The organism is Desulfurococcus mucosus DSM 2162 (genome assembly GCF_000186365.1).
GTDB classification, from domain to species: Archaea; Thermoproteota; Thermoprotei_A; order Sulfolobales; family Desulfurococcaceae; genus Desulfurococcus; species Desulfurococcus mucosus.
The window spans coordinates 807,403-865,073 of the sequence record NC_014961.1 but is presented as its reverse complement, the minus strand read 5'-3'; the positions used below and the strand labels follow the sequence as shown (position 1 = coordinate 865,073).

Here is a 57,671-nt window from a genome sequence, read left to right as displayed (position 1 = left end):
CGGGTCTCCTCGGGGACCCCTGTGAGCGCCATCCTAGCCCTTTCGACGACAGCTTTCAATGCTTCAACAGCCTTCTCCGAGGCGTCGGCTACTATGACTATGGCGTCCCTGTCAGGTGAAGCATGTGTTTTCCCATACAGTGCACGTACTTCCTCCTCGGTTATCCCGTAGTTAGGCAGCTCATCAGTGTGGAAGATGCCTCCAACACCTCCCCATACCCTTGCATAGTCCGCTAGCTCTGTCCCAAACCTTCTGCCAGGCTGGAGCTCCATGCCGAGGAGCCCCTTGAATCCCGGCAGTACTACAGCGTAGACGCCGCCTCCAGGCGTTGAGAGAACCCTCCTAATGATCTTCGACGCCGTATTCTTGAATACCTCTGTGACATCCACTATATTGAACACTATGTCCTCTGGCCTAACACCCCGCTTAACTAGTTCGTCCCGTAACCCCAGTAGCCTTAACTGTCTCAACGCTTCATTCTCCACGACCTTCGGGATGAGGTAGAGGTGTTGCACCCCTTTGACCTCTACTTTGGCCCCGCCCCTGATACTGATGTTTAAATCCTGTCTAATCGTGCCTAATCCGTGTTTTGCTCTACCAGTTAACCTGATTAATTGCCCTATCTTTAATGCCACCCGCATGGCCTGTTCAGGGTCATATATATCTGGGGCTGTTGCCACCTCTATCAGCGGTATACCTAGTCTATCAATCCTGTATCTCGTTGCATCCTCCGACTCACTTATCTTTCTCGCTGCATCCTCCTCGAGGCAGAGTGTCTGGATACCTATTTTCCCGTCTTCATCCAGTATGAAGCCGTTTACGGCTACCAGTGCTGTACGCTGGAAGCCACTGACGTTGCTTCCATCTATGACTATCTTCCTCATGACGTGGATTTCATCTATGATTCTCATGTTCATTGCACGTGCAACAGCAAGTGCTGTCAGCAATGCCTCCTCACTTATCTCGTGGGGAGGTTCTTCATCTGCTTCAACAAGGCAGCTGGACTCCTGTGGAGCCTCGTACTCGTATCTCTTACTCTTCCTCCACTCTAATAATGCGGCTGCGTCGACCTCCCCGGTTTCACTCTTCGCCGGCCTGAGGTAGCGTGTGAACTCGGGGACTCCTTGAGCATCGCTAAGGGTTGTGGGGCATTTACAGAATAGTTTCCTAGCGGTATCCAACTGGACGTGTATCTCTAAGCCTACTTTCAGCCCTATCTCCCTGTAGTTGATTTCAGCCATGGTTCCACCTCGGGTAGAGGTCGAGTGTGTGTCTCTCATTGAACTCGCCTGCGATGTTCGTGAGGAATACTTTTCTAACCTCCTCGGGGTCCCTTGAGATGCTGCCGAGGATCCAGGAGAGCTTCACATAGGCTGTCTCTGGAAGTATGTCTAGGCCTGGTATGACTCCAGCCTCCAGGAGCCTTCTACCAGTGCTGTACACGTGGAGGTTTACACGGCCGAAGAGGCATTGACTAGTCATCACGACGGGTATACCGTTGTCAACGGCTCTGGCTATAGTGGGTACAAGCTTGTTCGGCATGTGTCCTAAACCGCTTCCCTCTAGGACTATCCCGTGGAAACCCTTGTCTATCAGTGTCTCTAGTACTTCTCCCTGTAGGCCTGGGTAGACTTTAACCAGTGCCACTTTATCGTCGAATCTATCCCTTAACACGGCTTCTCTACCCTTGTCGCGGTGCTCAATGATCCTTCCAATGATCCTTATCTCACCTGTGTCAGGGTTGATCCTGGCTAGCGGCTTATCGTTAATCGACTGGAAGGCGTCCCTCCTGCTGGTGTGCATTTTCCTAGCTTTCACCCCTCTATGGGCCAGTGCATATGTGTCCGAGGTCTCACCGTGCATCACGATAACGGATTCGGCGAACGGGGCTTTTGATGCAGTTATGAAGGCGGCACGCAGGTTGAACGCGGAGTCACTGCTAGGCCTGTCACTACTTCTCTGGGACCCCACGAAAACCACGGGGACTGGTTTACCGGTTATCGAGAACGCTAGTGCCGACGCGGAGTAGGACATCATGTCTGTTCCATGGGCTATCACAACCCCGTCGACACCGCTGAGGATCTCCTTGTAGACTTCCCGTGAGATAAGGGTCCAGTGGGATGGCTCTATATCCTCGCTGAAGACGCTCATAACCTCCCTGGCGTTGAAGACGGCTATGTCTGCTAGTTCAGGCACCCATTCAAGTATTTCACCCGGTGTGAGAACCGGTGTCACACCCCCTGTCTCGTAGTCCACCTTCGACGCTATTGTGCCTCCTGTACCCAGGAGGGTTACCCTGGGTAGTCCGCTAACCTCCTTCACTCCGATGCCCACCGGGTGCTTGTGGTCGTGTTTCTTCGATAAGAGCCTTACCTCACCGATCTCGCCGATGTTCAACCCTATGTTGTAGCCGTTGTCCAGTTTGAGGACCAATATGGGTCTACTTGAGTAGAGTGCTTGACGGGGCATGAGTATTCCTTCAAACACTGATCCATCCTTTAAGACCACTCTCAATCTATCTCCTGGCTCGGCGCCAATGCTCTTCAATGCTACTGCTACATTACCGCTGTACCCGTAGTATAGCTCCATGAAACCACCGTGTGAGGGAATATAGTGTGCTCGCCTAATATAGGTGAGAGCTAAGCTTGCTCGCTGGGGATGCGAAGATATAAATAATTATGCGTAGATACCATAAATATGTCTATGGTGGTATACGTATGGTGAGGCCCTGGGTAAAGGAGTACTATGGGTTAAAGCTCAAGGAGCTGATTGAAAGAGGAGAGATATGGGAGATAAAGAGATTAATGAGTCCAGCTGGGCCGCGTGCAGTAGTGGATGGACGAGAAGTAGTGGTGCTGGCGTCGAACAATTATCTCAACCTGGCCAACGACCCCAGGCTTAAGCAGGCGGCTGTCGAAGCAATGGAGAAGTACGGCTGGGGGCCTGGAGCGGTCTGGGCTATAGCCGGGTACCATGAAATACTGGATGCACTGCACAGGAAGATAGCGGAGTTCAAGAGAACTGAGGCAGCACTGGTTTTCCCCACGGGTTTCGCAGTTAACGCCGGAACTATTCCAGCAATAGTGGAGCAGGGAGACGTCATATTGTCGGATGAGTTGAACCATGGAAGCATTATCGATGGAATAAGGCTTTCAAGAGCCGAGAAAGTAATATACAAGCACTGTGACCCATCCGATTTAGAGGATAAACTCAGGCAGGTTCACGGGAAATACAAGAAGATACTCATAGTTACCGATGGAGTGTTCTCAATGGATGGAGACATAGCGCCGTTGAGGGAGATAGCTAAGCTGGCTAGGGAGTACAATGCAATGCTTTACGTTGACGACGCGCATGGTGAAGGAGTGCTCGGCGAGGGACGTGGGAGCCCAGCACACCTAGGGGTGGAGGAGGAAGTAGACTTCCACGTGGGCACGTTCTCTAAGGCCCTGGGTTCCTCAGGGGGAATGATAGGCTCAGACCACGAGGTTATAGAGTACATTAGGAACAGGGCTAGATCATGGTTGCTCAGCACTGGTTTCCCACCGGCAGTGGCAGCAGCCAACTTGAAGGCCTTGGAGATCGTTATGAGTGATGAGGGACGGGAGAGGATAAGGAGGCTGTGGGAGAACAGGGAGTACTTCAAGAAGGGGCTTGAGGGCATAGGCTTCAACACCGGGAAGAGTCAGACACCAATAGTACCGGTCATCATTGGTGACACCAAGAAGACGCGTGAGCTTGCGAGGTCTCTCTTCGATGAGGGAGTCTTCGTTGTGCCAATAGTGTACCCGATGGTGGCTAGGGGTACGGAGAGGATAAGAAACCAGGTCAACGCTGGCCACACGAGGGATGACCTCGACAAGGCTCTCGCAGCATATGAGAAGCATGGCAGGAGACTGGGCATAGTGTAAGCATGGAGAGTGATGGAGGCATGCCCCGGGTACTCGTATTGGGGTCGACAGGCCAGATAGGTTCGGCTCTTGTGCCAGCCCTCAGAGATAGGTATGGCAAGTACAATGTTGTAGCAGGCTACCACTCGAGGAAACCCGAGGCACCTGAGTTACTGGATGGACCGGTCGAGCAAGTAGACGTCCTGGATAAGGGTTCCCTTGAAAAAGTCATTGAAAGATACAATGTGGACACGATATATCACTTAGCCGCCATACTCTCAGCGGCCGGGGAGAGAAACCCGATGCTGGCATGGAGGGTCAACATGGATGGATTAATCAATGTGCTCGAGGCTGCCAGGGAGCACGGTATAAAGGTGTTTTGGCCTAGCTCTATAGCGGCCTTCGGTCCCAGCGCACCCAAGTATAACACACCACAGTACACTGTGATGGATCCAACTACCATGTACGGTATAACGAAATACGCTGGAGAGCTACTTGGGAGATACTACTTCCTGAAGTACGGTGTCGATGTGAGGGGGGTCAGGTACCCCGGTATAATAAGCAGTGAAGCCCTTCCAGGAGGCGGCACCACGGATTACGCTGTTGAAATATTCTACTATGCGCTTGAGGGCAAGAAGTACAAGTGCTATCTGAGAAAGGATACAATGCTTCCAATGATGTATATGCCTGACGCGGTGAAGGCGGCGATACAGTTAATGGAGGCTGATAGATCCAGGCTTAAACTCATGGTGGGATACAATGTGGCCGCATTCAGCTTCACGCCGGAGCAGCTGGCCAATGAGATCAGGAAATACATACCCAGCTTCGAAGTAGAGTACGAGCCCGACTTCAGGCAGGCCATAGCCGATTCATGGCCTAAGTCACTGGATGACTCTGTTGCGAGAGAAGAATGGGGTTGGAGGCCTGACTGGGGTTTCGAAGCAATGGTTAAGGATATGCTGGTGAAGCTTAGTAGGAAGCTTGGCAAGCACCTGGATCTCGAGTAGTTTTCCCGTTGCCAAAACCTTATTGAATCATGAAGGAAGCCGGTTTAAGCTGCCACTTGGGAAAACCCTAAGGGTTTTCAAGCAGCCTCCTTAGGCGGGTTTTCCACTCTTCTAACATACTCCCACTTGTTCCTGACCCTGGGAGGCTTATTCTTCTTAGGCTTAGGCGGGATCTTCGGGGTCTGGCTCCTGACTTTTCCCGCCTTCGTTAACGAGCCGTGGCTGGGCATTTCATCAATCACCTAGCAGTAGAGTAATGCTTCAGGGATATTTAAATATGGTTCCACCGGCCGGCAACCAGCTCAAATAACGGCTGACCCTACACGCGTCTACAACTAGCAGGGCAGCCAACCGGTTTAAATGCTACTGGAAAAGTTTATAGGTGTCGGAGACATTTTTAAAGCCTTGAGCATTGATGGGAGCCTGCGCCGTCGGGCTCGACAGCCGCCGGTGAACCATAGGTGAGGCGGAGGCCGTGGAGGGCAGACGGCAGGCTCCGAGACAGCATGGGTTAAACCATGCCTCGGGGCAAGGGGAGGGTTGGCCGACCCTGGAGTTAGTTGGATTGGGTGTTAGGTGATGGGTAAGGCATATATTGTTGAAAGCGTGATAGGAGTGATCGCTTTAAACGATGAAGGCTCTATACTAGTCTACGCCAGGTCTCCTGAGAGCGTTGACGACACGGTGGAATACCTGCTGAACATAGAGCGGGGGGAGTCTACGCCACAGCACTCTGAGGTACTAGGTAAACTGAAAGAGCTAGGCGTAGCCAACGTAGTTGTTGAATCCCTTGCGACAGCCAAGATAGCTTCGGCACATGGGTTAACGCCTGAAGTCGTCCCCGGTGGTGCTGTATTCGTTAAGGCAAGGGACAGTATACAGGAGCTCGCAGTGAAGGTTGGATTCGTTGACTCACCTGAGAAGTTCTTCGATAAGCTACACGAGATAATGCTGGAGTATACGAGGAGGAAGCTGAGAAGGGAGGCTCAGAAGAGGGATCTATTGGCCGTCCAAGCTATAAGAGCCATAGACGACATAGATAAAACGATAAACCTCTATGTTGCAAGGCTGAGGGAATGGTATAGTATACACTTCCCCGAGCTAGACGAGCTCGTCAAGGAGCACCCCGAGTACGCTAAGCTGGTATATGAGCTAGGGGATCGCTCCAACTATACTGTTGAGAACCTGGTGAAGCTAGGGTACGGTAGGGAGAAGGCTGAGAAACTCGCTGACGCAGCTAGGAGCAGCATAGGTGCCGACTTAAGCGACTTCGACATGAACTATATAAAGGTGCTGGCTGGAATAATACTGGATCTCTACAGGTTACGCGACACCCTTGACGAGTACATTGACGCCGTGATGAAGGAGGTTGCCCCCAACATAGCGGCCCTAGTAGGCCCGAAGCTCGGTGCGAGACTGTTAAGCCTCGCTGGGGGGCTTGAGAAGCTTGCCAAACTGCCAGCTAGCACGATCCAGGTTCTAGGCGCGGAGAAGGCGTTGTTCAGGGCGCTTAGAACCGGGGGGAAGCCGCCGAAGCACGGAGTGATCTTCCAGCATCCCCACATACATAAGAGTCCTAGATGGCAGAGAGGGAAGATAGCGAGGGCTCTCGCAGCAAAGCTCTCTATAGCGGCTAAAGTAGACTACTTCAGCGGTAGGCTTGTGGGAGATAAGCTTGTGAAAGAATTCGAGGAGAGAGTTGAGGAAATAAAGAAACTCTACCCCAAGCCGCCGCCCAGGAAAGAGGAGGAAAAGAAACCGAAGCCCCCGCACAAGTTTAAGAAGAAGGGTGGGAGGTGAGCTAGATGAGTCAACCATTATCCGTTAAACCACATGAGAAATACTACGGCGTATACGTTGTGGAGCTGGAGGACGGAAGCCTGAAGCTTGCAACACGGAACCTGGTTCCGGGACGCAGGGTCTACGGCGAGAAACTCTACAGGGTTGGAGACGTGGAGTACAGGGAGTGGAACCTGTACAGGAGTAAGCTTGCAGGCGCGTTAGCCAACGGCCTCAGCGACCAGCCGATAAGGGAGGGCCATAGGATACTCTACCTTGGCATAGCCTCTGGCACCACGGCTAGCCATATCTCAGACATAATTGGATTAAAGGGCAGGATCTACGGTGTCGAGTTCGCGCCGAGAGTGATGAGGGAGCTGGTGCTAGTTGCCGAGGTGAGGAGGAACATATACCCGATACTGGGCGATGCCAGGAAGCCACATGAATACAGGCACGTGGTGGAAACCGTTGACGGGCTCTACGCTGACGTAGCACAGCCCGAGCAGGCATCCATCGTGGCGGACAACGCCTCGCTATTCCTGAAGGACGGCGGCTACTTGTTGTTAGCGGTGAAGGCCAGAAGCATCGATGTAACTAAGGAGCCCAGCGAGATATATCGGAGGGAGATAGAGACGCTTAAGCAGAGGGGCTTTGAAATAGTTGACGTCGTGCACCTGGAACCCTATGATAGAGACCATGCAATGATATACGCAACATACCGGAGGAAACAGTAGCTTAAACACGCCTGAATATATTAAATCCTCTTTTTAACATATCACTACATTTGGGGTCTGTTTTGCGCTGGGAGACCGGCGCGGGGAACATAGCCGAAGATGTTTCGAGGACTTTGAGGAGAGCTGGATTTAGGGTAGAGCTATTGTCGTATCCACATGTAGCCAGGAGCATCGATATCGTTGCATGTAAAGGGGATACAAGGGTCTTCATGAAGATCTCAGGGGACCTCAGGGATCTCTCGGGAATGGAGATGGATGATTTAAAGAAATCCGGTGTAGCATATAATTCAAGCACACTTATAGTAGCTGAGAGGAACGGTGGGAGAAAGCTGGAAGACGACGTGGTCTACGTTAGAAACGGCGTTAACATAGTTACACCAGAGCTACTCAACAACTATCTGCTCAGAAACAACAAGCCGATAGTGGTCAACATTAAGGGAAACTACCTGTTAAAGCTTTCTGCAAGCAGACTACACGAGAAGAGGAAGGAAATAGGCCTCACAAGGGGTGAGCTAGCTGAAATGCTGGGTGTAAGCAGGAAGACGATCTATATGTATGAGAAGGGGGAGCTAATGATATCCCTCCAGAAAGGGATAGAGCTGGCAAGAGTCATTGGGGAAGACGTTTTCGATGAAATAGATATCTTCAGCGATAAGATAGAAGCACCGGCACTGGACGATATAAGGGAGGAGCCGTTGCTCAGCGATGAAATAGAGGAAACAATATGGAGGCTCCTCAATAGGCTGAGCAATCTAGTGGTGAAACTCTCTAGGACACCCGTGGACATTGTCGCAAAGGGGAGGGATACAATAACTGTGACAAGGCTTGACGGAGTCGAGGAGAAAGCAGAGAAGCTGGAGAACGCTGAGAAAATAGCTAGAACAACCGGCTCAAGACTGGTAACCATAGAGACCAAGAGTGATTTGAAAAGCCTCCGCAGTGAGTAATCCTCCCGGAGGAGCAGTTGCCTCATCAGCATGGTTCCATAGGCTTGCAACTGGGTGGGCAGCATGGGTTCCTCTAAGATAGTTATCACGGGGCATCCGGGGGCAGGGAAGTCAACATTCTTTGAGAGACTGGTTTCAGAGTTAAGGGCCAGGGGCTTAGTTGTAGGCGGCTTCAAGGCCCCTGAGGTGAGGGAGCACGATGTCAGGGTAGGTTTCAAAATCGTGGACTTACTCTCAGGTGACGAGGCATGGCTCGCCAAGAGGGGTGCCCATGGCTCTATCAGGGTGGGCTCCTACACGGTGATGCTTGAGGAGGCCTCGAGGCTCATAGGGAACGCTTTGCAGCGTGCGCTCCGAGAGGCCGACGTCATAGGTGTCGACGAGGTTGGACCCATGGAGCTAAAGATCCCCTTGTTCAAACCCTTGATTCTCGAAGCCCTTGAATCAGGGAAACCCGTAGTGCTAGTCGTGCACTACAGGTTGAGTGACCGGGAGATACTCGGCAGGCTTGAAGACGCTGAGCGGATCGTGATCACGGTGGAGAACAGGGAGATCATGGGGTCTCGTGTAAAGCAGATAGCCGACGTAATCCTTAGAGGCGACTCCCCAACGCGTTCAGGGTGACGGCCTTGATTAACCCCCGTGAAGAGGTGGTCACAGAGGGTTTAGTGAAGCTCGCTGTCCCAAGGATGGAGGAATACACGAGGCCTGATGGCAGGATTGAGCCAGCATGGATGCCAGTCTTCTATAATCCATCTGCAGTGGTGAGCAGGGATGCAACAGTCCTTGTGCTGAGGGTTCTCCATGGCTCACATGGATTCACCTTCATAGACTCCTTGGCAGGCACAGGTGTTCGAGGCATCCGCATAGCGGTGGAGAGCGGTGGTGAAGGAATAGTAAATGACGTGGATCCACGGGCCGTCTACTACATTAGGAAGAATATTCAGTTGAATAAGCTCGGAAACGGAAAGGTGGAAGTCTACTCTCAGGAGGCTAACGTACTACTCAACAATTTAACGTTCACGGGCATACCTTTCGACTATGTAGACCTAGACCCCTACGGGTCGCCCGCCCCCTTCCTGGACTCCGTGTTTAAGCCCCTTGCCAAGAAGGCTGTGATAGGCGTCTCAGCTACAGATACGGCACCTCTCACCTGCAGCCACTTCAGGAAGACCCTGAGAAGGTACTGGTTCACATGCGTCGACACGGATTTCGAGAAGGAGATAGGGGCCAGGCTCCTTATCACATATATATTTAAGCGGGCAGCAGCCCTCGACACATCCGTTAAGCCACTACTCGTCTTCATGCATAGACATTACTACAGGGTCTTCCTGGAGACCAGGAGGAATGCGGGCGAGGCATACAGGTTATCAACAGAGTGCCTCGGATACATATGGTATTGTCCTTCAACCCTTGAGAGAGGGTATGTGAAAACACTCAGCGACCTCAACGACGTCACCTGCATGAGTGGCGAGAAACCCGTTCCCATAGGTAAAATATGGATATGTGGATTAGGCGATAAAGACTTCGTTAACAGGCTGCATGACGAAGCAGGCAGCGTCAACTGGCTTACAAAGGACACCAGGAGGATCCTCAGCATGCTTAAAAACGAGGTGGAGTTAAACAACCCATATGTGAGAGTAGATAAGCTGTGCTCTATCCTAGGCAGGAATATGCCTAAGTACGAGGAACTAATAGATACATTAAGGTCTATTGGCATCAAGGCATCCCGCACTCATTTCGACCCCAGGGGGCTGAAGATAGAGGCTGACACCAGGGCTCTTATAGAGGTGTTGAAGAGTGATCCAACCACTCGTTGACGATGCTTTATAGATTGATTTCTCCGCCCTAGGGCCCTCATGTTTTCACATGTACACTGCTCACGGGGAACACAGGGAAGAAAAGACTTTTATCCCGGATGCAGGCATAGAGTTAGAAACGGGGATACAGTTGACCCAGTTGTTTGAGAAAATACGTGAAACAATCCTTAAACATCTCACTGAATCCTCCCATGGCATCATCCTCTCAATAAGAGTTAAGCCAGGTGAATCCGAGGACTTTCTCACCGTGGAAGGGGATGAACTAGTATTCTATACTTCTGAGCCTCCTGAGAGGGGGCGGGCGAACGCAGCCCTGGTGAAGTTTTTCTCAAGGGAGCTGAAGATACCGGTCTCAAGGATCGATATAGTGTACGGTCACCGCTCCACGCTTAAGAAGCTGGTTTTCTACGATGTCAATATGGATGAGTTGGCCGACAAGCTGGCTAAGCTAGTGAGGCTCATCTAGCTTAACAATACACCGAGCAGGGGGCGCTTGGCAAGCAAGGCGGAGACCCATGGCTCATGCTCTCTCCACACTGAAAGGCGGAATCCATCTGTCACTCCTCGGTTTCACCGAGGGCGGTGGAAGTGGAGGGCGGGTTTGAAACCACCAGGGAGAGAATAGCCAGGTTGCTGAGGGAAGTGGAGAGGCCGCTGACGGTTGACGAGATAATAAGCATGTTGCAGTTGAATGCGACGCCCAGGGAGGTGTACGAGGATTTGCTGCACCTCGCAAAGAGCATACATGCTAAATCCGGTGGCAGTGAAGTATTGCTTATGGAGCCTCCGCGTTGCAGGAAGTGCGGCTATGTCTTCAAGGATCTTGGAAGACCGAGGAAGCCTTCGAGATGCCCTAGGTGTAAAAGCGAATGGATAGAGCCCCCGCGCTTCATTATTTCCCGGCGCTGAATTGATTCCCCACTCCATGAATCCTCCTTAATGCATCAGGTATCTCCCTAAGGCTTGACACTACTTGCTCCGCATGCCTGCATGCCTCCCCGCATGGTTCAACAGCTATGGAGTGGCCTACACTCCTGAACACATCTATATCCCACTCACTGTCACCCACATAGTATGTGTCGCTTATTCTAATGGAAAGGTTCTCGGCTATGCTTCTTATAACTCTAGGCTTCTCCCTCAATGGTACCAGGGCCTCTCCACCGGGCACCAGCTCTCCGTCCTCGAACCTCAGCTTGTTGTAGAAGCATAGATCCACGCCTACCTCTCTGCAGACTCTTTCTACCAGTACATCTATTCCGCTGCTCACGACGGCCACGATGTAGCCCATCTCGTTGAGTGCTTCAACCACTCTCCTGGCCTCAGGTTTAACCTTAACCCTTGATAAGGCGTCTTCAACGTTCACCCTGGTTATGGGTTTTCCCCATGAGTGTATCATTAACGCTATATCTATCTTCATCCAGTCGAGATAAGATATCAAGCCTCTCCTGTAGAGGTCGGCGAAGTACTTGTTGTCACGGCTCCCGAAGTACTCGTGGAGCACCTGCCAGCTGCTATGGTTCTCAGTGAGGACCCCGTCACAATCGAAGACTACTAATCCACTCGGCAAGCCTCACCACCTCCCCGATTAATTCACTAGTCTTACCCCTACTATAGCTCCTTGTGAATACTGCTTTAACCCTGTAGCCTTTCTTGCCTCTTGTAACTTGCAGGATCCAGCCGGTGTCGGTTTCAGCTGTGAGCCGCCCGCCCCCTAGTTCCACAGACTTGAAGAGGCCTGTGTTCCTCAACATGGATTCAATTGTTTGCAGTGGGTCAACCTCGACAACCCTTCCTTTCTCAGTCTTCAATCTGCTCAATACCTCGTCGACTGCTTCCTCAACCTCCTTTATATCTCCATAGGACTTCTTGGTTTCCACAAGTATCTCGGTTAACAGGCTGCTGAAGCCCGAGGACTCAAGTATGTCCACTATCCTGGTGAATATGTCGCTTTTCAGGAACACTGCGATGTTGCGTGGATCCCCGTTATATACGCTGAACCTGTATGTGTCCTCACCCTGCTGGAACAACCTTTTAACCTCGCCTAGGACTCTGGATGCATCGAGGCTTGTCATATACTTGTTTAAAACCGGGTTCACTATCTGGCGTATGAAGTCCGCAGTCAACTCCCTACACCTTGCTCTACTTAAACGCCTGGCCGGCGACCAGCATGTATCTATGAGAAGCCAGCTTTTTATCTAGTGCATCCTCATAGCTCCCCGGGGCTGTTTCGGTAAAGTTTTTAAATACTTGGATTGAAATCTCTAAAAACGGTGATGGAGATGTCTGAGAAGGCTAAGAAGAAGTGTGGAGAGAAGAAGAAGGCGGAGAAGAAAGAGTAGTCGCAGATGCAAGCACCATCAAGGACTGTTCGCTAGGTGAAGGTTTTAGGCTGGTTTAGCTGCTGGAAGCACTGGAGGCGTGGCGGTGAATGGGAGGGGCTCTCCCGCATCATTCCCCGTGGGGTGGGCCCAGTGGTGCCCGCCGATGCAGCCCCCAATGAGGTACTGGTAGATGAGGTATCGGAGGGAGAAGCCCGTGCTAATGGGCACGGGCAACCGCTTCAGCGAAACAACGACTCGTAGCATGGGAAAGCCCCGGTGCAGAATCCATTGCATATACATAGCCTTGCGTCACGCATGCCTTTACAACCGAAAGCCCCGTAGATGACGGGTGTAAACCCGAATAGATGCAGGGGAACCCGTGGACCCCCTAAACAGGAAACCTCTTTTTAGGGCGGGGAGGTCAGTCTAGATGGCCGACCAGTGAACGACTGCTATGTGGTGGTGTATTTTGACAGGTGTCGCCTCATACTATCTTGAATTTAAGGCTAGGCTCAGAGACCGGGTGTCGGCGTTACTCGGTGACAGTGAGAGAGAGGAGGCGTTGAGGGACCCGCATTCCAAGAGGAAGCCGAGGCCCTGTGGCTTCACTATTCACACTGGAATCGGGTGCACGATGGGATGCCTATACTGCTACATAGGTGACATGGGGTTTCCCATTGACTCTATAAAGCCGTATCCTTTAAGCGGAGTGCAATTGGTCTACGCTTTGCTTAACAACAGGTATTTCCTACCGGGTAGAGAGGGCTCGCTCATAGCTTTAGGTAGCGTGACGGAGCCGTTGCATCCAGCGGTCTTAGAGAGAACCCTGGAATACATTGAGGCCGTGAAGAGATACATGGGGAACCACATACAGTTCTCCACAAAGGCATATGTATCGAAAACCACGGCGGCAAAGCTTGCGGAAATAGATCCAGGTATCTCACCGCTTGTCACCATAGTATCCCTCAGGTACTCCAGTATTCTTGAGAGAAACGCACCTAAGCCGGATCTCAGGTTTGAATCCATAAGAACTATGAGTGAAGCGGGATTGAAGCCCCTGCTGTTTCTAAGACCCGTAATTCCCGGTATAACTGAGTGGGAATTCGAGGAAATAATAGATGAGGCGGCTGAGCACGGTGCGATAGGTGTCGTTGCAGGCGGGTTAAGGGTGAGTAGAGGGATCATTGATAGACTGAGAGACACCGGTGTAGATCTAAGGGAGATAGAGAAACGCATCAAAATACCCTTGGGGAAACTGCGTGCAGGGGTTCAATATGGAGTAGAGGTCTCAGACATAAAGGAGAAGATAGCTGCTTACGCTAGGAGGAAGGGGCTTAAATACTTCCCATCGGCATGCATGGCTAACCTCTATACTCATGGGGAAACATGCTGGAGAATGATCTCGCTTGGGCTTGAGGGTCAGGGGAGCCCTCTACGTGAACCAAGCAAGAGCTCGGTTGAGGAGGCTCTCAGGGATATTGGATGCAGTGGCTTCTTCAAGGGCTTCTCCGAAGGCTACATCATTGTAGAGCCTGACAGGGGATGCGATATCGTGCTGGCTGGAGAGCTATTGAGGTGCTGGTTCAAGGCATGTGTCCGTTTCTCGAAGAGTCGGGGGAAATGCTTGGAAGATTGTGGAGGTGTATGGTAGGGTTACTTACCGGGTTGCTGGGTGCATGAGGAAAGTATTTTCCCAAGTAGTTTCACCTTCTCTCTCAGCACAGTGAGCTGTGCGTACAGTTTCAGCTCATTGAAGCTCCTCGTATCCTCTGGGAGTAATCCTTTGGCTTGAATCCTCCTTACGTGTCTCATGGCGTTCTCCACGCTGGTCTTCAATGCGTCGGCGAACTCTTTTATATCGCGGGATCTGGCTAGGGCATCTATTACCTCTAGATCCTGCGGGGGCACGGATTCGTCCTTAACTAGTACATCGAGTATCCTCCTGATGAAGCCCTGTACAGCTGACTCAACTATGACCTCGAGTTCTTCGGCGTCGACAAGGTACTGGTCTCCGAGCTCTATTACTTCCACCCCGAGTTCCTTTGCTAAAGCAGCGGCTGAGTCATCTGCATAGCCCTTGGCGACGACGAGGGGTTTTAAACCCAGTAGGACTGCGTTAACGTATGCTTGTCTAATACCGGTTACATCTACTCTTCCGGCTTTTACTTCAACGGCGTATTTCACTCCGTTCCTTGACACGGCTACGGCGTCTACTTCCCCTATTTCTACTCCTTCAACCTTTATCTTCTTCCTGGCTTCCTCTATCCTGAATCCCTGTCTCTCTAGGTATTCTAGTGCTATCAGTTCGCTGCTCCGCCACTTCCTGCTGGAGCTAATGTTCACTTCTTCTAACCCTTATCCAGCTTGTTTCAAGGCCTTTATCCATCAACTGTATACCGATCTTGGATAGATCGCTCCTTATGGCATCCGAGAGATCGTATAGCCCCCTCTTCCTCAACTCTCTTCTAACATTCACGAGGATGCCGATAACGCTATCCAGCAGTGCTTCAGCCTCTCCTACGGCTTCCAGCTCCTTGTCGAGCACGCCTAGGACACTGTTGAACTCCCTGAGGAGCTTAATGCTCGTGGAGACCAGTAGATGTCTCGGGTTGTGTTGAATGTCCCTGAACAGTATTGTAAGGTACTCGTTTACAGCCGCCATGGCCTCCGCGGTATTGAAGTCGTCGCTTAATGCTTCATGGAAGCGTCTATGGAGTGAGACTAGTTGGCTGAATACTTTCAGATCCTCGTCACGGGCGTAGTGGAGTCCAGACGCCTCACGGCTCAGCTTCCCCAGCAGTTGAGCAGCGGTCACAAGCCTCTCATACAGCTTAACCGCGTTCTCAAGGGCCTCCTCGAAGAAGTAGAGGGGCTTCCTATAGTGTGTGGAAAGGTACCAGAGCCTCAGAGGCATGGGACCCCATTTATCGAATGCTTCCTTCAACGGTACAATGTTCTTCAGGCTCTTACTCATCTTATCCTTGCCAACCATCACTAGCCCTGAATGCATCCATATGCTAACCCACGGCTTTGAGCCGAAGTACGCTTCACTCTGCGCCCTCTCATTCTCATGGTGGGGAAATATTAGGTCTGTTCCTCCCCCATGTATGTCGAACCTGGAGCCAAGGTACCTGCTACTCATGACACTGCACTCTATGTGCCACCCGGGTCTTCCCTTGCCCCACGGGCTCTCCCAGTATGGTTCACCAGGCTTAGCCGCCTTCCAGAGAGCGAAGTCGTATGGGTTCTTCTTCTCGGATAGAAACTCCTGTTCCTGCCCCCATGTATCCCTGCTCTCCCGGCCTGAGAGGCGTCCGTAGTCCTCGTATTTGTCAACGTCGAAGTAGACGCTTCCGCTTGGCGCGACATACGCGTATCCCTTGTCTATAAGTCCCTGGATGAACCGTATTATTTCATCAATGTGTTCTGAGACGCGTGGATGGTGGTCTACCTTGACATTCAACTTCTCGAGGGCTGATATATAGTCACGTGTGTATTCTTCCACTATCTCATTCCAATCCCTGCCCTCCTCGTGAGAGCGCCTTATGATCTTGTCGTCTATATCGGTTATATTCATCACGTGCACTACATGGTAGCCCCGCAGGGATAAGTACCTCTTGAAAGCATCGTAGATTACGTAGGTTTTCCCATGCCCTATGTGTGTGTAATCGTACACTGTGGGGCCGCATACATACATTTTAACTATGCCTGGTTCAACAGGCCTCAGCTCCTTGAGGCCTCTTGAAAGGGTATCGTATACCTTCACATCCGGGAGGATCTCGACCACCTCTCAGTAGTAATCGTGGAAGACATCCATGATTGTTTTTCCAATCTTCAGGAATACCTCGGCGAGCTCCTCGGTGGTTAAATACTTCTTCATTGCTTCTTCACCGTGGAGTACATCGCTGACCACGAGGACGCAGGAGGTATCGAATCCACGCATCCAGCCAAGGGTGAAGAGCGCTGCTGCCTCCATTTCTACGGCTACGACGCCGTAGTGGGACATTTTCTCGGCGAAGGATGGGTCCTCTGCGTAGAATGCGTCGCTCGAGAACACAGGGCCTTTCTTGAAGTTCAATCCATTCTTGCTTAACGCCTCCATTATCCTGGTGGTTAACACGGGGTCCGGTGAGGAGGCACCGCATAACCCAGGGATGTATTGTCCGAGTCCGCATCCGTTTTGAACATACATGGCACCAGTCGCTACAACTACGTCTCCTATCCTTGTGTCACGCCTTATGCCACCGGTTGTTCCCACTCTAACTATTCGTCTGGCACCGAGTTGATATAGTTCCTCGAAAACTATACTGGCACTTGGGGCCCCTATTCCATGGGTTGCAATGGTAACCCTCTTGCCTTTGTAGAATCCGGTAACGGTCTTTAACCCTCTATGGGTGTTAACCACCCTGGCATCTTCAAGGATGCCTGATAAGAGGTCGACGCGTCCAGGGTCACCTACAGCTATAGTGTTCTCAGCTATTTCTCCTGGGGAAGCCTTTATATGTACCGGCATATCCTTCACCTCCTCCGTCTCCTGCTTTTACGCTTCTTGCCACTCTTAGACTTACTCTTCTTCCTCTTCCCGGCTTTTGAAGATTTAGTTTTCCTCCTTCTCTTGGTTCTCCTAGTTCGCTTCTCACCTAGCTTCAATTGGGGTAGTACCATTTCATGCGGCAGTATTATCCTAGTGTCTTCAGCCGTGTCCACCAGTATCAGGTCGTACCGTAGCTCAGGGTTCTTGACAGTTATGAAGCCCTCGTAGACCATGGATTCCCTCGACGGTTTAAACTCGTAGACAACATGATACTTCTCTGGTTCTTCAAACCTCACCAGACGTACACGGATCAGGTGCGAGGGTTTCAAAGCAAGTAGCGTCTCAACGCCCTCCACCGAGCCTTCGCCTAGAGTGATGCTTACACCCGGTGCCTCTGCGTTGACAAATCTATAGCAACCAGCTTCACCCTCCCTAGCCAGCCATGTTACAAGCTGGTTGCCGGCTACTTCGAGCATTTTCTCAAGTAATCTCCCTCCATTAGACTCCCTAGTATTCACGTCAACCTCCATCTCCCTCCATTGCTCATCACTCTGTGCGTAAAGCCTTATTTTTAATACATCAGTCTCCTCCTCGAACGGCGTGAGCTTGAAAGACCTTACCACGAGCCTCAACACTTACACCCCGTTGATCAGTGTTTCCACCAGCACCCTCACATGACCTCCTCTCGTCCTAAAGGGGGTTTCCGTTCAGGGGTTCACATCTGTAACCTAAATATTCATGCTCTAACTTATAGGTTTATCTCGTCATAATCTTTCAGGGCCGGCAATGAATGTGTTGCTTCTCATGGTCTCAGCTTTATTTTATTGTTTCAGGGATAATAACATGGTTATAGGGTGATGCATGTGAAAGCGTTTTGCGAAGTATTGAACAGGAAGATAATGCCAACGGCTAAGTCCTATATAGCGGTAAAGCTTGTAAGGGAATACGGCTTCACACAGCTGGAGGTGGCGAGGATCCTAGATATGAAGCAATCGGCTGTAAACTATGTGCTTACCGGGAGGAGAAAACCCAAGTACTATGAGAGTTTACTGAGCATACACGGGTTCAAGCAGCTCCTCGACGAGACAGCGGCTTCCCTGGGTACGGGTGGTTCCATAGGCTTTAATCAATGTGACCTTTGTCGTTCACTATTTCTAAGAGGACTCTACAGGAGCGTTATCGAAGCCGTTGGAGAACCCGTTGATGAACTAATCTCTCCTGCTCGTGGTTAGAGCCACCTCTGGTTTGAAGCCTACTGGAGAGGCTTACAGACTTCAGTTAAATCTATGTCTCTCAGGAATCTCTGAGTCGTAGTGTAGGTGATGTCTCACACAGCTTGGGCCAGTTGCTCACAGATGTGAACCGAACAAATGTGGGGACCAGTGAACCCCCTAAACGGAAACCCCCTTTAGGACGAGAGGAGGTTAGATAGTGGATGAGGCCCCCGTTAACAGGCTTGGCAACCACCAGTGAACCTGTGCCGATACCATGTGGTGCGTGGGTGAGAGGGCAAACGGTATTCTGGATATGGGTATGCATTGAGAAAGATGGAAGAGATGAGGACTGATGCCTGAGTAGATGGTCAGATTTAAATATTCAGCCCCAGTATCTTGAAAAACTATATTAGTGTAGAGTCTTAAGGATTATTTTAGGTGTAAACCTGTGGCTACTAGTGGTTTCGAGAAGGTGATCATAAGACCCATCGACAAGGAGTTGGCGTATGCACTGCTTTACGACATAGTTACACTTGCATCCAACATGAAAGGCTTGGTTGTAGCGGGGCGCGGGCCCGCTGCCAACGAGGTTTCAGTCATATGGAGTGATAGAGGGCTCTTCGGTGGGGGTGCAAGGGTAACCCTTAGGATAAGGAGCGAGGTTAAGACGGATGATTCCCTCGCCATGCTCTTTGAATCCGACGTATTCAAGGCTAGGATAGAGTACAGGCTGGTGCCCGTCTTCTACGCGCTTCACATCAGTGTCAGGGCTTCATGTGAGGGCGGCAACCTAGCTCTCTGCTCGAGGTTCCTGGACTCCTTTGTGAAGGGATTAGAGGAGGCGTTGAAGAAACCTATTCAACCAATGATAAAGCCTCCGAAGCCGGCTCCACAGGCGGCTAAGCCGGTTGAGGCCGTGGTTAAACCACCCGAGGCACCTAAGCCTGCAGCACCACCGGCTCCACAACCTCCACCACCCCCTAGACAGGTGCAGCCCGAGAAGCCGGCTCCGCAAGAGAAGGAGGCCGTTGATGTCACCAAGTTGTTCGATGAGGTATCAGTAGCAATGATGCTGTTAAACTCGGATCTCGTTGCTGCAGGCGAGATGACTCCTCCATGGGAGATTAACAACCTTTTAAGCAAGGCACGTGAGAAGAAAGGTGTTCTCTCCCAGTACAGGATGGGTATGATCTCCGTGAAGGACAGGGATGAAACCACGGATCTCGTAATATTCGTTAACAGGAATGGCGATCCCCTGGGATTCTTCGGTAAGCTGGAAGGCAACATTGTGAAGGGCCTATCGAACGATATCGCCAGCGTGGAGAAGACGTTGACATCAAAGGAGGTCTCCTACAGGATATGGGGCGTTAAACAACTAGTGGTCTCCTAGAACTGGGAAGAGCGATGTTTTTAAGCCTCATGGGATTTAACTTGCACCGGTGATCTACGGGGAGATGAATACACTAGGCTATGTTTTCCTCGGTATTCTTCTCTCAAAGGTGGTTGGGCACCTACTGAGGAGGCACAGTATAGGTGAAGTAGCCGGGTATCTTATCGTGGGCATAATCCTCGGCGTTACCGTGGGGAGGGACGAGTACATCCATGATCTCTCACTAGTCTCTAGTATCGCAGCCATATTCGTAGTATTCTACGCTGGGGTGACAAGTAGTCTTGAGGATGTGGTCGAGAATTCAGCCTCAGCATTGGCGGTATCGCTGACCTCGGTTGCCGTCACGGTGATCACAGTATTAGCCATTGTAATGTATCTTGGGTATTCATTCGAGACAGCGCTCCTCGTAGCCCTACTGCTCTCGAACACCGCTACAGAGATGGCTTCAATGCTCGTTGAGAGGCTCCCGTTACACGTCAAGTCTATGCTGGTTTCAGCCAGCTTCATAGACGATCTCTTCATGGTATTAGCTACATCAGCATACTACATGTGGCGGTTGACAGGGCACGTCAACGAGGCATTAGTGTCCACGGTGGTCGCGTTGGCTGCAACACTGGTAGTCTTCACCTTGATTACGAGGCAGAGGCTTATCCTTAACCCGGTTTTCAATTACATGTCTAGAAACATGGCGTACTTCACTGATGCATCATTGATAATGCTTTCCCTCCTCCTCTTGCTAGCCTTTGAGTCAGGCATGAGCTACATTATAGCGGCTTACCTCGCCGGAATACTGGTCTCAGGGGGGCTGGGGATGAAGGATCCCATGCTCAGGTACAGGGCCAGGGTAAGTGATTTCACAAATATTCTCGGCAGCGTGATCGACGGCTTGTTCACGCCTCTATTTATGTTGTATGTGGGGCTCCATATTAGAATCAGTGCCGTGGACCCGGTGCTCCTCGCAGCACTCCTGGCCGCGGGCATTGCTACAAAGATGCTGAGCTACTTTGCCTTCCTAAAGGCCCGGGGAGAAGACACGTCTGTAGGTGTAACAGCCGGCTTCTCGATGACGGGGAGGGGTGTACTAGAGCTGACACTACTGGTCAAGGGGTTTGAACTAGGGCTTGTATCAGTAGAAGTATTCAACACCATAGTCGCCGTAGCCTTGTCAACAATAGTTATCTCAGTGATCGCTGTGTCAGTCATGAATAGGCTGCTGGATTAAAAGTGAATGGTTAGCGTGGATGGATTCGAGAAGCCGAGTGCTTCAGCTAGGCCCGTGCATTCATCCCCTTTACGAGTCATCCCTTCCAAGCTTCATCCTCGCCTAGACATGATAAACATCAATGGTTAATAACCTTGTTCAAGACCATCTCAGCGATAACCACTGGGTTGACGACTCCAAGCCTATACAATATCCCTGGTTCAACCTCGCCCACGAAGCCTACATTGTCATCGTCCACCCGTATCACCGCAGTTCTCCCCTGGAGAAAACCAGCGATAGTTGCACCTTCAAATAGGGGTTTGACACCGAGATCCCTGAGCAAAGCCTTCACCACTGCTAGACCATCGGTGAGCGTGGCCTTCTCATGGGAGAGCGCCACACAGAGCCTTCTCTCAACGCGTGCCCCTGTCTCCCTCGACGCATCCGGTATTACGACATCCCCTATTTCGAAGACAGCTATTCTAGGCCTCTTACCAGTGTTCTCCACAATGGTCTCAAGTAAGCCCGGCGTCAGCCATGACCTTAAAGCCGTATATTTCTCCGACTTGGGGTTTTCAACGATGAAGACTTCGCGCCCACCGCCGAGTAGCGAGGTCTGTGCCTCAACACTGCTCATCATGTAGTTCGACACCTCTGTAAACCCCATTCCAACCAGTATATCCCTTATTCTTCTCGAGGCATATTCAAGTGGATGCAGTCTTCCAACACTGATGGATGGAGGCAGGGAGTCTGCTTGCCCACCTAGTGCGTGGTATCCATAGGACACAGCTATGTCCTCTGCTACATCCACCCATGTCTTCACGTCGATTCTGTAGGCTGGTGCTTCAACACTGAATACTTTCCCGCTCACGGATTTAACCCTGTAGTAGTGTTGTTGAAGTAGCTTGAGTGCTTCCTCCACGCTTAGCTCAACGCCAAGCAGCCTGCTCACGTCGCCAAGGTCTACAGTGATAGTGCTCCCGGCCTTCCTCGGTGCTTCAATAACCAGTCCGCCTGGGTGCTCTACTCTCACAAGCTCCACTACGCCGCTCCGGGAGCGCTCCACTATGTTGGCTGACATTATGGTAACCATGTCTACTACTATATCGGGGCTTAAACCGGTTGAATCAACCAGTATATTACGCGTCTTTGTCGTCACCTTATTGTAGTCGGCATTAAGTATCGGGGCCAGGCTCAGTATCCTCTCCTCGGAGTCCATGAGCACCGGGTACCTTTCCATGTGCTCGATTATGTATCCGTACAGCCTCCCTTTATCGGTCTTGCTGAGAACCTCTCTAAGGGTCATCTCGCGTTTCTCGTTGAGCGGGATATATTTTGCTTTATCTGGATCTACGGCGCGGTAGTATATGGGTGGCTTAATGAGATCGAGATCGTATACCCCTATGCTCGCCTTCCTGCGTCCACGGCCATAGGTTGAAGCCAGCTTCTCCTGTAGTTGCATGATCTGTGAGATCGCCTCCTCGCTTAACACTACATCCCTTACAACGGCGAGGGCTATGTAGGGTCTACCTGCAACATCCTCCGCGTATCCCCTTACATTTCCCGACTCCTCAATCCTGTAGTGCCTTTCCTTCAGGCCTAGGAAAGGCCTAAGTGCTCTCGCCAAGCCCTCGCTACTGAATAAGTCGGGGCGATCATGGTTTGCTTCATACTCAACTGTGTCGCCCGCGATATTCTCGATCTCGCATTTAAGCCTAGTCAACCCCTTGTAGAGTTCCTCCAGTGTGAGCCTCTTAGCTAAGAGGCTCTCCAGGTCACTCATGCTGACCCTGATCACTGGCATGTGTATCACTTCAACACTTCATTCCTGATTAATTCCCATGCTTCGCTAATTAACGCTTCCTCCCTATTGCTCCATTTAACCAGGTTTTCGAGTTGGAATAGCTGTGATGCATCACTTATGCCGTTGACGTATGCTAGAGGGGCATAAAGGGTTAGATATGATACAGCACCCTTAACCTCGGTTATCTCCCTATACTTCTCGAAGCCTATGAGCCTCTGTATCAGTCTAGTCGACACCGGTGAGGCAATCCCCCTTATTTCACCGGGCTTGAGCCTGGCTTGATCACTGATTCTCCTTGAGAGCTCGTCTAACCCGGTGTTGAATCCAGTCTTCATGGCTTCCAGAGCGTACCATGTCTTCAGGTAGTCTAGAAACACGTTGGTGACGAAATTAACCCTATACCTCTTATAGGCCATGTACGCTGCGAGCAGTGATGCAACAGCTGTATCGGTTAAGCTGCGTTGCGAGAGGGTTTCCGCTGTATCCATGTCTGTGTGGTAGTACTTGCTGGGCCACTCGTTAAGCATGACTGTGTCTACTCCCCATGAGAGGAAGACGTCGTGGTCGCTTCCAGCAGTATACGGTGATAGAGAGTACCTGGATCCAGGGAGATCGAATCCACTGAAGGAGGGAGCCGTGTCAAGGACTGCTTTCACCGCTAGATATGTGTATGGAACAATGGTTGAATCCATGTAGAGGGGGGCATTAACGATGTTGAGTGTTGAACCAGTAATCCACTGCTTGGAGCCCACCATGTCCAAGTTCACTACTCCAAGCGGGCGCCATGGTAGTGCCCTATCCAGGTACACGGTGCCAGTGAACTCTGGCACCCATACATGGCATAGAGGTATGTCTAGCCTCATTACATGGGAGATGAAGGCGGCCACGTAATTGGCGACGCTTCCACTGGCATTGTCATGGGCACCGGGCCTGGGGTGACATATATGGCTTACGAGGACTACTCCGGGGCCATCTACGTTGTCGTTGCAAGCGATGAGAACGTGCATGGGCTTACTCGTATACCTGGATCTATTGCTCCAGCATACCTCTATCTTCCTGCCAGGGTTCTCCACGAGCATAGACATGAGTTTCAATGCCGTCCTATACGGTATGTTCATTACAACTGTATCCTTGACCTCGTTGCTATGGAGGAATAGACCGGTGTATGGGACGGCGTCAATGTATCTTTTCGGCTCGTAAACTACGACGAGTTTCGCATCGGCCCTGCTATAGGCCTCGTAGGCGGGTCCCCTGGCCAGTACAGCGTCACCATGGCACTCACCGCCATTGCATAGTGAGAGGGTTCCGCATCCCTCCCCTGGCGGGGAGTGCGCTGCCACCAGTGTTGGATGCTCGGTGAAGCTGTATTCCTCGAGTAGTTTACCGCCTGCCTTGAACTGTAGGAATGCATCCTCTATCTCCCAGGATACGGGTGAATCTATGAACCCCTTCCTTGAGTCACTTGGCACCTCGATCACACGGGGCGAGTACCCTATTCCCTCTAATGCGTCATAGAGGTCGCTTAACGCGTTTTCGAGCCCGGTGCTTCCCTGGATCCTATGGTGTCGCGTCAACATGTTTACCATGTCCGATGTAAGTGAGCCACGTGCGTTTTTCGCAAGGGAGCTCAATAATTCTTTAATCAAGCCTGTCAATCCCCATGTAGGCAATATTTAATAATTCACCACTAAATTAAAGGTAGCGAACCATTAAAAACCGCTTGCTTGAGGAGATACCGGGTGGTCATAGTCAGCATAACCCCTGAAATAGCCCTTGAGGGTTCACGCATATTTGCAGGGGGGCTCGGTGTTCTCGAGGGAGATAAGCTCTACGGAGCCGGCGACATGGGGTTGGACTATGTTGCATTATCCCTCTTCTACAGGCATGGCTATGTTTCGATATCGTTCCAGGGGTTGCAACCCTCCCTAGGCCCTGAGAGACAGGAGAAGAGTTTCCTGGAGAAGCTGACCCCTGAAGAAGAGTTCGTCGTGACCCTGAAAGGCAATGAGGTAATAGTTAGACCATGGGTCTACAGGTATAAGACGGCGAAAGCCGTGTTATTTGAGGCTGTCTGCCCCCAGTGGGCTAGGAAGCTCACTGAGAGAGTGTACCTTGAGGACGGGATGGAGGAGACATTCCTCAAGTACGCTCTATTAGCGAAGGCGGCATCCCACTACATCAGGAATGTCATCGGGCTGGAGAACATAAGCGTCGTAGACCTCGAGGAATCGTATACGGCATTAATCCTGAACACGCTTGACCTGGCTGACAGGGCTAGGATAATAATCCATACTCCTGGCCCCTGGGGGCACCCCGGGTTCCCAGGCGAGTTCATAGCTAGAGAGTTCGGGTTGTTCCTAGGGGACTATGTGAGCCTTTCAGAGTATGCGCTTTCACGGCTTAAGTCAGCAATAGTGGTCTCGAAGAAGCAGGAGGATGTCGTGGGCAAAATATTTCCGGCACACGCGGGTAAGTTCAGGGGGATAACTAACGGCATATACCTGCCGAGATGGATGCATCCAGAGCTCTACAAGGCGTGGAGGCAGGGGGTTTTCCAGCGAGAGATCCTTGTGAAGGCGAGGAGTGAGTCACGCGGGAGGCTTCTCTCCCTGATTAGAAGCGTTAAGAGTAATGTGAATGCTGATGGTAGAATAATCGTGGCGTGGACGAGGAGGCTGGCTAGGTATAAGAGACCGTACTTTGCGGCTAGATTCATAGAGGAGAATCCTGATGTGAACGCGTTCTTCATACTAGCCGGCAAACCCCATCCAAGAGATAACGACGGGTTGGGGTACTTGAAGAAGTTCAGGGAGCTCGATCTAAAGCTCGCGAACACCGTGTATCTCCAGGACTATAACATTGAGACGGCAAGACTCATTGCCCAGGGGTCAGACCTATGGCTTTTCACACCGTTCAGTGGGTGGGAGGCCTGTGGAACAAGCTTTATGAAAGCACAAGTAAACGGGGTGCCAGTGCTTTCAAGCAGGGATGGAGGAGCCCTTGAAATAATTGAAGACGGGGTCACCGGCTGGTTGTTCGGCCAGGATCTCAGGGACTTCACCAATATATACACTGATCCAAGGGCCGGCGAGATAGATGAGAGGGAATACCAGGAGTTCAGGAATAAGCTTCTATGGATAATAGACATGTATCAGAGCGATCCTGAGAAGTATCTCGAGATATCGATGAATGCTTGGATGAAGACGCCTGGGAAAGTGGACATAGCCGGCGTGCTTAAAAAATACTATTTTGAAACCACTACCTGATTATGAACACTGAAACCGGTGAATTTATCACTAGTGAGAGGGCTGTGCTACCTATCGGTATATCTGTTGTGAGACTGAGGCCGCGGGCACCGAGCACTACTGCGTCATAGCCTCCTTCTATAATCTCCCTCACTAGAGTGGAGGGCGTGTTACTGTTGGAGGGATCGTACTCTATGACCTTGTATTGCACGTTGAGTCCTTCTCTAGCGATCTTTATTCTTGCACGTTCAAAGGGGTCGCCTCTTGAATCCCCCTTGGGCTTAGCATATGCAACAACTATCTTGGAGCCGTAGTGCTTGGCTAAGTCTAGTGCGAATTCAAGTGCTTTTAGACTGTTCTCGCTTCCATCTATTGGGACAAGTATTTTTCTAAAGTAGAAGCTTATCTCGTATGTAGGGGCCTCGCTCATGGAGCTCCACCAATCTGGATATATCCATGGGGGCTAATGAATCTTCTCAACCCGCCGATACCTAGGGTGCTGTCCACTCTTTCCATCACTTTCAATGGGTCTGATTCGATGCCCAGCATAGCGTAGGCTACATCAATGTTCTCCGGGATAACTATCGACTCCTGGTGTATGCCTTGGAAGAGGTAGAGTCTGGAGGCGTTAATGCTTAGCGAATCAATGAACACGATGTTTTCATAAATATCACCACGCGGCCTACCGCTGTCTCTCGCTAGCTCCATTACCTTGCTCGTGGAATCTATGCCTGTCGAAGCGGATTCAACCAGTAGGAACCTGTTGATTCCGTCAAGGAGTTCCACTACATCACCTCTATTCACCTGGGTTGAGAGCTCTACTTCAATGAACTGCATATGCATAAGTGTCGTGGGGACGACTGCAGCGGCTGTCACTATGTCCAACCATGGTGCAACGGTTCGAGCATCTAGTCCGTGGTGGCTCGGTATGCTAGGTGGATCCAGGAGTATTGAGTTCACGGGTCCCCTTTGATCCTCCTTTGGATCGGCTGCTCTCCTGATTATTACTGAAAGCGCTCTCTTCACACCATACTCCCTGTGCAGGGTGCACAGTAGCCTCAACATACCGGTGGTGTTACAGCTTACGACTCTCACATACTTCTTGTTTAATGCTTCCTCGAAATTACAGAGGGTACTATAGCTGAGCTCAGCTACCCCGGGTTCCTCGCCTCCTTGGAAAACCCCGGGTTTCCCATAGGATTCATAGATCTTCTTGTTGCCGGCTCCCTTGCCCCCGGGTGATGCGTCATATATTAGGTCTGCTTCTTCAAAGAGGTAGTCTACGTATCCATGGGGCTCTAAGCCGGCTTCACGGAACTCGCTAGCTCTCTCCCTGGGCACATATATGGGTATTCCCTTCCTGGCGGCCAGGTAGGCGGAGTAGTCTACCCTGTACTTGGCTATCCCAACCAGCCTGAAATCCTTGTTGGATAGCACGGCGTCAACTATTCTCTTCCCTATTGTTCCATAGCCGTTTACAGCGATCTTCACGGGCATAGCTACCATCCCAGGAACATTTTAGCCGATAACTCCAGGGCTTTCAGTGCTGGGAGCTCCTCGCCTGAGAGGAAGAGTAGCAGGGCGTTTCCACCTGTTGATACATGTATTCTGCTTGTCAGCTTCGATTCATCAACCATGGATGCCAGGTGCCCTCCCGCTATAAGTGTGAACGCGTTGGAGCTGTAGACGGCGTCAAGTATCCTTAGTGTGCCCTCCCTGAATCTTTCATCCTCTATTACTCCGGCTGGGCCACGCATCACTATAATCCTGGCGTCCCTTATCAGGTCGCTATATATTTGCATAGTGTTCTCGCCTATGTCCTTGGCTACACCAGTGATTCCGCCGATGTAGGTGTTCCTGACATCACCGTTGACCTCGACCCTTAGGTCAACTGGTGTCTCTATCGGTGCACCGCGTAGCAGTATATACCTGGCTCTTGGAACCAGTGGTAGAAGTCCCTTCTCTTCAAGTATCTTCATGTTCTCGGTTCCTATGTTTACCCCTTTAGCGGCTAGGAATAACTGTGCCAGGAGGCCTGTGGTAAGTATCCGGTCAGCCAGCTTATTCCTCATCAGGTTCTCGATAACTCTCAGCAGCTCCCTGACTTTTGAGCCGCCGAGCACGTATATCCTGGGGGATTCAGCCGAGTTAAATACTCTCCTAACAGCGGCGATCTCTTGTTCGAAGAGGGGGCCCATGCAGCTAGGCATGAGTAGTGGTAGTCCCACAATGCTTGGCTGGCTTCTATGCGCGGTTGCGAAGGCGTCGTTTACATATATGTTGAAGACTGCTGAGAGCCGCTTAGCCATGATTGTCAGCGCCTGCCTCTCCGGGGGAGCCTCGATCACCTCCTCTGAAAGCAGCCTGAGGTTGTCGAGGAGTAGTGCTTCACCGGGTTTCAGATTGTTGATTTCCTCTAGGGCTCTTGGACCTATGATGTCTGGGACGTAGCGTATATCTCTCCCAGTATACTTGGAGAGTAGCTCCGCATGCTTCTCCATTGTTGTGAAATCGTCGTCGCCCGGCCTCCCCTGGTGTGAAGCCAGTACCAGGGCAGGCTGGTAGTCCTCGAGCATCTTCTTGATGAACATGGAGTGTATCTTTATGCGTCTATCATCGAGGATGTCGCCTGTTTCAGGATCTATAGGGACATTTACATCTATCCGCATGAATACCTTCTTGCCTGAAATATTGACGTCCCTTACGGAGGGTAGTCGAGGAATCTCGAGGTGGCTCATCTCACGCACCGCTTCTGTGCTATGGTGTTTTAAGCTTATAACTGTCAATGGAATGGTTTATTTAAATATTTAAAGGATTTCAACGGATCCTTGTACATCACTAATTTAAATAGTTATCATAAGCTAGAGTATTTGAAAAAATTAAGGTATTTGATGAAAACAAGCTACTTCTCCACGAAGTGAATCGCCCTTGTGGGGCACACGCTTGTACACAACCCGCATCCATAGCACTTCGTTAAATCAATCCTTGCAACGCGTTTCCCGCCAGCGTCCTCGACATGCACGGCGTCATAGTTGCATACCTGCTCGCAGAAGCCGCATCCAATACACTTCTTCTCGTCGACAACCGGGGGCTGTGCCCAAACCCTTCTTGGCTCGGGCCTCAGGTACTTCAACGATGCACCTTTCACGTCGAGTATGCTTGCATATCCATGGCGATCCAGCCATTCATTCACCTCTTTCAGTATCCTTGTGAAGACCCCTGGGCCTTCTACTAGTGCAGCCGTACATATCTGCACAGCTGAGGCACCGGCCATGAAGTACTCTATGACGTCGAGGCCCCTGCTAATCCCTCCAACACCTATCACCGGTAGCTTGGTGTTCAACGCTGCCTGGGAGACCACGGCTAGTGCAAGGGGTTTGAGTGCTGGGCCGCTCATCCACCCGTATCCATATGGTCCACCCACTATGGGCATCCCGGTTTCTACATCTATGTGTAGTGCTGGACCTATAGTGTTCGTTGCAACGATTCCATCGACCCCAACCTTCTCGAGCTCTTTAACCAGCTCGGGTATGTTCGGTGTGAACGGGCTCAGCTTCGGGAATATCGGTATGCTAACGCTCTCCCTTAGTGCTTTAGCCGCTTCTACAACGGGACGGTAGTCGCGCCCTATGTAGTGGGTGGAGAACTCTATTGCCTGGACGCCAGCCTTCTCGACTTTGGGTCCCAGTAGTGAGAGCTCTTCGGGCGTGTACCCTATGCTCGCTATGAATGCAACGCCTTTCTCGCCGCAGTATTTCTTCACAAGCGGATATTCTCTCTCAAGGTAGTGTTCAGCCGGTATATCGCTCCATAGCTCAGCGTTGAGTACAGCGTATATAAACCGGTAGTTCCCGCTGTCAACCGGTGTTATCCTTACATCCCCGGGTTTCAGGGTCTTCAACAGGTTTGCCCTGACAACGCCTCGATCAACTGCAGCCATGCTTGGACGCGGCACTATGGCGGGCTTCACGCTTATAGTCTTAGCAACTACCGCGCCGACACCGGCGTCAACTAGTTCCCTCATGGCCTCGTAGTCTCTTGAGACAGGGCACGCGGCATTCATCAATGGGTTCTTTAACTTGAGCCCCGCTAACTCAACGCTTAGGTCAGCCATCTTCCATCCCACTTCACTCTTTACCAGTATATATGGTAGGGCTAGGTAAATAAGTGTTTCAAGCAGGTGTGAAATAGCATCATGTCGAACCCTGCGGGCATACAGTAGGCTCCCAGACAGCCCCGTTGAGCACACAACGGGAAACCGGTTGCAGGAGCACGTTAGGAAGGCGCTTCATCCACGAGGGAATCTAGGCTCCCAGGGTGTGTGGAGGAAAAAACTAGCTGCAGAGCGGGTAGTTTTCTGGAACCTTCGTCCTGAAGTATCTCCCGGACTCCGGATCCTGGAATAACCCTACCTTGACGCCTTTCCTACCTCTCGGGTTAAGCTGCCACACCTTTACAGGTACTAGCTCGAGTTCTCTACCACTCGGGGTTTTCACCTTTACTTTCTCTGTACATGGCATGGTGTTCACCGCTCTAAATTAACATGTTAATCCCTTATATAACTTTTTCCCATGATTTGGTAACTGAGTGACTTAGCATAGCACATGACTACTTAGACATGAAACAATGTTATTCGTTTTCAACCATGGCGTCTAGTTGACTCAGGAAGGGTGCTCGGATACCCCAGGGCTGAGATCATTCACGGTGTCTCGAGGCATGACTCTCCTCATCGCACCATTGATATCTTCAGCAATAGGAGATTTATGCCTTACCGTACACCTCTAACCCGGGTCATCCAGTGTTGTAGGAGCCCGTTTAATGCTGGGGAACGGGTCTTGTGAAAAGTATGGCCCGCCCCGGGAGGCCGGGGCGGGCGAGGCCGATTATGATGCACCGTACTTATCCTGCCACTCCTTGTATGCCTCGAGCCATGAGGGATCAATGCTGGGCTTTCTCTTCTCTATTACTTTGATGAAGTCATCCGTGGTTAGAGGCCGTAGGGACTTTATGTCCTCGGGCTTCGACAAGCCCTTCTCGTTCAGCTCCTCCGCGACGTTGTTTTGAACCTCCTTCACGATGCTTGCAATGTCTGCTGGACTATAGTTTTCCGTTAGCTCAGCGAGCTTGTCGTAATCTATGCTGTCGATGGAGTAGACGTCTTTCAGCTTGCCTATGTAGTGTATGAATAACTGTTTCCTTACCTCCTTGTTGGGTGGCGGTACATATATCCTCTTCTCGAATCTCCTTATGAAGCCTATGTCCAGTGTCCACGGCTTGTTTGTTGCGCCGACGACGAACAACGGCATCTTCTTGTTCTCCTTGCTCTTCAACCCATCCATCTCTATGAGGAACTGGTTTCTCATCCTCTTCTCTCCGCCGACCTCGTTTCCAAGTGGCTGTAGTAGGCTGTCTACTTCATCTATGAATATTATCACGGGCTTGTCCTGGGACGCGTATTCCCTTGCCTTGTCGAACACTTTCTTCACGTTTTTCTCAGCGTCGCCAAGCCATTTACTCATTATGGTTGCTGGGCTCACATTTATTAGGACTGCATCTATCTCGTTGGCTAACGCTATTGCCAGCTCCGTTTTCCCGCAGCCAGGCGGTCCGAACAGCAGTATGCCTTGAGACCACCCTAGTGGGTACAGTTGCGGCGTTTTCACCGGATATATCACGGATCGCTTCAACGCCTGTTTAACTTCTTCGAGATCCACTAGGTCCTTGAAGGTGTTCTTGTTGCTTCTTTTATCGGGTTCTAGGACTTCGACGACGTCGTCTATGCTTGCCTCTCCCTGGGGTCCCCCGATTTTAACTGAGCCTGAGACATATTTCTCCAGTATGCTGACGCGATTCCTGTACTTCTGTATTAGATCCCTGTACGTCTCTGCGAGAGGGGAGTCGGGGTACAGCTTCAGGTATTTTGAGAGCAGGTCTATGGCTGCATTATAGTACTTGATAGCGGACTCGTAGTCTCCGGCCTTATCAGCTGAGACGGCTTTATGCGCGTACTCTATGCCTTTATCAACCAGGTACTGCATGCTCATGGCTCTCGATCACCGTTCCTCCAGCGGTTCACAGGGCCTCGTTTAAAACCGCTTCAACTTGATGAGCCCTTTCTCCTCTAGGCGCCTCAGCGCCTCATACACTTTGTCACGGGCAACCCTATACTTGGCTGTGAAGTGGGGTATGTCGAGTATTCCTCCATTACCCCTTAGCTCTGCAAGCAACCATTGTTCAATCACATTCAACGGGATGTCGCTGGATGCATCCACGTTAACTCCCTGTGCGACAGGCGATACCCCCGGTTCAATGGGTGCTGTCTTCAACTCTACGGGGTCGCTGGGCGGGGGTGGAGGTATCTTCTCGGCTAAGCCGGGGCTACCGAGCCTACTCCCCGGTGCACTATGCTCCTCCACGCGTTTAACAGGGGGCTTCCCCTCCCCCTGTGCAATATGCTTTGAGACCAGCGGGTAGGGTGCTGAGGAGCTATCGGTTGAAACCTGTATGCTCCCTACTTTCTGCTCGATCGCCCTTATCAAGCTGACTAGTTGCGGGTTAATCTTCTCGACCTCTGGCTCGATCCGCTTCAACTCGTCTAGTACCTCGGGTAACGCCTTCATGGGCTCCTGGATCTGCGTGATTGTTTCAAGCCTGAGCTTGACCCTTGTGAGATCGTAGAGTACCTTTGTGAAGAGCGCGATGTATCCTGAAATGTTCCTGCTCTCCTCATCTATTATCCTCTGGATCTCCTTATCCTGGGCTCCACTGGACTTCACTTTCCTCGTATGCTCTTCAAGCGTCATTTCGAGGCCTTTCTTGGATGCCTCAATGCTCCTTATCATTCTCTCCATGAGGACAATGGATTCCTCAATGTTCTTTACTAAAGGATCCTTGGGTTTAAACGCTCCCAGCAGCCTGCTGAAGATGCTTCCCCTGTAGCTACTGATTGATGCAGACATGTCTCAAACCCCGTGCCACGCTTCCGCTATCACATCCCATATGGGACTCTTTTTAAACAATGGGTATAGTAATACAGTGCTAACACCATGCCTCTACATGCATCCCTGGTGAGGCATGTTGGCTGTAGGGCTAGTGCTTAGCGTAATACACTGAGTATTCATCGCCGCCGAAGAGCGTTACTGGCTCAGTGAATCTCGCGAAGACCTCCCCGCTTCCCCGATATATGCTTAAGTATGCTTCCAGTGGTTGCTCCTCCCATGGAATGCTCACCATACATATGTTCATCACGGATACGCATTGCTTCTCAAGTGCTTCATCCCTCAGGGGCAGTAGCCTCACAACGTATCCGTCCGGCAGCCCAGTTATGAATGCGTGTTCCCCTATTGAGAAGTAGTATCTGTCACTCGGGATGGACTCGGCAACGCCGTCCGGCCTTATCCAACCAAGGGTTACCTCCCCGATTCCATCCCTGTTATAGTAGAGTAGCCTAATCCTCCTGTATCCCCTGCCGAGCACTATCTCCGGGCTGCTATGGAGCCTCGGGGGCTGGTCGAACCACGCGTCGACAAGTACCCTGCCATCTACTGAAAGTATTGCACCATCACTTGAGACCACGTAGAACCTATAGGTGCCAGGATAATCTATCTTTATGAACCCCTTGAACTCCGCAATGAACCTCTTGGAGGGGACCTTCTCATGCGGCTTATCGAACCATGTGAAGTCTATGCGGGGGCTAATGGTTTCAGCAATGTATGGCAGGGCACCGGGCTCTCTCGGAGGAGCTCCCTCACTCCACGTGTAGAAACGCGTTCTCACCCCGTTGAGCAAGCCTGGTTTAACCAGTTTCAGCGACACTGTCTGCAAGGCTACCCCTTTCAGACTCAGAGTGGTCTCCACGCTACACTAATAATAATCTATCCTGGGCGGTAAAAATATTAAGTTGTCGGAGGCATTATTGGGGAAGACACGTGTAAGGGTTGGATAAGCATGGTTTTAGTTAGCCCGAAACTCATTGAGTCAATGCTCTCCGGTAACCCCTTGCTTAAACAGGCGTACACTATGCTTGTCAATGATCCCGAGGTTCAAGCTCTTTGGAGCATGGCCAACGTGATGGCTGTTAACCGTTTAAGGTACAATGACCACGGCCCCGTCCACGCGCATATAGCTGCCGGTGCATCCCTCTACATATACCAGTTGCTTCTCTCGAAAGGTGTTCAACCATCATTACTGAGGGACGGCGTAGTGGATGATGTAGGGTACACGTGGCTGGTGCCGTTGTTAGGCTCGCTCCTCCACGACGTAGGCAACAGTGTTCACAGGGATATGCATGAGAGGATTGGCGCAGTAATAGCCATGCCTATTTTGGATAGGGTGCTCGGTAAACTCATACAGGATCAAAGCATCAGGGTTAAGCTGAGGCAGGAAGTGATGCATGCCATATACTGCACCAGCTACGACGTGGAGTGCCTTACATACGAGGCTGGATGCGTTAAAGTAGGGGATGGAGTGGATATGGCTGAGGGAAGGGCTAGAGTACCATACAGGCTTGGCGGAGTCTCGATACATAGTGTTTCAGCACTTAGCATTAAATCAGTCGAGATACTTCCATCCGAAAGAGTATCTGTCAGGATAAACGTCAACATGACTGAGCGTGCAGGCATATTCCAGGTGGACGAAATACTCATCCCGAAGATCTCGTCGACACCGCTGAGGAGCCATATAGAGGTATATGCTTTGATAGGTGATACAGTGGTTAAATCGTATATACCGTAGAGACAAGTATAGGTAGCCAAGACAGTAGGGATACTGGATTTTTAAAGCTGCAATGCGTATTCCATTAGTCGTAAGGTGAGAGGGATGTTATTTAACACGTGGCAGAGATAGCGGTCTACCCGTCTCAAGCCTCCTACTAGGTGAGAAAGTAACCATAAAGGCAAGGATAAAACCCCTCGGCCCCGGAAGAATCCTTGTAAGGGATCCAACAGGCGAGAAAGAGCTCAGGGTAACCGGTGGGAAAGCCAGGGAACTCCTATCACTGCCCTGTGAAACCATGGTGGCTGTGACCGGGGTTCTCACATGGGACGGCTTGGAAGTCGAGGAGTACAGGGTTCTACATAAGCCGCTGAAACCCGAGAAGATATGCGTCGACGATGTTCCCAGCGACCCCGGCGAGTATGCACGGAACTACCATGTGTACGTCAGGCACCCCAGGGTTCTGAGGGCTGTGAAAACATACTCCATGGTGTTGAAGGCTATGAGGAGTATTCTAGACGAACACGGCTTCACGGAACTACCCTCCCCAATAATAGGTTACGTGAGTGATCCAGGATTAAGAGGCGCTGTAAAGGCGTCAATCAAAATGTATGGAAAGGTATATGAGGTTCAGAGCAGTGTAATCATGTATAAACAGCTCTACGCTTCCCTCCTAGGGAAGATATATTATGCAGCCAGGAACCTAAGGGTGGAGCCCGTTGAAAACGCCTCCACCGGGAGACATCTCGCCGAGTTCACCCAGCTAGACGTGGAGGCATCCCTTACCACCGCCGACGACGTGATGATGCTCGCCGAGGAAACTCTATATGGGGCTGTTAAACACTTACTCAACTATCACAGTGGGCTCCTCACACGTGAAGAAGAACGCTTCCTAGAGGAAACCATCATCAAGCCACCCTATCCGAGGATAGACTATGACTCAGCGGTAGAACTATTGAGGCGGAAGGGCTTCACAGTCGAACATGGAAGGGAGCTAAGCTTCGACGCTGAGGCAGCACTAGGGGATATCTATGGAACACCAGTGTGGATACAGGGATTCCCTACGAGTAGCCGCGGATTCTACTACATCCCGGATCCAGGGAAACCCGGCTACAACGTAGACTACAACCTCATCCTACCAAGCCGTGCAGGCGAGGTCCTGGATGGTGGGTGCAGGGAATACAGGTACGAGCACCTGGTCGACAGGATAAAGCACCATGGAGAACCACTCGGGAAGTACAAGTGGTTCCTTGAACTGGCTGAAGCCGGGGCTATTCAGCCCACATGTGGATGGGGTCTCGGCGTAGAGAGGCTGGTCAGGTATATACATAGATTGCCCCATGTAGCCTATGCATCGCCCCACCCAAGGATCCCTGGTGTAATAGGGCCCTAGAGGAAACCAGGGTGCATGTCCTTAGGTCGTTACCCGCCAACTCTTTTTCAAGGACCCCTAGTCCCTGCTACAGTGGTCTCGAGGATCTCCCTCCCGCCCTAAAAGCCGGGGCTTTCAGCTGAACGATTCAAGGTGTCATGAAAAGGTGTTCCAGCAGTGTTCAGGGGGATCAGGCATTATACGGTGAGTCGCCGGAAACCGTGATGGAAGAAAATGAAGGTGTAGGATCCCCATGACTCCACATCAATCGCCCGTGATCTCTGGGCGGGGAAGCCCCTTGAGGAAACCCTGATACGCATGGAATGTTCCTCCAGGGATAAAAGTACTGTAGGGGAAGCAGTGGTTGCGGCTAGTATGTATTGTTGATTTCTGCATCGTGCCTAAGCCCTAATTGGATGGGGTTTTCATCGGTATTAACTCTATGTCGAGGCCTGAGTTCACTACTATTAAGTGTTTGTTCGGTATGGGATTCCAGTATGGTTCATCACTCATAGGTTCAGAGGCTACCAGCACGGCTCTTTCCCTGTAGGCAAGCTTCATTGCTATAAGCTGCCGCGTCTCCTTCGACAGCTTCCTCAGTTCAAAACCCTCCCCAGGCCTCTCCCTGTAGTAGAGCGTGTAGTAGTCTAGGCTTGTAGTAGCATATCTCAAGGCGTAAAGTCTCTCACCATCGCTAGCAATGAAGTTTAGCGATGAAAAGCCAATGCCCTCGGCAATGATCTTCTCGACAGCCCTCCTAATACCCTCCACGGGGTCCCCATATTCTTCAGCCTCCTGGACGACTAGGTGGAAGAATGCCTCAGAATCCGTGTCGCCGTCAAGGCTACGGTGTCTTTCGTCGAGAAGACCCAGTAGTGCCCGCCTATCATGTATTGTCCCATTATGTGCGAAAACCCAGCTCCTGTACAGCCATGGATGAGTGTTTCCGCGTCTACGATCCCCGACACTGGCAAGCCTGACATGGGACACCACTATCCTGCCGCGGGCACGTCTTTGGATGACCTCTCTAGCCTTAGCTGAGGAGTACAGGGGTAGAGGCTCCTTGTAGACATGCCAGCCGCCTTCATCGAGCCATGCAATACCCCAACCACTAGGGTTCTCATGCGAAAACTCCACCATGCTACCCATGGGAGACTCGAAGAAGCTGAAATAGACGTCAACAGGCCTGTTAGCATATAGGCCAAATAGCCGACACATATGGGCTGACCCGTTTACCCCTAGAGGTTTATTCTTATTTATTCCGGGTAATTTTAATTTAGGCTCGCCTCCAGCGACCTCCTCTCCGCCTACGTCTTCACCAGTGGCCGCATCGCCTCCGACGCGGGGTCGCAGGACATGGGATGGTACTGCACGCCCGGTGGTGTCTAGGTTGCTGTAATCTAACTAGCTTTTTTCGAAGCCTCTCTAGCCCTAGCTACAGCTGTTTCGAGAGCCTTGAAGGCCTCTAATGCGTCTCCCCTGTCTACGACTATGATTGTATCGCTATGTGCTGACATTATTTGGAGAATATTCACCTTTCTCCTGGCGAGCAGTGTGGTTATGTAGGATACGAAGCCAGGGGTCTCAATGTTTTCAACAGGGCTGATTACAACTATGGCTGATACATCGGCTTTAACCCATATTGGGTCGTGGTTCACCAGCTTCGAGAAGGAGTCGAATACTTCTTTATTCATTATCACAGTTATATTGTCTACGCCTTGAGCAACCGATATGAAACGCGTCTTACCAGTCAGCCTGCTCATAGCATTGAGAACGTCGTGGAGTATGTTTGAGTCGTAGGTTGCTATTACTAGACTCGTCTTGAGCTCGATGCTGCTCTCAGCCAGGACTCTGAAGACCTTTGACATGGGGGATGGCGTGGTCGTGTTCATCCTGCTACGTAGCAGAGCCATTTTAACAGCACTGGCTGAGCACTGCATACCGTAGTCTTCTCTCACAGCCTCGGCTATTATCTCGGATAGTCTGCTGTAGTTTACGTAACCGCTTCTCAATGCTTCCACGAGGCATGGATCAGCTTCGACAATGCTCCTAACTATGCTGCTGATGTTCACGCCGTCCCGTTGCATTATGTCAGCCTCCAAGATGGAACAAGAATATTCCAAATAGCACACTAGGTTAATAATTGTTTCATGTGGTGGGAAAGACTTTTATCCCTGTTCCATAAGGCGGTCTACGCGGTGGGTATATATGTGGCGGATGAGCGTTAGCGGAGCCCCGGAGACGGGTCGCAGGGTGATCGGGCTAGCCCTGCTCACAGTACTGCTAGCAGGGATCATCCAGCTACAGCCAGTGATATCCCAGGGTCAAAGCGTCTTCAGAGTGGGATGGGGCGGAACATCGCTGGACACTCTTAACCCATTCACAACATATGCACAGATCTCCATATGGGTCACTCTTGACGTGTATAGTAGGCTTGTCAGGGTCTCGGCAGACTACTCAACATACGTGCCTGACCTGGCCGCCTCATGGGAGTACCTGGATCCCCATACTGTGAGATTCCACCTGGTCTCCAATGCGACTTTCCACGATGGTGTCCCAGTTACCGCTAGCGATGTCGAGTTCAGCTTCCATCTGGCTAATCAGTCATGGTCCTCTAGGTCGGCCAATGTGAAAGTGGTTGAATCCATGAGGATCCTAGATAATTACACCGTGGAGTTTACGGTTTCATCGATACCTTTGTTCTTCGCGATGGCTGCAAGCACCATACCAATAGTGCCAAAACACATATGGGCTGGGTTAAGCGATCCATCGACATACAGTGGGTACCCGGTAGTGGGCTCGGGCCCCTTGCGCTTAACCGAATACAAGGAGGGGCAGTATCTCGTGCTCGAGCCGTATAGTGGGTTCTACTATCCATGGTACCTGCCTAAAGTCAACCGTATCATAGTGAAGTTCTACCCGGATGTAACCAGTGCTGCCAACGCACTACTGGCCGGGGACGTTGATGCTGTGGGGCCATATATCCCTATGGCTATGTACACGGTGCTTGCAAGCAACCCGGGTTTCAAGGTCTTCACGTCCCCGGGGACCACGTACTTCTATATAGCCTTCAACGTTGACCCGAACGGTACGGGTAATCCAACCTTGAGGGATCTCAATGTGAGGAAAGCCTTGGCTTATGCAACCAATATATCCTACCTATGTGACACGGCTTGGCACGGGTACTCTAAGCCAGCTACATCGGTGCTGCCTTCTTCAAACATATATCATAACAAGAACCTTAAACCCTACGACTTCAACTTGAGCAGGGCAGTAGAGGTGCTTGAGTCAGCCGGCTACAAGCTCGGCCCTAACGGGGTGAGGGTTTCAGGCGAGGGAACCCCGCTTGCATACACCCTGCTTGTGCCGAGTAGGTTCCCAGAGGCGGTTAACGCGGCACAGGTGATCGCGGACTGGTGGAGGCAGATAGGGATCAGCTTAACGGTTAAGGCCATGGATACTGGCAGTATGAGTGCAATAATATGGAGTAATGTGAACGGTGTGGTCAGGCTCGGCCACGACATGGATCTATGGGATTGGATCGTTGACCCTAACGATGTGTCAATACTGGACGTCTTCGTCACTGGACGCACTATCACGGGTATCTCGGATTCCGGCTACAGTAACCCCCTATACGATTCATTGTATGAGACAATATACAATGCTTCAAGCGTTGACGAGGTTAGGAGCATAGCGTGGAGACTACAGGAGATACTCTACAACGACCTACCATACCTACCGCTCTGCGAGATCGAGGCTGTCCAAGCTCATTCAGTAAGGTTCACAGGCTTCAACTATGAATGGCCGGGAGGCCCCTTCGGAGGCTCAGACTGGTACACCTTCCTCAACGTGTCTGAGGCTCACCCAGTAGCCCAGGCTAATGGAGGCGGCATCCCGACTGTAGCAGTGGCCCTTAGCGTGGTAGCGGTTGCCGCAGTGGTCTGGGTGCTAGCCCGTTACGCTAGGAGGTGACTTCTGTGACCTTCATATTCATAGTTAGAAGGATTTTTTCAAGCGTGGCATCGGTATTCATGTTGCTAACAATAGCCTTCATACTCTTCAGGATGCTTCCAGGGGACCCAGCCTCCCTCATGTTCAGGGACCCCAGGTTAACACAGGATCAAGTGGTTTTTCTAAGGGAGAAATTCGGGCTTGACAAGCCTCTATGGGAGCAATACGTGATCTACCTGGTGAACACTCTGAGAGGCGACCTAGGCATCTCATTCTACTATAGACGCCCCGTGGCGGAGGTATTGCTCGAGAGGCTGTTGAACACGCTCTTACTACTGGTACCCGCCGTGTTGATTTCAATAGCCATCGGGGTGCTGACAGGGGTTGTCTCAGCGTGGAAGCGTGGTAGCAGGCTTGAGAAGGCACTGAGCGGTACGGCACTGGCACTATATACTCTCCCCACGTATTGGCTTGGAGGGCTACTAGTGCTGGCATCCATAAACTACCTGCACCTCCCGGTGACAGGGATGGGCGACTACGGGGTGGGGTACTCATCCTTCATGGATCACATTAAGGATCTACTCAGCCACATGGTGCTGCCTCTATCCACGCTCGTATTGGTTAACTACGGCGGCTTCACGCTGCTTGTCAGAGCATCGATGCTGGATGTATTGGCGGAGGACTACATTAGAACCTACCGTGCAGTAGGGTTCGGTGAGGGTAGAATCCTCTTCAAGTATGGGTTGAAAAACGCCATGCTGCCAACGCTTACAGCGATATCGATATCCATAGCTACATCGGTGTCCGGGGCTGTTCTAACGGAGACAATATTCGCATGGCCGGGTGTTGGGAGACTAATATATGAGGCGGTGTTCAACAGGGACTACCCTCTTCTCCAAGGAGCTTTTCTCACTGTAACGGTTTCAGTGGTCTTAGCTAACCTACTGGCTGACATACTATACGGGCTCATAGATCCAAGGGTGAGGGCGTGATGAGGCGGTGTATGGTTCTTTTAAATGGTAAATCCACTGGGCACACATGCGCATTGCTGGCTAGAATGCTGACCATAATCCGTGGAAACAGGAGTGTGAAAGCCGGGTTAACAGTGCTCCTCATATATGTCTCCCTGTCTATCCTAGCCCCTTACATAACTCCCTACAAGCCCAGCGACACGGATCCCTCCAGCATACTCCAGCCTCCCAGCGTCAAACACCTGCTTGGAACAGATGAGGTGGGGCGGGATCTATTCACCCTTAACATATACTCTATAAGGACTTCCCTAGTAGTAGGCTTGGCTTCAGCAGTGTTGACAGCGGTTATCGGCCTCGCCGCTGGCCTCGTTTCAGGGTACTACGGTGGCCTCGTGGATGAGATTCTAATGCATGTAGTGAACTTCCTCCTCGCCATGCCATCCATAGTGCTAATGATAGTTATCGGTTCAATACTTGGATCGAACACGCTTTCAGTCATTCTGATAATCGGGTTGCTGAGTTGGAGCCCTATAGCCAGGATCGTTAGATCCATGGTTTTATCACTGAGGGAATGGGCATTCATACAGGTCGCGAGGTCACTGGGTGCAGGTGACTCGTGGATTATCACGAGACATATTCTCCCGGCAGTAGCACCGGTAGCAATAGCTAACACGGTTCTCTCGGTTTCAACAGCCATATTCTCGCATGCAGCACTAGTGTTCATGGGCGTCGGGAACATAGGTGAATGGAACTGGGGCCTCATACTTTACAACGCATATGTCTCGGGCGCCCTTGCAGCAGGGATGTGGTGGTACTTTATACCGCCCGGAGTAATGCTTATCTCCCTGGCATACGCTGTAATGCTGGTGGGCTACGGGATTGAAAGAGAACTCGATCCAAGAATGCTTACAACCGAAAACCCTATCCCCTAAGGCGGGGTTGAAGGGTTCAAATGCGATATGAGGGACTTCTAACTTCAGGGGTTGCATTCAGGGTTGGCCCCGCCCCTCGCAGAAATGAAGAATCTCTGTCAACCCCCGTTTGCCCTGTAGGGGATGAATGCAAACCCGAGTGAGGGAGGCCAGTCGCAGGTGGGGCATGGATCTTAGGCGACGGGCCCGCCGGGATTTGAACCCGGGGCCTCCGGCTCCGGAGGCCGGCGCCCTGTCCTGGCTAGGCGACGGGCCCGCTGGATTGTAGTGATGTCTCCTGGGTCTTATTAACTAAGAACTATTATGACTCTACCCTGGATGAACGTATTTAACGGGTGCTGGCTCTAGGCATTGATGGGTGCTACGTGTTGAACGAGATAGTGTTGCTGATGCTGCTGATGGGTGTCGGTGTCTCCGCGCAGCTGGTGTTCAAGCATGTCTTGGGGTTGGGCGTGTTCTTCGATAGGATGGTTAGGGTTCTCGTGGATGTAGTGTACCGTGTGCTGATACCGCTGGCATTCCTTAAGACGTATTTGGAGAGAGGGCTTGATAGTGGTGATACATGGATAGCGTTCTCATTCATTGTTTTCACATTTGTATCGGCTGTATCACTGAGCCTTATTGCTCGGGGTAGGCCCAGGGAGTACTATGGCGCCCTCTTCCTGGCTAGTACTTTCCCCAACGCCGTGTTCCTGGGCTTCCCGGTTTCCATGGCGCTCTTCGGCTCGATACATGTTGCATCAATATATGGGCTTGTTACACTGGTCCTCAACGTCCTGCTGCCAGACTTAATGGCTGTGAGCGGCTTCTCCCTGCGCAGGATCCTCTTAATGCCAGCCCTCCTCGGCTTCATCGCTGGGTTAGGCGGCCACTATGCGGCCCCTTCCTGGTTCGTCAACTGGATAACCTCGGCGCTATGGTGGGCTCCGCAGGCATTGAGCTACACGGCAACAGCGGTGCTTGGAGCGAGGCTGCCTTTAAGGATGGATGTCTTGAGGCGTAACAGGCGGTTCCTTGGCGTTGTAGCATTGTACAGGTTTCTTATCTCGCCAGCTGTAACAGCACTGGTGCTATTGGTGAGCAGGGTTGACGTAGGGCTAAGTATTCAGGCAGTCACCGTGTCGCTGATGCCTCCTGCAGTCATGAACACGCTTATTGCCGAGAGGCATGGATGGATGCCTGAACTCGTTGCGTCAACCACCTTCCTCCTAACGCTTGCCGTGGTCTTATGTCTCCCCTTGTTCTCAGCCCTGCTCCACTAGAAGGTGGTTGCCCGTGCCCATTAGCACGGGCTTTCCCCTTCCGATACCTCATCTATTCTCAGTACTTCACCGGGGGCTGCGTCGACGGACACCACTGGGCCCGCCCCACGGGGAATGAGGCGGGAGAGCCCCTCCCATTCACCGCCACGCCTCCAGTGCTTCCAGTAGCTAAACCAGCTTGAAACCTTCACTTAGTGAACAGTCTGACTAGTGGGCTACAGTAGTGCTTTAACCCTGGTTCTCAGACGTATGCTTCCGCCTTGATCACGTCGGTGAGTACCGCTGGATATATGTTTACAACGCCCTCGATGCTCTTTATCTCCTCATGTATCCTCTGGAGCTCCTCCCCGTCTCTCGCCCATATTACTGCGAGAAGATCGTGGTCGCCTGAGGCTAGCGCCAGGTATTTCACGTATTCCTTCTCCTTCAACCTGTATGCCACCTCGAAGAGCTTGTTTGGCTCGACATTTATGCCCGTGTAGCTGATCCTGCCGTACCCCAGGCTAGCCGGGTCAACTATTAACGCGTACTTCTTTATCACGCCACGGGACTCCAGCTTCTTCACCCTCTTTATAACCGCCACATCGCTCAGCTTCAGCTTCAACGCTATTTCTCTGAAAGGCTTCCTAGCGTTCTCCATAAGCTCCTTTATGATAAACATGTCGATCTCGTCTAGCAAACCTACCCGCCTCCCCGGCATGGTTCTACCTTAAACACGCCTACTCTTTTAAACTCATTATCACCTGGCTCAATGTACTCCACTAACTCGGCGTAATGCCCCATGGATCTCAATATGTACATGTAGTCCTCGACCCAGTCTCTCACGCCGCATGAAAGGCAGAAAGCACCTTCAAACTCCACCTTGACCAGCATTTTCTCATCGTCAACCCAGGTTATCCTGGCTACCGCTTCAGGTGACCTCGTCTTGTTGTATGTTTCAAGAGCTGAAAAAACAATGTTTCTAAACGAGTCGCCCGTGCACATGGCTGATTACCCGGATACCTTTACCTCCTTGTAGCTCTCCCATAATCCATGCAGGTTGCAGTATTCGACTGCTATTAGTCTACCCGGCTTCTGTATCTTCAGGTAGACCTCTACCACGGGTTCACTATACACTGGTGTGAACTCATACCTACCTATTAGAACCGGGTTGAAGGCCCTTCCCTCCTCCTCAAAGTAGAGCTCTATCCATCTAATTGAGTGTTCAACAGTGTTGGGATGAGGGCCTACGCTCACCTTGACCCTGAAGACTTCACCGGGCTTCACATGGTCCGGTGCCTCGATACGTGGTGTGTGGGTTTCAACCTTGCTTATGGCTTCACCACTGGCTGTCGAGGGTGTATATATGAGGTCTTTTAACCCTGTCAACTCGTTCACCCTAACCAATGGATTAAAATAAGGGATTTTATAGTTTACAATGCGAAACCCACGGCAACACCCTGTCTCTCGGGATGCATGGATTTAAGTGATTAAACCCGTATTAATCATGGTTGCTATGCTTAAATGGTGGTTGAAATGAGCGGGGACGACGAAATACTGAATCTACTCAGGAAGCTCCTCTCAAGGCCTGAGAGAAGGATCGAGGCGAAGACGGGTCTAGAGGTGGACTCCGTGGGGCCGGAGTCACCGAACGGTATATACATATTCAACCAGTTGAATGGTAAATGGGTTCTCCAACAGGTTGACGGAGACCATCTAAAGCCCTGGGAGGACGGCTTATACGTGGTTTACTTCGACAATACGAAGTGCCCGGCCTGCAGGGCCTACGACATGTACTGGTATCCATTTGTAAAGCTCTTCGGCCACACATTTAAAGACGCCCACTTCATAATAGTGCTCTGCGACTGGTTTACAAGGGAGTGTAATTCAAGCGCTGCGAGAAACAGTTTCGAGCACTTCGATATACATGCATCACCCACCACTCTCCTGCTCAGTGTTGAAAACGGGGCTGTCAAAGCAATGCGTAAGCTCGAGGGCGTTAAGAGAATTGACCAGCTTGTTGAAGAAGTCTCTAAATTCGTTAACGAGTCCACGGCCAAGGGAGTGGCTGGGAGTGGCTGAGACATGTGGGACGAGATCCCGGATATCCATAGCGAGAAACCCTCCGTGGAGCTAGGTGTTGACAGAGTAGGGCTTCTCAAGCTGCGTGCTCCCCCTATGAGGGTTGAGGACTACACGGTTCTACCAGTCTTCAAGGCGTTTGTCAACCTACCTGGCTACGCGAGGGGTGCTCATCTTTCACGGATATATGAAGCGTATGTAAGGGTTGTGAAGCCACATGGGGAACTAAGCCTTGACTTGCTGAGGACGCTGGCTGAGGAGCTCCTCAGGGTGAACGACTACTCGGATACAGCATTGGTTTCCATGAGGGGCCGCCTCTACTACACTGTGGCCAGGGGCAATGTGCCAGAGTACTCTGGCAACGGCTTCATATACGCTGGGTTAACGTTTAAACGCGGTGTTGGAAGCCTCAGGGAGTATTCCGGGGGAGGAGTATATGGTTTATCAACCTGTCCATGCGCCAAAGCCGTTGCACGCCACCTGTATGGGGAACCCTACACCCACATGCAGAAAGTGAGGATCGATGCACTCCTAGAGTCCAGGAGGCTACGTGTAGAACCCGTAGAGGTATTCAAGAGGCTTAGCGGCATAGTGCATGTCCCGCGGAACCACCTTAAAAGGATTGACGAGGCCTCCTTCGTCAGAGAGGTCTACGAGGATTCATCGTTCACAGAGGACATAGCGAGACGTGCATCCCTGGAGCTCGCACGCCTCGCAGCCAGCCGTGGCGACACTGGTTTAGACGGGGTTCTATATGTAAGGGTGAGATCCTATGAGACTATACATGAGTACGTGGTTGAATCCGTGGTTAAAGCCGGAGTAAGTGAGCTACTAGGGGTGGTCAAGTGAGCTGGTTGATAGATCCAGGCGAGTGGAAGCCCCTCTATGAGCATGTGAAGTCGAGGCTTAGGCTATCATTCGAGAAGGATCAGGAGGCAACGGATGTCCTCAGCAGGCTGCTTGAAGAGATGGATAACACAGTGGAGTTCGACGAGGTAAAGAGGATGGCCGATGGGAAGAAGGCTGCAGTAGTATTCGGCTGCGGCCGTAACCTAGTGAGGGATCTAGGTTTACTCATGGATGCGTCCACCCTTCTACTGATAGCGGCTGACGGTGCGACCACAGTGCTACTTGGACACGGGGTCAAGCCTGACATAGTGGTCACGGATCTCGATGGATACATATATGACCTCCAGAAGGCCTCCGCGGAGGGTGCTGTGACAGTTGTGCACGCCCACGGAGACAATATGCATAGAGTGGAGAAGTTCGTCAAGGGGTTCAAGGGTCCATTGATAGGTTCCACCCAGGTTGAGCCGCGTCCCCATGTCTATAACTTCGGGGGGTTTACGGATGGCGATAGAGCGGCTTTCCTAGCGTACGCCCTCGGTATCAGAGAGATATACTTGGCGGGCTTTGATTTAACCGGGGAGCCCTCGGTGTGCCCCGGTAAACTCGTCCCGTTTAACAGGCGGTTGAAGAAGGCCAAGCTAGAGATAGCGTCCCTCATGCTTAAGCATCTTTCAAGCAAGGGTGTAACCATTAAGGGCATTGGGGAGAAGACTTGAGGAGTGACCCTGCCGCCAAGTATTTCACGGGTAAAGCCACGGAGAGGGATAGGGCTGTCTTCGAAGCCGGTATAGCTCTAGGCATGATAGCCCACCAGTTTACAGGTATCCCGGTGAGGAGGAGGGAGGACTTAGAGCTACTGCGTAGGGTCATCGAGAACGCTGTGAAGGCGCAGCCGTTCAAGGAGGATGCCAGAGTCGAGATAAAAATGGATCTCCAGGGGGAGGGTGGAAACCCCTATGATTACACGACCCTTAAAACTAGGCATATAGATGCGACAGTAGTGGTTAGGTACGGGGGCACCCGGGTTACAGCTAGGCTCAGATACATCCCGGAGCTCGACTTCAACCTGGCTTACATCGAGGATATAGAGGAGGTTAAGGGGTAGCCTCCTTGGCTAAGAGCGTTGCATGGGGTGTAACTGGTGCGGGAGCCTTCATGAGGGAGAGTATTGACGTGATGGCGAGCCTCACGGAGACCGGTGTGAGTATTACAGCCTACGTGTCACGTGCAGCTAGAAGCATTCTCTCCATGTATGGTTTATTGGAGAGGCTTGTAGCCGTCCTGCAAGGCCCCTACCCGAGAGGCGTGGTTTTCGAGGATGAGGAGGCCCCCGGGTTCCCCTCTACTGGCAGGCTCTACAAGGGTGTCTACGACATCGCGGTGGTTTCCCCGGCATCCATGAATACTGTCGCTAAAATTGTGAACGGCATAGCGGATTCCCTTGTCTCAAACATGGTTATGCATGCCATTAAAAACAATATGAGGGTGTTGATTCTACCCGTGGATCTCTATGAGTCGTCAAGCCTCATACCCATCGTGATCGATAGAGGGAAGTGCTCGCTCTGCAACTGGTGTGCGGCGGCTGATTCATGCCCCACTGGCGCGCTTCGACACGACCCCTACCATAGGGTCAGGGTTGACGCGTCTAAGTGTACGAGGTGCTATGTATGTAAGGATAGATGCCCCTATGGCGCTATCTCCTTCGACGTTGAAATCACTGTTAAACCCCACCCATTCTATGTCGGCATAGTGAAGAGGCTGAAGGAGGTACCCGGCGTCGAGGTGATAGAGCATCCTGGCAGGGTTCTCGAGTACGTGAGGTGACCTCGTTGAAGATAGCTTTGCTCACGGGTAGACTAGCAGGGGAAGCACTGAGGAGGCTTGTCGCAGAGGTAGACATGCCTGGAGTGGAGTTCACGGTCATAGAGCTCCCGATACCTGTTGCTGCAATGATGAGCAGCGAGTACCTGGAGAGAGAGTTGCCTAGGCACATGGAGGAGCTCCGAGGCGTCGACCTGGTCATTGCCCCTGGATTCACCAGCGGGGATTTAACAAGGGTCTCGGAGCTCGTGGGGAAGCCCGTGGTGAAAGGGGTTAGATACATGTACGATATTCCAGCCATGATCAAGGCCCTCCTCGACGGCGTCACCCTGTCTCCCGTTAACCCGGCTGACGACGTGATAGCTCTTCAACGAGCTGAAAGGGATAAGAGGTTACTGGAGGCCCTTAAGCAGGAGGCCCAGAGACACCACTACTTTACGATAGGCAACCCATACAGGGTCTATGTTAGTCATGTCTATCCAATAGTGCTCCACGAAATATATGTCACCGGGGAGGGGTCCCTCGACCACATTGTAGCGAGGGCTGTGAAAGCCGTTGCCGATGGAGCCGACATAGTGGTACTCGGCTTCAGCATGGGGAAGCCTCAGGCATGCATCAGGGAGGTGATCGCGGAGGTAAAGGAGAGGACCCGTAGACCGGTAGGGGTGGATGCCCCAGACCCAGGCTTACTGAGGGAGGCAGCTGGGTGGGGTGCGGATCTCCTGATGAGCTTCACTTATTCAGCACTGAAAGAGCTCGGGGAAGCCTGGTTCCCCGGCGATGTAGGCGTCGTACTGGTGCCCGAGCCGGGAGCGGGGGGTCAGGATTCATTGAGGAGCCTGCTCGAGGCCTACAGGCTTGCCTTGGAGAAGGGGGCTACTAGAATAATACTGGACCCCGTTCTAAGCCCCCCGCTCAACGGGTTAACTGCTTCCCTATGGAGGTATAGTGAGGTTAGGAGGATGCTTCCAGGCGTTCCCTTATTGATGGGTGTTGGAAACATTACGGAGCTGATGGATGCTGACAGCATCGGTGTCAACGCGCTTCTCGCTTCCATAGGTGTCGAGATAGGTGTTGAAGCATACCTGACAACTGAGGCCAGCGTGAAAACACGGGGCTCCACGAGAGAGTTGAGGAGGGCGCTCGACATGTGCGTGATAGCGCGTAGGGAGTCTAGGCCGCCCAAGGATCTCTCGGTGAGCCTGCTGCTAATGAAGGATAAGCGTAGGAGGGCGACCAGTGTTAAACCACGTGGTGTGGTCGTGCATGCAGCCGAGAGGAGAAGAACCGGGATGGATCCTGCTGGATTCTTCAAGATACATGTGGATCACGAGTCAGGAAACATCGTGGTTGAACACTATAAGCCGGGTGGCGTGGAACCCGATTACACTGTAATCGGGAGCGACCCGTACGCTATACTCGCCGAGATAGTTGAGAGGCGACTGGCATCAATGCATGACCACTTCTTCTACCTAGGCTACGAGTTGAGCAAGGCTTACATAGCGTTGAAGACCGGTAAAGAATACGTGCAGGACGAGGACTTATTCCATATATAAGGAGACCTAGGCGTAGCACTGTTATTGAAGGTGCTTCCAGCCATGGAGGGCGGCGTGGTTACAACGCTCCACGGGGCCGGCGGGGCTGAGTCATGGGTGATCGTGGAGAAATTGATCCGTGGGAAAGTCCCAGGCAACCTCTGGAGGGTTCTCGGGGGAGTAGGCCTCGACGCCCTTGACGACGGCTCCTACATAGTGGTTGGAGACAGCTTCATAGTGTTCACAAGTGACTCCTACACGGTTAAACCCATTTTCTTTCCAGGTGGAGACATAGGTGGTTTAGCCGCTTCAGGAGTCTTAAACGACTTAGTAATGATGGGTGCACGCCCAGTAGCCTTCATGGACAACATAGTTGTCGAGGAGGGTTTCCCGCTAAGGGATCTAGAGGCAGTAGTCGGCTCAATGGTGAAAACACTGGTAGACAACAATGTTGCACTAATAGGCGGAGACTTCAAGGTCATGCCGAGAGGCGAGGTCGACGGAATAGTGATCTCCGGGTTCGCCATAGGGGTGTCCGTCAAACCCCCCATAGTCGACTCCGTGAAGCCAGGCGACAAGATAGTGGTCACGAACTACATAGCTGAGCACGGTGCAACAATACTGGCCGCCCAGCTAGGCATGCTAGAGGATGCAAAAGGGCTTAGAAGCGATGCAAAACCCCTTGTTAAAACGATTCTACCCGTGCTCGAGAAGTACAGGGACGGCGTCAACGCAGCCAGGGATCCGACGCGGGGAGGGCTCGCAGCAACCCTGAATGAATGGGCCCGTAGCAGCGGGCTCACAATAATTGTGGACAGAGGCAGCATACCGGTGAGAATCGAGGTGGCGGAGTTCCTCGAGATGCTGGGCGTAGACCCCTTAACCCTGGCATCGGAAGGGGTTGCAGTGCTGAGCGTGAGGAGCAGTATCGTAGATGATGTGGTTGAAGAGCTACGTAGAAACGGGGAGAACCCCTCCGTCATCGGGGAGGTTGTGGAACCCCGCTCCAGTGAACTGGCTGGAAAGGTCCTGGCTGTCACAGAGGTAGGCGGCTTAACCATGATCCCTCCTAACGCATACAACCTACCACGCATATGCTAGGTGTGGAGTAATGTGCCTCGGGGTGCCTGGAGAGGTTCTAAGCGTGGATGAAGACAAAGGGCTACGGATCCTTAAGGTTAAGGTCGGCGGTGTGGTTCGCCAAGTCATATCGGCACTGGAAGACGTGAAGCCAGGGGACTACGTCATAGTCCACGCCGGTGTAGCCATAGGTAGGATCAACAAGGAGGAGGCCGAGGAGACGATGAGGCTCCTAATGGAGATAAGCAGCACCAAGTAACCCTGTGAACGGGGTTCTAGATGAGGGCGCTCAGGATAGTGGTAACCGGGCTAGTCCAGGGAGTTGGTTTCAGACCCTTCATAGACAGGCTGGTTAGGCAAATCGGTTTAAATGGCTTCGTGAGGAATGTCGGGGGCAGCGAGGTGGAGATATGGGTTGAAGGAGATGAGGAGGGGCTCTACGAGTTTCTCGCAGCACTCTTCAATGAGAAGCCGCCGCCAGCCCTGATAGACGAGGTGGTTTTCGAGGAGGAATCACCGCTGGGCTACAATGGTTTCACAATCCTGAAGAGCGGTGAGTCAAGGATCCTGAGGTCGAATATACCGCCTGACTTCGCCGTTTGCAAGCACTGCCTAGAGGAGGTATTAGACCCCTCTAATAGGAGATACATGTACCCCTTCAACTCGTGTGCCTGGTGCGGCCCCCGCTTCTCAATGATGTATAGGTCGCCCTATGATCGTGAGAACACGAGCATGGCCAAGTATGTGCTCTGCGAGGACTGTATGAGAGAATACCGTGATCCAAGCAACGTTAGAAGGCATCATGCACAAGGCATAAGCTGCCCTAGGGACGGCCCCAGGCTAACGCTCTACGATAGAGGTTTCACCCGGATCGACGTAGGCGACCCACTGGTGGAGGCTGCAAGATTAATCGACGAGGGATACATAGTAGCTGTAAAGGGGCTGGGCGGCTACCATATAGCATCCCTGGCGACAGATGACGACGTGGTTCAACGCCTAAGGGAGAGGAAGAGGAGGCCTAGGAAACCATTCGCTGTAATGGGGCTTGACACAAGCATTCTTGAGCTACTTGTCTACATGGATGAAGCCGATAGAGAGGTGCTTGAATCCCCTCAGGCACCGATACTCCTCCTCCCGAAGCGGGAGGACTCACCGGTATCAAGGCTTGTCTCGCCTGGTCTAAGCCATGAGGGCGTCTTCATCGCCTACACTCCTCTACATTTCATTCTCTTAATGCATACACGGGACAAGTTCCTCGTGATGACCAGCGGCAATGTCTCGGGCGAACCCATGTGTCGCGACGATGAGTGTGCTAGAAGCAAGCTTTCACAGATAGTCGACTTCTTCCTTGTGCACGACAGGGATATAGTTAACAGGGTTGACGATAGTGTTCTCCGCAAGACCGGTGGGGAATATGTTCTACTAAGGAGATCCCGTGGCTTCGCACCAGCGTGGATAAAGATCCCTGTGAGACTGGAGAGGGAGGTAGTAGCGTTTGGAGGAGACCTCAATAACACCGGGGGCGTCGGCTTCGAGGATAAGGTGGTCTTGACACAGTACATAGGAGACCTCGAGAGCTATAATGCCCAGGTAGAATTGTTGAACGCGATCGAATACATGGTGAGAAACTACGGTGTCTCTCTAAGGGACTCAGTAATAGTTGTCGACAAGCACCCGCTCTACCACTCTCGTAGGCTCGGGGTAGAGTACGCTGAGAGACACGGGATCCCCGTGGTTGAAGTACAACACCACTACGCGCATGTCCTAGGTGCGGCGATCGACAGGGGTCTAAGCGGTCGAGTAGCAGGCTTAGCTGTGGATGGAGTTGGATGGGGCGATGACTCAACCGTGTGGGGTGGAGAGATCCTGGTCTTCGACGCAGGGAAGCCGGGTGCTTACAGAAGGGTAGCGTCGATAGACCACATACCGTTGACCAGCGATAAGGATACTTTGAAGCCTGCGAGACTCGTCTACGGATACCTTGCCAGGAAAGGCTGGAACCTAGATGAAGTGGTGAAAGTGGTTGGGGTCAGGGATCCCAGGGTTCTCTCAGAGGCGCGGGTAGTCTTCAGGATGGTTGACCTCGGCAGGTACACGCTGGCTTCCAGCACCGGGCGACTCATAGATATGGTGGCAGCGCTGCTCAATCCATCAATAGAGAGGAGCTTCGAAGGGGAGCCGGCCATATGGTTGGAGTCCCTTGCACATAGCGGTACACCCAGGCTACTTGAAGGCGTACGCTTCTTCATCGATGACGGTGTGATGCGCCTAGACTACTATGGCTTAGTGACAAATATAATTGAGATGAGGGGGGCTGTGGAGCCAGGCGTCCTCGCAGCGTCATTCCTCTACAGCCTAGGCTACTACTACGGGGAACTCATAGCTGGAACCGTTAAGGGTGAAGGGGTCTCCAGTGTAGTGGTATCGGGTGGCGCAGCCGTCAACGAGTACCTCTACAAGGGGTTGAAGGAGAGGTTGACCCTGGAGGGGTTGGAGCCATTGCTACCGCGCAATATCCCGCCTGGTGATGGAGGCCTTTCCTTCGGCCAGGTTGTTGCCGGTGGTTTAATTAGGTTAACCTAACGCTTAATTTATTTACCTCGCACCAGATACCTCCACAACGAGTTAAGGGTGCTTACATTGAGCAGTGGAAGAGCCGAGGAGAAGGAGTCGAGGAGGGAGTACAAGGTAATCCGGTACAGTCCATGGCTAGTCCACTTCAACACCGGTGCATGCAATGGATGCGACATAGAGGTCTTAGCCGCTATAACACCTCTCTACGACCCCGAGAGGTTCGGGGTGAGGCTGGCGCCAAGCATAAGGCACGGAGACATCCTGGTTGTAACTGGGGCTGTAACCAAGAAGTCCGGGGAAAGGCTTAAAAGACTCTACGAACAGATGCCATGCCCTAAATTCGTGATCGCTGTAGGTGCATGTGCGTGCAGTGGCGGCGTGTTCTCTAAGTCCTACACGGTTCTAGCCGGAGCAGACAAGGTTGTACCCGTATCAATGTATATACCTGGATGCCCTCCGCGCCCCGAGGCCATCCTAGACGGCATCGTGAAGCTTCTGAAAAGAGTAGAGGGAGGGGAGGCGGTTGACGACGGGTGCAGGGGAGAGGCTTAGCTTCATGGATAAATATGTCGTGGAGAAGGGTGTTGTCAAACCAGGTAGAACACTCCTAGTGGTGAAGCCTGAGAACGTGAAACAAGTGTTCGCGGAGATGCTGGAGAAAATCGGCAGGGAGAACATGTATCTCTCAACGATAGTCGCCACCGATATGAAGGATGAGGGGAGAATACGCTTAGACTACTACGTGGTTCTACTCCCGGAGGAGGAAACCATAGTTATAAGGACACACTTACCCAGGGATAACCCAGTGGTGGACTCGATAATAGACGTGATACCCGGGGCCCTGGCCGGTGAGTGCGAGGCCCACGATCTGTTGGGAGTAGTATTCCAGGGCAATCCATTCCTTAGGCGCGGCTTCTTTGTGCCACGCGACCTCGTCGAGCAGGGCAAGTACCCGTTGAGGAAGGATAGCGGGGTGTAGGTGAATGGGTGTGTCAAAGGTTATCGAGGTGCCGTTCACACTGGAGCTCCCAGTGGGTCCACAGCACCCTGCCCTCCACGAGCCACTGCTCTTAAAGGCCTATGCGGATGGCGAGGAAATAGTCAGGGTCGACGTCAACACCGGGTACAACCATAGGGGTATAGAGAAGCTTTGCGAGAGGAACAGCTTCTACAAGGACATATTCATCGTGGGAAGGGTCTGCGGCATATGTAACGCTGTTCACACAAATGTCTATGTTAGGGCGCTTGAAGCAATACTGGGTGTAACGCCTAACAGGAGGGCTAAGTACCTTAGGGTTCTAGCCATGGAGCTCGAACGTATACATAGCCACATGCTGATAAACGCTGTAATGGCTGAGAACATAGGCTTCGAGAACCTCTTCATGAACATAATGCTTGACCGTGAAAGAGTAATGAAGGCGAAGGAGATAGTGACCGGTGGCAGAGTCCTAGCTGACTACATGATGGTTGGGGGAGTTAGAAGGGATATAGACGATGTTAAAAGAGATAGATTGAGAAAGCTGCTCACCGAGCTGAAGCCCCGGGTCGAGTACTATAGGAAGGTGTTCGAGGAGGATGAAACAATACTGAAAAGACTTGTGGGAGTCGGCAGGCTTAAACCAGTTGATGTCACAAGCCATGGATTACTCGGCCCGGTGGCAAGGGCATCAGGCGTCAAGATAGATGCCAGGGCTAGTGACAAATACGACGCGTATGACGAGGTATCCTTCAACGTGGTTACTAGGACAGAGGGTGACTCCTGGGCTAGGATGATGGTTAGATGGGATGAGACGCTGGAATCCATAGAGATGGCTCTCTTCATACTTGATAAACTCCCAAGTGACGGTAGCCCGGTTCCAGACGAGAAGAAGCTGCCGAGGAAGTTCCCGCCCGGCGAGGCCTATACGAGGGTCGAGGCGCAGAGAGGTGAATTAGCCTACTATGTGATGAGTGATGGCAAGGGGATGAACCCCTATAGGGTTAAAATAAGGACTCCAAGCGTCAACAACATAATAAACACCGGCTTCCTTTATGTTGGCTACACCATCCCGGATCTCCCCGTCATACTTACATCACTGGATCCATGTGTTTCATGCATGGAGAGGGTCACGGTAGTGGATCTCGAGAAGAATAGTGTTTACAGGGTGTCGATGAAAGAGCTGAGTGGTGGGGGTAAATGGGTAAGCCGAAGATACTCGGTTTAGCGGTTTCCAACCTGGCCAGTAAGCCTGCCACCATAGAGTACCCTAAGGAGCCTACTCCCGTGGAGGAGGACTTCAGAGGGAGGCATTACGCCGACCTCAGTAAGTGTACTGGTTGCTCTCTTTGCTCTATAGAGTGTCCGGCTGACGCGATAAAGATGACGCCTATACCCGAGGGGTATGATGTACCCAAGTCTAATCCCCGGAGAATATACCCGTTGATAGATTACGGTAAATGCGTATACTGCTACCGCTGTATATCGGTGTGCCCGTTCAACGCGTACATCCATACCAATGAGTACAGGCTGGCCGACCATGTTATCAGCGACTCCTCAGGGCTCAGTCTCTCCACTCTTGGGAAGGGTGGTGTTAAATGATAGTAGACATAGTTGTCCCAGTAACGATACTCGTGTACGCTCTCTCAATAATAATAGTCTTCGTGAGGGCGCTGAAGGGTCCCACCATAGGCGATCAGGTGCTGGCCATAGATGTCATGACGTATGCAACCGTCACATTAATGGTTCTAATAGCCATATACCTGCGGGAGGCCATACTTGTCGTGGTTGCAATACCCCTCGCTCTATGGGTTTACGCTCTCGACATATATGTCGCTAAATACCTGGAGAAAAAGGAGATGGGTGGGTGAGGCACCGGTGATCGGGCTCCTACTGGAATATATTGGTGTAGCACTACTCTCTCTAGGTGCTGTTGCATCCCTTATAGGTGCGATCGGTATGCACAGGTTCAGGAACTTCTACTTAAGGCTCCATGCTGCAACCGTTTCAACCATATGGGGAGGAGTATACCCTATAGTTGGAGCATCACTGCTGGCGATCACTATGCCTGAGCTCGGGGTCTACCGGTGGTTCATGGCTGGCGCCGGCTTCGTGACTGCTTTCATAGTACTGATACTCGCCCCGGCTGGCTCCCATGCATTGGCTCGTGCCGTACACAGGTCAGGGATTTCAAGGGTTGAGCCATGCATTCATGACGCGCTCAACGAGGACATGTGTGTTAAGGGGTGATGTAGTTGATTACAGCTGAGCTGGCAATATACATCCTGATGGCGGCCTCAAGCGTTGCATCAACGATAGCCGTCTACTTTGCCATAGTTGAGAAAGACCTTGTTAAATCGGTGATTTACAGTGCTATTCAGAGCGGCTTCTACACTATACTTTTCTACCTCTTAATGGCACCCGACATAGTGCTCGTCTACTTGCCCGTCTCAGTCGGGTTGATTCCGGGAGTGCTCCTGTTGCTAATTAGTAAGACGGAGAGGAGGGAGAGGGAGTAGCCATGGGGAACCTTATACAACTGGCGATAATTCTGACCATACTCTTCGGGCTCAGCCTCCTAGCCGGCATTGCATGGCAGTGGTTCACGCCTGGTGAATGGTTCAAGTGCCCGTTGGAAGGGATATGCCTCCCCTACTTCTATCTCTGGACAACGTATAACCCTCAGTTGCCCAGCTACACTGTTAACTCACCTGAGGCTGTGACAGCTATAGTATGGGACTACCGTGGGCTCGACACTTTGTTCGAGACATCGGTCTTCTACCTGGCACTTGTAGCCGGGATAGCCTTAGCGAGGGGCATCAGGTACAGGCTGCCATCCGGCGGGGACCGTGGGCTCTCGGTGATCGTTAAAACGGTCTCCAAGCTAACCCTGCCAATGATAATAACGGTCGGGGCCTCAATAGGCCTCCACGGGCATTTGACGCCGGGCGGAGGCTTCCAGGGCGGTGCAACGGCTGCTGTGGCTCCAATGGTAGCCATAATAGTCTTCTCAGTGGCGTTTCTCGTGGAACGCGGGCTCAGCAAGGAGAACATGCTGGTGTTAAGGAGTATTGGGCTCACAGGAATAGGATTAACAGCTGTGCTCCTCTTCTTCGTCGGGCTATTATACGGCGTTAACGCGTATGTCTTCCAGAATATGGCTAAGCCGTTTTCACCCGTGAGCTTCCCATGGGAGGTTAATGGAGCACTTATAAGTGGCACTCTATGGTTCTTCAACCTCTTCGAATTCATTGCTGTAACCGCTGGGTTCACAATAGCATTCATGCTTCTAGCCATGCCGGAGGACTCTGTGGAGGGTGGTTCAGGTGAGTGAGTATATAGTGAACTACTTGTTCGCACTCACGCTTTTCTCCCTGATATTCAACTTCGCGATATCCCTGTACGGGCTATTCTTCAAGTCACACTACATTAAGAAGGTGATAGCGTTAACCATTTTCTCAGACACAATAAACGCCTTCGCAATATACCTCGGCTACAGGAAATGGGTTGACGGAGTAAACCCTCGTCCACCAGTACTGGTGACAGAGCCTACTCCAAGCGCGTTGAAAGAGTTCGTGGCGAGAGCCGTGGATCCATTGCCTCAAGCACTCGTCTTAACAGCCGTGGTGATAGGGTTGGCTGTAACACTCTTCCTAGTCTTCCTCGGCTACCAGCTATACAAGCACTACCAT

62 protein-coding genes and 1 tRNA gene (2 of these 63 only partly in view) are annotated in these 57,671 nt (G+C 51.7%); 38 read left to right on the top strand and 25 right to left on the bottom strand.

Annotation, left to right across the window (positions count from 1 at the left end; genetic code table 11):
- Positions 1-1,241 carry the 5' portion of a Glu-tRNA(Gln) amidotransferase subunit GatE gene (gene gatE / locus DESMU_RS04410; protein ID WP_013562397.1) on the bottom strand. 676 nt of this gene lie to the left of the window's left edge, so the window shows 1,241 of its 1,917 coding nt (coding positions 1-1,241); it begins with the start codon at positions 1,239-1,241; its stop codon lies off the left edge, out of view.
- Complete coding sequence (gatD, locus tag DESMU_RS04405; protein ID WP_013562396.1) at positions 1,234-2,589, bottom strand: Glu-tRNA(Gln) amidotransferase subunit GatD; 1,356 nt, start codon at positions 2,587-2,589, stop codon at positions 1,234-1,236. Before gatD ends, gatE begins: the two co-directional genes overlap by 8 nt.
- Before the next feature lie 128 nt (positions 2,590-2,717).
- On the opposite strand from gatD, the gene DESMU_RS04400 reads away from it, so the two are divergent.
- Complete coding sequence (locus DESMU_RS04400; protein WP_013562395.1) at positions 2,718-3,908, top strand: aminotransferase class I/II-fold pyridoxal phosphate-dependent enzyme; 1,191 nt, start codon at positions 2,718-2,720, stop codon at positions 3,906-3,908.
- 20 nt (positions 3,909-3,928) lie between these two features.
- Positions 3,929-4,894, top strand: coding sequence for an L-threonine 3-dehydrogenase (locus DESMU_RS04395; RefSeq protein WP_048813506.1), 966 nt, complete (start codon positions 3,929-3,931; stop codon positions 4,892-4,894).
- Between the two features lie 77 nt (positions 4,895-4,971).
- Here the strand turns inward: DESMU_RS04395 and DESMU_RS04390 are convergent, their stop codons facing one another.
- On the bottom strand, positions 4,972-5,124 hold the full coding sequence (locus tag DESMU_RS04390) for a 30S ribosomal protein S30e (RefSeq protein WP_013562393.1): 153 nt from the start codon (positions 5,122-5,124) through the stop codon (positions 4,972-4,974).
- 349 nt (positions 5,125-5,473) lie between these two features.
- On the opposite strand from DESMU_RS04390, the gene DESMU_RS04385 reads away from it, so the two are divergent.
- The 7 genes from DESMU_RS04385 to DESMU_RS04355 all read left to right on the top strand — a co-directional run bounded on the left by DESMU_RS04385 (position 5,474) and on the right by DESMU_RS04355 (position 11,083).
- Positions 5,474-6,694: an rRNA biogenesis protein Nop56/Nop58 gene (locus DESMU_RS04385; protein ID WP_013562392.1), complete on the top strand. Its 1,221-nt coding sequence runs from the start codon at positions 5,474-5,476 to the stop codon at positions 6,692-6,694.
- A 5-nt stretch (positions 6,695-6,699) separates the two neighbouring features.
- A complete protein-coding gene (locus DESMU_RS04380; protein WP_013562391.1) occupies positions 6,700-7,407 on the top strand; it encodes a fibrillarin-like rRNA/tRNA 2'-O-methyltransferase in 708 nt (235 codons plus the stop codon).
- 62 nt (positions 7,408-7,469) lie between these two features.
- On the top strand, positions 7,470-8,354 hold the full coding sequence (locus DESMU_RS04375; protein ID WP_013562390.1) for a helix-turn-helix domain-containing protein: 885 nt from the start codon (positions 7,470-7,472) through the stop codon (positions 8,352-8,354).
- A gap of 63 nt (positions 8,355-8,417) precedes the next feature.
- Positions 8,418-8,978 (top strand): NTPase, encoded by a 561-nt coding sequence (locus DESMU_RS04370; protein WP_013562389.1) that lies wholly within the window; start codon positions 8,418-8,420, stop codon positions 8,976-8,978.
- Entirely contained in the window at positions 8,975-10,174 is a 1,200-nt protein-coding gene (locus tag DESMU_RS04365; protein ID WP_245526398.1) for an RsmD family RNA methyltransferase, read from the top strand. The genes DESMU_RS04370 and DESMU_RS04365 overlap by 4 nt, the downstream gene beginning before the upstream one ends.
- 130 nt (positions 10,175-10,304) lie before the next feature.
- The gene (locus DESMU_RS04360) at positions 10,305-10,640 is read left to right on the top strand and encodes a DUF167 domain-containing protein (protein ID WP_048078899.1); all 336 of its coding nucleotides are present in this window, start codon (positions 10,305-10,307) and stop codon (positions 10,638-10,640) included.
- Positions 10,641-10,762: 122 nt separating this feature from the next.
- Positions 10,763-11,083, top strand: coding sequence for a transcriptional regulator (locus DESMU_RS04355; protein ID WP_013562386.1), 321 nt, complete (start codon positions 10,763-10,765; stop codon positions 11,081-11,083).
- Here DESMU_RS04355 and DESMU_RS04350 read toward each other — a convergent pair.
- Complete coding sequence (locus tag DESMU_RS04350) at positions 11,067-11,741, bottom strand: HAD-IB family phosphatase (protein ID WP_013562385.1); 675 nt, start codon at positions 11,739-11,741, stop codon at positions 11,067-11,069. The two genes, DESMU_RS04355 and DESMU_RS04350, sit on opposite strands and share 17 nt — an antisense overlap.
- Positions 11,710-12,297 (bottom strand): hypothetical protein, encoded by a 588-nt coding sequence (locus tag DESMU_RS04345; RefSeq protein ID WP_013562384.1) that lies wholly within the window; start codon positions 12,295-12,297, stop codon positions 11,710-11,712. Before DESMU_RS04345 ends, DESMU_RS04350 begins: the two co-directional genes overlap by 32 nt.
- A 667-nt stretch (positions 12,298-12,964) precedes the next feature.
- Between DESMU_RS04345 and DESMU_RS04340 the strand changes: the two genes are divergently transcribed.
- Positions 12,965-14,146: a radical SAM protein gene (locus DESMU_RS04340; protein WP_013562383.1), complete on the top strand. Its 1,182-nt coding sequence runs from the start codon at positions 12,965-12,967 to the stop codon at positions 14,144-14,146.
- 2 nt (positions 14,147-14,148) lie between these two features.
- On the opposite strand, the gene DESMU_RS04335 is transcribed toward DESMU_RS04340, so the two are convergent.
- From DESMU_RS04335 to DESMU_RS04320, 4 genes are read right to left on the bottom strand one after another with little or no spacing between them, the layout of a single operon-like run.
- Positions 14,149-14,838, bottom strand: a complete 690-nt coding sequence (locus tag DESMU_RS04335) for a recombinase RecB (protein ID WP_013562382.1) — start codon at positions 14,836-14,838, stop codon at positions 14,149-14,151.
- Positions 14,828-16,282: a cysteine--tRNA ligase gene (gene cysS / locus DESMU_RS04330; RefSeq protein WP_013562381.1), complete on the bottom strand. Its 1,455-nt coding sequence runs from the start codon at positions 16,280-16,282 to the stop codon at positions 14,828-14,830. The genes DESMU_RS04335 and cysS overlap by 11 nt, the downstream gene beginning before the upstream one ends.
- 3 nt (positions 16,283-16,285) lie before the next feature.
- Positions 16,286-17,008, bottom strand: coding sequence for a purine-nucleoside phosphorylase (locus tag DESMU_RS04325; RefSeq protein WP_013562380.1), 723 nt, complete (start codon positions 17,006-17,008; stop codon positions 16,286-16,288).
- A 5-nt stretch (positions 17,009-17,013) separates the two neighbouring features.
- Entirely contained in the window at positions 17,014-17,664 is a 651-nt protein-coding gene (locus tag DESMU_RS04320) for a hypothetical protein (protein ID WP_148222811.1), read from the bottom strand.
- A gap of 228 nt (positions 17,665-17,892) precedes the next feature.
- On the opposite strand from DESMU_RS04320, the gene DESMU_RS04315 reads away from it, so the two are divergent.
- From DESMU_RS04315 to DESMU_RS04305, 3 genes are all read left to right on the top strand, one after another.
- Positions 17,893-18,261 (top strand): helix-turn-helix domain-containing protein, encoded by a 369-nt coding sequence (locus DESMU_RS04315; protein ID WP_013562378.1) that lies wholly within the window; start codon positions 17,893-17,895, stop codon positions 18,259-18,261.
- A 430-nt stretch (positions 18,262-18,691) separates the two neighbouring features.
- Complete coding sequence (locus DESMU_RS04310; RefSeq protein WP_013562377.1) at positions 18,692-19,633, top strand: hypothetical protein; 942 nt, start codon at positions 18,692-18,694, stop codon at positions 19,631-19,633.
- Positions 19,634-19,682: 49 nt separating this feature from the next.
- Positions 19,683-20,855, top strand: a complete 1,173-nt coding sequence (locus DESMU_RS04305) for a cation:proton antiporter (RefSeq protein ID WP_245526397.1) — start codon at positions 19,683-19,685, stop codon at positions 20,853-20,855.
- Positions 20,856-20,973: 118 nt separating this feature from the next.
- Here DESMU_RS04305 and pheT read toward each other — a convergent pair whose 3' ends face one another.
- A complete protein-coding gene (pheT, locus tag DESMU_RS04300) occupies positions 20,974-22,638 on the bottom strand; it encodes a phenylalanine--tRNA ligase subunit beta (protein ID WP_013562375.1) in 1,665 nt (554 codons plus the stop codon).
- Between the two features lie 5 nt (positions 22,639-22,643).
- The gene (locus DESMU_RS04295; RefSeq protein WP_013562374.1) at positions 22,644-24,308 is read right to left on the bottom strand and encodes a M28 family peptidase; all 1,665 of its coding nucleotides are present in this window, start codon (positions 24,306-24,308) and stop codon (positions 22,644-22,646) included.
- Positions 24,309-24,377: 69 nt separating this feature from the next.
- Here DESMU_RS04295 and DESMU_RS04290 point away from each other — a divergent pair, with 69 nt between their 5' ends.
- Complete coding sequence (locus DESMU_RS04290) at positions 24,378-25,904, top strand: glycogen/starch/alpha-glucan phosphorylase (protein WP_048813450.1); 1,527 nt, start codon at positions 24,378-24,380, stop codon at positions 25,902-25,904.
- Here DESMU_RS04290 and DESMU_RS04285 read toward each other — a convergent pair.
- From DESMU_RS04285 to DESMU_RS04250, 8 genes are all read right to left on the bottom strand, one after another.
- Positions 25,897-26,313, bottom strand: a complete 417-nt coding sequence (locus DESMU_RS04285; protein ID WP_013562372.1) for a universal stress protein — start codon at positions 26,311-26,313, stop codon at positions 25,897-25,899. The genes DESMU_RS04290 and DESMU_RS04285 overlap by 8 nt on opposite strands.
- Entirely contained in the window at positions 26,310-27,380 is a 1,071-nt protein-coding gene (locus tag DESMU_RS04280; protein WP_013562371.1) for a type II glyceraldehyde-3-phosphate dehydrogenase, read from the bottom strand. The genes DESMU_RS04285 and DESMU_RS04280 overlap by 4 nt, the downstream gene beginning before the upstream one ends.
- A 2-nt stretch (positions 27,381-27,382) precedes the next feature.
- Positions 27,383-28,621 carry a phosphoglycerate kinase gene (locus DESMU_RS04275; protein WP_013562370.1) on the bottom strand — a complete coding sequence of 413 codons (1,239 nt, stop codon included), beginning with the start codon at positions 28,619-28,621 and terminating at the stop codon, positions 27,383-27,385.
- A gap of 164 nt (positions 28,622-28,785) precedes the next feature.
- Positions 28,786-29,997 (bottom strand): 4Fe-4S dicluster-binding protein, encoded by a 1,212-nt coding sequence (locus DESMU_RS04270; RefSeq protein ID WP_013562369.1) that lies wholly within the window; start codon positions 29,995-29,997, stop codon positions 28,786-28,788.
- A 220-nt stretch (positions 29,998-30,217) separates the two neighbouring features.
- Positions 30,218-30,403, bottom strand: a complete 186-nt coding sequence (locus tag DESMU_RS04265; protein WP_013562368.1) for a chromatin protein Cren7 — start codon at positions 30,401-30,403, stop codon at positions 30,218-30,220.
- Positions 30,404-30,766: 363 nt separating this feature from the next.
- Positions 30,767-31,927, bottom strand: coding sequence for an ATP-binding protein (locus DESMU_RS04260; protein ID WP_013562367.1), 1,161 nt, complete (start codon positions 31,925-31,927; stop codon positions 30,767-30,769).
- Positions 31,928-31,969: 42 nt separating this feature from the next.
- Positions 31,970-32,842, bottom strand: a complete 873-nt coding sequence (locus DESMU_RS04255; protein WP_013562366.1) for a hypothetical protein — start codon at positions 32,840-32,842, stop codon at positions 31,970-31,972.
- 130 nt (positions 32,843-32,972) lie between these two features.
- Positions 32,973-33,740, bottom strand: a complete 768-nt coding sequence (locus DESMU_RS04250; RefSeq protein WP_013562365.1) for a PA14 domain-containing protein — start codon at positions 33,738-33,740, stop codon at positions 32,973-32,975.
- Between the two features lie 90 nt (positions 33,741-33,830).
- On the opposite strand from DESMU_RS04250, the gene DESMU_RS04245 reads away from it, so the two are divergent.
- Both DESMU_RS04245 and DESMU_RS04240 read left to right on the top strand, forming a co-directional pair.
- Positions 33,831-34,616, top strand: coding sequence for a phosphohydrolase (locus DESMU_RS04245; RefSeq protein WP_013562364.1), 786 nt, complete (start codon positions 33,831-33,833; stop codon positions 34,614-34,616).
- A gap of 277 nt (positions 34,617-34,893) precedes the next feature.
- Positions 34,894-35,988, top strand: a complete 1,095-nt coding sequence (locus tag DESMU_RS04240; RefSeq protein ID WP_013562363.1) for an asparagine synthetase A — start codon at positions 34,894-34,896, stop codon at positions 35,986-35,988.
- A 387-nt stretch (positions 35,989-36,375) separates the two neighbouring features.
- Here the strand turns inward: DESMU_RS04240 and DESMU_RS04235 are convergent, their stop codons facing one another.
- Both DESMU_RS04235 and DESMU_RS04230 read right to left on the bottom strand, forming a co-directional pair.
- The gene (locus DESMU_RS04235; RefSeq protein WP_013562362.1) at positions 36,376-37,185 is read right to left on the bottom strand and encodes a class II glutamine amidotransferase; all 810 of its coding nucleotides are present in this window, start codon (positions 37,183-37,185) and stop codon (positions 36,376-36,378) included.
- A 182-nt stretch (positions 37,186-37,367) separates the two neighbouring features.
- Positions 37,368-38,069, bottom strand: a complete 702-nt coding sequence (locus tag DESMU_RS04230) for an ACT domain-containing protein (protein WP_245526395.1) — start codon at positions 38,067-38,069, stop codon at positions 37,368-37,370.
- A gap of 115 nt (positions 38,070-38,184) precedes the next feature.
- Between DESMU_RS04230 and DESMU_RS04225 the strand changes: the two genes are divergently transcribed.
- The 3 genes from DESMU_RS04225 to DESMU_RS04215 are packed head-to-tail and all read left to right on the top strand — an operon-like array spanning position 38,185 to position 41,821.
- Positions 38,185-39,939 carry an ABC transporter substrate-binding protein gene (locus tag DESMU_RS04225; protein ID WP_048813500.1) on the top strand — a complete coding sequence of 585 codons (1,755 nt, stop codon included), beginning with the start codon at positions 38,185-38,187 and terminating at the stop codon, positions 39,937-39,939.
- A gap of 5 nt (positions 39,940-39,944) precedes the next feature.
- Positions 39,945-40,910 (top strand): ABC transporter permease, encoded by a 966-nt coding sequence (locus DESMU_RS04220; protein ID WP_013562359.1) that lies wholly within the window; start codon positions 39,945-39,947, stop codon positions 40,908-40,910.
- Entirely contained in the window at positions 40,910-41,821 is a 912-nt protein-coding gene (locus DESMU_RS04215) for an ABC transporter permease (RefSeq protein WP_013562358.1), read from the top strand. Before DESMU_RS04220 ends, DESMU_RS04215 begins: the two co-directional genes overlap by 1 nt.
- Before the next feature lie 181 nt (positions 41,822-42,002).
- On the opposite strand, the gene DESMU_RS04210 is transcribed toward DESMU_RS04215, so the two are convergent.
- A tRNA-Arg gene (locus DESMU_RS04210) sits at positions 42,003-42,077 on the bottom strand.
- 79 nt (positions 42,078-42,156) lie between these two features.
- Between DESMU_RS04210 and DESMU_RS04205 the strand changes: the two genes are divergently transcribed.
- Entirely contained in the window at positions 42,157-43,083 is a 927-nt protein-coding gene (locus DESMU_RS04205) for an AEC family transporter (RefSeq protein ID WP_148222810.1), read from the top strand.
- A 241-nt stretch (positions 43,084-43,324) separates the two neighbouring features.
- Here DESMU_RS04205 and DESMU_RS04200 read toward each other — a convergent pair whose 3' ends face one another.
- Genes DESMU_RS04200 through DESMU_RS04190 form a run of 3 tightly spaced genes read right to left on the bottom strand, consistent with a single transcriptional unit; the run spans position 43,325 to position 44,451 of the window.
- On the bottom strand, positions 43,325-43,783 hold the full coding sequence (locus DESMU_RS04200; RefSeq protein WP_013562356.1) for an Lrp/AsnC family transcriptional regulator: 459 nt from the start codon (positions 43,781-43,783) through the stop codon (positions 43,325-43,327).
- The gene (locus DESMU_RS04195; protein ID WP_013562355.1) at positions 43,765-44,067 is read right to left on the bottom strand and encodes a hypothetical protein; all 303 of its coding nucleotides are present in this window, start codon (positions 44,065-44,067) and stop codon (positions 43,765-43,767) included. Before DESMU_RS04195 ends, DESMU_RS04200 begins: the two co-directional genes overlap by 19 nt.
- A 6-nt stretch (positions 44,068-44,073) precedes the next feature.
- Positions 44,074-44,451, bottom strand: a complete 378-nt coding sequence (locus DESMU_RS04190) for a class II SORL domain-containing protein (RefSeq protein ID WP_013562354.1) — start codon at positions 44,449-44,451, stop codon at positions 44,074-44,076.
- Positions 44,452-44,586: 135 nt separating this feature from the next.
- On the opposite strand from DESMU_RS04190, the gene DESMU_RS04185 reads away from it, so the two are divergent.
- The 18 genes in view from DESMU_RS04185 to DESMU_RS04100 are tightly spaced (at most 57 nt apart) and all read left to right on the top strand, a layout consistent with a single transcriptional unit that may run on beyond the window.
- Positions 44,587-45,144, top strand: a complete 558-nt coding sequence (locus tag DESMU_RS04185) for a hypothetical protein (protein WP_245526394.1) — start codon at positions 44,587-44,589, stop codon at positions 45,142-45,144.
- A gap of 3 nt (positions 45,145-45,147) precedes the next feature.
- Positions 45,148-45,993 carry a GTP cyclohydrolase, FolE2/MptA family gene (locus DESMU_RS04180; protein ID WP_013562352.1) on the top strand — a complete coding sequence of 282 codons (846 nt, stop codon included), beginning with the start codon at positions 45,148-45,150 and terminating at the stop codon, positions 45,991-45,993.
- On the top strand, positions 45,990-46,709 hold the full coding sequence (locus DESMU_RS04175) for a 6-hydroxymethylpterin diphosphokinase MptE-like protein (protein ID WP_013562351.1): 720 nt from the start codon (positions 45,990-45,992) through the stop codon (positions 46,707-46,709). The genes DESMU_RS04180 and DESMU_RS04175 overlap by 4 nt, the downstream gene beginning before the upstream one ends.
- Positions 46,706-47,098, top strand: a complete 393-nt coding sequence (locus DESMU_RS04170) for a dihydroneopterin aldolase family protein (protein WP_013562350.1) — start codon at positions 46,706-46,708, stop codon at positions 47,096-47,098. The genes DESMU_RS04175 and DESMU_RS04170 overlap by 4 nt, the downstream gene beginning before the upstream one ends.
- Before the next feature lie 5 nt (positions 47,099-47,103).
- Positions 47,104-47,817 (top strand): flavoprotein, encoded by a 714-nt coding sequence (locus DESMU_RS04165; RefSeq protein WP_013562349.1) that lies wholly within the window; start codon positions 47,104-47,106, stop codon positions 47,815-47,817.
- 5 nt (positions 47,818-47,822) lie between these two features.
- Positions 47,823-49,370, top strand: coding sequence for a dihydropteroate synthase-like protein (locus DESMU_RS04160; RefSeq protein WP_013562348.1), 1,548 nt, complete (start codon positions 47,823-47,825; stop codon positions 49,368-49,370).
- Between the two features lie 42 nt (positions 49,371-49,412).
- Positions 49,413-50,450, top strand: a complete 1,038-nt coding sequence (gene hypE, locus DESMU_RS04155; protein WP_013562347.1) for a hydrogenase expression/formation protein HypE — start codon at positions 49,413-49,415, stop codon at positions 50,448-50,450.
- A gap of 10 nt (positions 50,451-50,460) precedes the next feature.
- The gene (locus DESMU_RS04150; protein WP_013562346.1) at positions 50,461-50,688 is read left to right on the top strand and encodes a HypC/HybG/HupF family hydrogenase formation chaperone; all 228 of its coding nucleotides are present in this window, start codon (positions 50,461-50,463) and stop codon (positions 50,686-50,688) included.
- Between the two features lie 20 nt (positions 50,689-50,708).
- Positions 50,709-53,012 carry a carbamoyltransferase HypF gene (hypF, locus tag DESMU_RS04145; RefSeq protein ID WP_013562345.1) on the top strand — a complete coding sequence of 768 codons (2,304 nt, stop codon included), beginning with the start codon at positions 50,709-50,711 and terminating at the stop codon, positions 53,010-53,012.
- Positions 53,013-53,069: 57 nt separating this feature from the next.
- Complete coding sequence (locus DESMU_RS04140; RefSeq protein ID WP_013562344.1) at positions 53,070-53,555, top strand: NADH-quinone oxidoreductase subunit B family protein; 486 nt, start codon at positions 53,070-53,072, stop codon at positions 53,553-53,555.
- Positions 53,527-53,982, top strand: a complete 456-nt coding sequence (locus DESMU_RS04135) for an NADH-quinone oxidoreductase subunit C (protein WP_013562343.1) — start codon at positions 53,527-53,529, stop codon at positions 53,980-53,982. Before DESMU_RS04140 ends, DESMU_RS04135 begins: the two co-directional genes overlap by 29 nt.
- 4 nt (positions 53,983-53,986) lie before the next feature.
- Entirely contained in the window at positions 53,987-55,207 is a 1,221-nt protein-coding gene (locus DESMU_RS04130) for an NADH-quinone oxidoreductase subunit D (protein WP_013562342.1), read from the top strand.
- Complete coding sequence (locus tag DESMU_RS04125; protein WP_013562341.1) at positions 55,180-55,581, top strand: 4Fe-4S binding protein; 402 nt, start codon at positions 55,180-55,182, stop codon at positions 55,579-55,581. The genes DESMU_RS04130 and DESMU_RS04125 overlap by 28 nt, the downstream gene beginning before the upstream one ends.
- Positions 55,578-55,850 (top strand): MrpF/PhaF family protein, encoded by a 273-nt coding sequence (locus DESMU_RS04120; protein ID WP_013562340.1) that lies wholly within the window; start codon positions 55,578-55,580, stop codon positions 55,848-55,850. The genes DESMU_RS04125 and DESMU_RS04120 overlap by 4 nt, the downstream gene beginning before the upstream one ends.
- Positions 55,851-55,857: 7 nt before the next feature.
- Entirely contained in the window at positions 55,858-56,229 is a 372-nt protein-coding gene (gene mnhG / locus DESMU_RS04115; protein ID WP_013562339.1) for a monovalent cation/H(+) antiporter subunit G, read from the top strand.
- A gap of 5 nt (positions 56,230-56,234) precedes the next feature.
- The gene (locus tag DESMU_RS04110; protein ID WP_013562338.1) at positions 56,235-56,498 is read left to right on the top strand and encodes a Na(+)/H(+) antiporter subunit B; all 264 of its coding nucleotides are present in this window, start codon (positions 56,235-56,237) and stop codon (positions 56,496-56,498) included.
- Between the two features lie 2 nt (positions 56,499-56,500).
- Positions 56,501-57,313: a Na(+)/H(+) antiporter subunit B gene (locus DESMU_RS04105; protein ID WP_013562337.1), complete on the top strand. Its 813-nt coding sequence runs from the start codon at positions 56,501-56,503 to the stop codon at positions 57,311-57,313.
- A protein-coding gene (locus tag DESMU_RS04100) for a Na+/H+ antiporter subunit C (RefSeq protein ID WP_013562336.1) crosses the window boundary here: on the top strand, positions 57,306-57,671 show its 5' portion. The gene runs 39 nt beyond the window's last position; only the first 366 of its 405 coding nucleotides appear in the window; its start codon is at positions 57,306-57,308; its stop codon lies beyond the right edge, outside the window. Before DESMU_RS04105 ends, DESMU_RS04100 begins: the two co-directional genes overlap by 8 nt.

Excerpts from the sequence above, each read along its gene's own strand:
- DESMU_RS04390 (WP_013562393.1), bottom strand. The coding sequence starts at position 5,124 with ATGCCCAGCCACGGCTCGTTAACGAAGGCGGGAAAAGTCAGGAGCCAG.
- DESMU_RS04400 (WP_013562395.1), top strand. The coding sequence starts at position 2,718 with ATGGTGAGGCCCTGGGTAAAGGAGTACTATGGGTTAAAGCTCAAGGAG.
- DESMU_RS04270 (WP_013562369.1), bottom strand. The coding sequence starts at position 29,997 with ATGGCTGACCTAAGCGTTGAGTTAGCGGGGCTCAAGTTAAAGAACCCA.
- DESMU_RS04260 (WP_013562367.1), bottom strand. The coding sequence starts at position 31,927 with ATGAGCATGCAGTACCTGGTTGATAAAGGCATAGAGTACGCGCATAAA.
- DESMU_RS04150 (WP_013562346.1), top strand. The coding sequence starts at position 50,461 with ATGTGCCTCGGGGTGCCTGGAGAGGTTCTAAGCGTGGATGAAGACAAA.
- DESMU_RS04125 (WP_013562341.1), top strand. The coding sequence starts at position 55,180 with ATGGGTAAGCCGAAGATACTCGGTTTAGCGGTTTCCAACCTGGCCAGT.
- gatD (WP_013562396.1), bottom strand. The coding sequence starts at position 2,589 with ATGGAGCTATACTACGGGTACAGCGGTAATGTAGCAGTAGCATTGAAG.
- DESMU_RS04235 (WP_013562362.1), bottom strand. The coding sequence starts at position 37,185 with ATGTGTCGGCTATTTGGCCTATATGCTAACAGGCCTGTTGACGTCTAT.
- DESMU_RS04130 (WP_013562342.1), top strand. The coding sequence starts at position 53,987 with ATGGGTGTGTCAAAGGTTATCGAGGTGCCGTTCACACTGGAGCTCCCA.
- DESMU_RS04280 (WP_013562371.1), bottom strand. The coding sequence starts at position 27,380 with ATGCCCGTGAAGATCGCTGTAAACGGCTATGGAACAATAGGGAAGAGA.
- DESMU_RS04325 (WP_013562380.1), bottom strand. The coding sequence starts at position 17,008 with ATGCCGGTACATATAAAGGCTTCCCCAGGAGAAATAGCTGAGAACACT.
- hypF (WP_013562345.1), top strand. The coding sequence starts at position 50,709 with ATGAGGGCGCTCAGGATAGTGGTAACCGGGCTAGTCCAGGGAGTTGGT.
- DESMU_RS04265 (WP_013562368.1), bottom strand. The coding sequence starts at position 30,403 with ATGCCATGTACAGAGAAAGTAAAGGTGAAAACCCCGAGTGGTAGAGAA.
- DESMU_RS04225 (WP_048813500.1), top strand. The coding sequence starts at position 38,185 with ATGAGCGTTAGCGGAGCCCCGGAGACGGGTCGCAGGGTGATCGGGCTA.
- DESMU_RS04275 (WP_013562370.1), bottom strand. The coding sequence starts at position 28,621 with ATGAGCCACCTCGAGATTCCTCGACTACCCTCCGTAAGGGACGTCAAT.
- DESMU_RS04285 (WP_013562372.1), bottom strand. The coding sequence starts at position 26,313 with ATGAGCGAGGCCCCTACATACGAGATAAGCTTCTACTTTAGAAAAATA.
- DESMU_RS04215 (WP_013562358.1), top strand. The coding sequence starts at position 40,910 with ATGAGGCGGTGTATGGTTCTTTTAAATGGTAAATCCACTGGGCACACA.
- DESMU_RS04255 (WP_013562366.1), bottom strand. The coding sequence starts at position 32,842 with ATGTCTGCATCAATCAGTAGCTACAGGGGAAGCATCTTCAGCAGGCTG.
- DESMU_RS04200 (WP_013562356.1), bottom strand. The coding sequence starts at position 43,783 with ATGCCGGGGAGGCGGGTAGGTTTGCTAGACGAGATCGACATGTTTATC.
- hypE (WP_013562347.1), top strand. The coding sequence starts at position 49,413 with ATGGAGGGCGGCGTGGTTACAACGCTCCACGGGGCCGGCGGGGCTGAG.
- DESMU_RS04245 (WP_013562364.1), top strand. The coding sequence starts at position 33,831 with ATGGTTTTAGTTAGCCCGAAACTCATTGAGTCAATGCTCTCCGGTAAC.
- DESMU_RS04385 (WP_013562392.1), top strand. The coding sequence starts at position 5,474 with ATGGGTAAGGCATATATTGTTGAAAGCGTGATAGGAGTGATCGCTTTA.
- DESMU_RS04395 (WP_048813506.1), top strand. The coding sequence starts at position 3,929 with ATGCCCCGGGTACTCGTATTGGGGTCGACAGGCCAGATAGGTTCGGCT.
- DESMU_RS04180 (WP_013562352.1), top strand. The coding sequence starts at position 45,148 with ATGTGGGACGAGATCCCGGATATCCATAGCGAGAAACCCTCCGTGGAG.
- DESMU_RS04120 (WP_013562340.1), top strand. The coding sequence starts at position 55,578 with ATGATAGTAGACATAGTTGTCCCAGTAACGATACTCGTGTACGCTCTC.
- pheT (WP_013562375.1), bottom strand. The coding sequence starts at position 22,638 with ATGCCAGTGATCAGGGTCAGCATGAGTGACCTGGAGAGCCTCTTAGCT.
- DESMU_RS04185 (WP_245526394.1), top strand. The coding sequence starts at position 44,587 with ATGGTGGTTGAAATGAGCGGGGACGACGAAATACTGAATCTACTCAGG.
- DESMU_RS04240 (WP_013562363.1), top strand. The coding sequence starts at position 34,894 with ATGGTGGCTGTGACCGGGGTTCTCACATGGGACGGCTTGGAAGTCGAG.
- DESMU_RS04195 (WP_013562355.1), bottom strand. The coding sequence starts at position 44,067 with ATGTGCACGGGCGACTCGTTTAGAAACATTGTTTTTTCAGCTCTTGAA.
- DESMU_RS04380 (WP_013562391.1), top strand. The coding sequence starts at position 6,700 with ATGAGTCAACCATTATCCGTTAAACCACATGAGAAATACTACGGCGTA.
- DESMU_RS04105 (WP_013562337.1), top strand. The coding sequence starts at position 56,501 with ATGGGGAACCTTATACAACTGGCGATAATTCTGACCATACTCTTCGGG.
- DESMU_RS04370 (WP_013562389.1), top strand. The coding sequence starts at position 8,418 with ATGGGTTCCTCTAAGATAGTTATCACGGGGCATCCGGGGGCAGGGAAG.